This window comes from Streptomyces canus (assembly GCF_030816965.1).
In the GTDB taxonomy this organism is placed as follows: Bacteria; Actinomycetota; Actinomycetes; order Streptomycetales; family Streptomycetaceae; genus Streptomyces; species Streptomyces canus_E.
Genome location: NZ_JAUSYQ010000002.1, coordinates 6,563,412 through 6,621,082, shown reverse-complemented (window position 1 = coordinate 6,621,082; position 57,671 = coordinate 6,563,412). Strand labels below are relative to the sequence as shown.

The following is a 57,671-nucleotide window of genomic DNA, read 5'->3' as shown; positions in this document are numbered from 1 at the left end:
CGTGGCGCCCGACGGATCGCGTGTCGTGTTCCTGCGCTCGAACTCCGGCACGGACCGGGCCAATTCACTGTGGGTGCTCGACACGGCGGACGGCGGGGAGCGCGTGGCGGCCGACCCGCGCGCCCTCCTGGGCGGCGCCGAGGAGCGACTGTCGCCCCAGGAGCGGGCGCGCCGCGAACGCAGCCGCGAGGGCGGTGCCGGTATCGTCGGCCACGCCACCGACGCAGCCGTCGAGTTGGCCTCTTTCGCCTTGTCAGGGCGGCTTTTCACGGCGGAGCTGCGAGTCGGCACAGCACGTGAACTGCCCGTGCCCGGACCGGTGATCGACCCGCGCCCGGCCCCCGACGGACGGCACATCGCGTACGTCGCCCAGGGCGCCCTGAGGGTCGTGGGCGCCGAGGGCGAGGGAGACCGGGCGCTGGCCGTCCCGGAGTCGGATCACGTCACCTACGGTCTCGCGGAGTTCATCGCGGCCGAGGAGATGGGCCGGTCACGGGGTTTCTGGTGGTCGCCGCAGTCGGACCGGCTGCTGGTCGCGCGCGTGGACGACACGCCGGTGCGGCGCTGGTGGATCTCCGACCCGGCCCACCCGGAGCGTGAGCCACACCACGTCCCGTACCCGGCCGCGGGCACCTCCAACGCGGATGTACGGCTGTTCGTGGTGGCCCTGGACGGGGCCCGCACGGAGGTCTCCTGGGACCGGGCCCGCTATCCGTATCTGGCCCATGTGCACTGGTCAGCGGCGGGTGCCCCGCTGCTGCTCGTACAGGCGCGCGACCAGCGCAGTCAGCTGTATCTCGCGGTGGATCCGGAGTCCGGAGCGACCCGGATGGTGCACGCGGACGAAGATCCAATTTGGCTGGATCTTTTCCCTGGGGTGCCCTGCTGGAGCCCTTCGGGACAGCTCGTGCGGATCGCCGACGAGGGTGGCGCGCGGGTACTGGCGGTAGGAGAACGCCCGCTGACCGGACCGCAGTTGCACGTCCGCGCGGTGCTGGACGTGACCGAGGATGACGTGCTGGTCTCGGCGTCGGCCGGTGCGGAGGCTGAGTCACCGGAGACCGGCGAGGTGCACGTCTACCGGGTGAACGAGCTCGGGGTGGAGCGCGTCTCGCAGGAGCCCGGCGTGCACTCGGCGGTGCGCGCCGGGGGCGTGACCGTGCTGGTGTCGGCGGCCCTCGACCGGCCGGGCGCCCGCGTGCGGGTACTGCGCGACGGCAAGGAGACGGCGACTGTCACGTCGTACGCAGAAGATCCCGGTTTGACCCCGCGCGTGACCCTCATCGAGGGGGGCGCACGAAAGATCCCGTGCGCCGTGCTTATGCCGCAGGACTACGCCGGTGACAGCCCTCTTCCGGTTTTGCTGGACCCGTACGGGGGTCCGCACGGACAGCGGGTGGTCGCCGCGCACAATCCGCACCTGACCTCGCAGTGGTTCGCCGACCAGGGCTTCGCGGTGGTCGTGGCCGACGGCCGGGGCACCCCGGGCCGCTCCCCCGCCTGGGAGAAGGCGGTCCGGGACGACCTCGCGGCGGTCGTCCTCCAGGACCAGGTGGACGCGCTCCAGTCGCTGGCCGAGGACTTCCCTCTCGATCTCTCCCGGGTCGGGATCCGCGGCTGGTCCTTCGGCGGCTATCTGGCAGCCCTCGCGGTGCTGCGCCGGCCCGACGTCTTCCACGCGGCGGTGGTCGGCGCCCCGGTCAGCGATCTGCGCCTGTACGACACCCACTACCAGGAGCGCTACCTCGGCCACCCGGACGAGCAGCCGGCGGTGTACCGCCGCAACTCGCTGGTCCACGACGAGGGCCTGGTCGACGCGGCCGAGCCGCACCGCCCGATGATGATCATCCACGGCCTCGCGGACGACAACGTGGTGGTCGCCCACTCCCTGCGCCTGTCCTCGGCCCTGCTGGCCGCCGGCCGCCCGCACGAGGTGCTGCCGCTGTCCGGTGTGACCCACATGACCCCGCAGGAGACGGTCGCGGAGAACCTGCTGCGGCTTCAGCTGGACTTCCTGAAGCGGTCGTTGGGGATGGCGCAGTAACAGCAGCGGGCCGGGACGACATGGCGCGTCCCGGCCCGCTTACGGCACCCGCACGGCCGTACGTCGTAGAGACTGACGCGTCCGTATATCGGAACCGGGTCAGCCAAGTTGCCTCCGTGTTACTCCGGCTCCTCGGTCGGTACGACCTGCTTCTCCTCCGCGAAGTGGCACGCCGAGTCGTGTGCGGCGGGCCCGCCCGCGAACCGGAACTCCGCGGGCACCGCCAGCGCCGGGACCTCCAGCGCGCAGCGCTCCTGGGCCTTCCAGCAACGGGTGCGGAAGCGGCACCCGGACGGGATGTTCGTCGGGGACGGGACGTCACCTGTGAGGATGATCCGCTCCCGGTGCTCGCGGGCCTCCGGGTCGGGCACCGGCACGGCGGACAGCAGCGCCTGGGTGTAGGGGTGCGTCGGATGGTCGTAGATCTCGGCGTCCCGGCCGATCTCGACGATCCGCCCGAGGTACATCACCCCGACCCGGTCCGAGATGTGCCGGACGATGGACAGGTCGTGCGCGATGAAGAGGTACGACAGCTCGAACTCGCTCTGGAGCCGGTCGAGGAGGTTGATCACCTGGGCCTGGACGGAGACGTCGAGGGCGGAGACCGGTTCGTCGGCGACGATGATCTCCGGGCGCAGGGCCAGTCCGCGCGCGATGCCGATGCGCTGGCGCTGACCGCCGGAGAACTGGTGCGGATAGCGGTTGATGTACTCGGGGTTGAGGCCCACGACGTCCAGCAGGTCCTGGACCTTCCTGCGCCGGTCTCCCTTGGGCGCCACCTCGGGGTGGATGTCGTACGGCTCCCCGATGATGTCGCCGACCGTCATCCGGGGGTTGAGCGAGGTGTACGGGTCCTGGAAGACCATCTGGATGTTGCGGCGGACCGTCCTGAGCGCCTTGCCGGAGAGCTTGGTGATGTCCTCGCCCTTGTACTTGATCGCCCCTGCGGTCGGCCGCTCGAGATGGACGAGCATCTTCGCAACGGTCGACTTGCCGCAGCCGGACTCCCCGACGATGCCGAGGGTCTCTCCCTTGGCGAGGGCGAAGTCCACTCCGTCGACGGCCTTGACGGCACCGATGTGTTTCTTGAACAGAATGCCCCGCGTCAAGGGATAGTGCTTGACCAGTCCACCCACTTCCAGGATCGGCTCAACCATTGAGGCACTCCGTCCAGAAGTGACAGGCACTCGTCCGCCTGTCGTCCACGTCGTACAGAGGCGGTACGTCCGTGCGGCAGACGTCCCTGGCCATCGGGCACCGGGGGTTGAACGCGCAACCCGGCGGGATGTGCATCAGGTTGGGCGGCAATCCCTTGATGGCGTACAGCTCCTGCCCCTTCTGATCGAGCCGGGGGATGGAGTCGAGGAGTCCACGTGTGTAGGGGTGGGCGGGCGCCTTGTAGATGTCGTGGACGGGGGCCTGCTCGACGATCCGCCCCGCGTACATGACGGCGATCCGGTCGGCCACGTCCGCGACGACACCGAGGTCGTGGGTGATGAGGATGAGCCCCATGTTGTACTCGCGCTGGAGCTCGGCGAGCAGGTCCATCACCTGGGCCTGGACGGTGACGTCGAGGGCGGTCGTCGGTTCGTCGGCGATGATCAGCGCGGGTTCCAGGGCGAGCGCCATCGCGATCATGATGCGCTGGCGCATGCCGCCGGAGAACTGGTGCGGATAGTCCCTCACACGCTCCTTGGCGGCCGGGATGCGCACCCGGTCCATCAGCTCGACGGCCCTGGCCCGAGCGTCCTTCTTCGACATCCCGCGGTGCACGACGAACATCTCGCCGAGCTGGTCTCCCACGCTCAGTACGGGATTCAGCGACGACAGCGCGTCCTGGAAGATCATCGCCATCCGGGCACCACGGACGTTGCGCCGCTCGTCCTCCTTCAGCTTCAGCAGATCCTGCCCCTGGAAGACGATCTCGCCGCCGGTGATCTTCCCCGGAGGAACGTCGAGGATCCCCATGATCGCCTGTGCGGTCACCGACTTCCCGGACCCCGACTCCCCGAGCACGGCGAGGGTCTCGCCCTCGTCCACCCCGTAGTCGACCCCGTTGACCGCCTTGGCGACCCCGTCCCTGGTCCTGAACTCCACATGCAGGTCACGCACTTCGAGCAGCACGGCGACTCACCTCGGCTTCGGATCGGGGCGTCGCGGTGGCGCCGCGCAGGAAATGACGGGGGCGGAAGGGGCGTGGCACGGTGGACGACGACGTCCTCCGGCGGCCGCACCGCCCCGCCCCGCGACCGAAGCAGCGCGACAGAAGCACCGCGACCGACCGGGTACCGGTCTTCCCGCGCGGTGCGGTCGCAGGGGGCCGCTGCCACTCGCCTGGGCTCCGGGGGGCGCGCCGGGTGCGGCGCCACCGGGCAGGACGACAGGGTGCGGGCGGAAGGAATGCGGGGTCCGCCGCGCCGTACTGCCGTTGCTCTCACGCGCGCTCAGCACCACGTCCGCTCACCTCAGCTTCGGGTCGAGGGCGTCGCGGACCGCGTCGCCGAGCATGATGAAGGCGAGGACCGTGACCGCGAGGGCTCCGGCCGGCCAGAGGAGCATGTGGGGGGCGTTGCGGATGTAGGCGGAGGCCGCGGAGATGTCGATGCCCCAGCTGACCGTGGGGGGTTTGAGGCCCACGCCGAGGTACGACAGGGTCGCCTCCAGGGCGATGTAGGTGCCGAGCGCGATGGTCGCGACCACGATCACCGGGGCGACCGCGTTCGGGGCGATGTGGCGCAGCAGCAGGCGGGAGTTGGAGGCGCCGAGAGCCCTGGCCGCCTGTACGTAGTCGTTCTGTCTGGCGGTGATGACCGAGCCGCGCGCGATGCGGGAGATCTGCGGCCAGCCCAGCAGCACCATGAACCCGATGACGGGCCACACCGTGCTGCTCGTGACGACCGACAGGAGCACCAGGCCGCCGAGGACCACCGGGATCGCGAAGAAGATGTCGGTGGTGCGGGACAGGATCGAGTCCGAGAAGCCTCCGAAGAACCCGGCGAGGCCGCCGAGGACCGACCCGAGGATCGCGACGCCCAGCGTGGCGCAGACGCCCACGGTCACCGACGTACGGGCGCCGTACACCGTGCGCGTGTAGACGTCGCAGCCCTGGCCGTCGTAGCCGAAGGGGTGGCCCGGCTGGGAGCCCTCCTGGGCCTTGGAGAGGTCGCACTTGAGGGGGTTGCCCGAGGTGATCAGCGAGGGCCACAGGGAGATGACGACCAGGAAGAGGATCACCAGGGCGGAGATGATGAAGACGGGGTTGCGGCGCAGGTCGCGCCAGGCGTCGGACCACAGGGAGCGGGGTCTGTCCTGAGGGCCCGTGTCGTCGGGGCCCTTCTCCAGGGTGGTCGCCTCACTCACCGCGAGATCCATCGCACCGCCCGCTCCGGTTCCGGCGATCGCGCCCTCTGGTTCCTGGGATTCAGGCATAGCGGATCCTGGGGTCGAGGACGGCGTACAGGAGGTCGACGAGCAGGTTGGCGACCAGGAAGACCAGGACGAGGACGGTGACGAAGCCGACCACGGTCTGGGTGTTCTGGCGCAGGATGCCCTGATAGAGCTGGTAGCCGACGCCGTGGATGTTGAAGATGCGCTCGGTGACGATCGCACCGCCCATCAGGGCGCCGATGTCGGTGCCGATGAAAGTGACCACGGGGATGAGCGAGTTGCGGAGCAGATGCCTCACGATGACTCGCTGTCTCGGCAGCCCCTTGGCCACCGCCGTACGGACGTAGTCCGAGCGCCGGTTCTCCGCGATCGACGTGCGGGTCAGCCGGGTCACGTACGCCAGTGACACGGACGCGAGGACCAGGCCCGGCACGAGCAGCTCGCCGAAGGTGGCGTCCGTGGACACCGAGGGTTTGATCCAGCCCCACTCGACGCCGAGGAGGAGCTGGAGCAGCAGACCGGTGACGAAGGTGGGGATGGAGATCACGACGAGGGTGAGGAGGAGGACCGAGGTGTCGACGGGCCGGCCGCGCTTGAGCCCGGTGATCACGCCCAGGGTGATGCCGATGACGATCTCGATGAGGATCGCGACGATCGTCAGCCGGATGGTCACGGGGAACGCCGTCGCCATCAGCTCGGTGACCTTCTGGCCGTTGAACGCGGTGCCGAAGTCGCCGGTGAAGACGTTCCCCATGTAGGTCAGGTACTGCTGCCAGACCGGCTTGTCGAGGCCGAACTCCTTCTTGAGCTGGGCGGCCGTCGCCGCGTCGCACTGCTTGTCGCCGCACAGGCCGGCGATGGGGTCGCCCATCACGTTCACCATGAGGAAGATCAGCAGGGTCGACCCGATGAACACCGGGATCATCTGGAGCAGGCGCCGGACGACGTACCGTCCCATGGCGGGGTCAGCCGACCTTGATCTCGTTGTAGACGGGGACGCTGAACGGGTTGAGCTTCACGTTCGAGAGCCGCTCCGAGTAGCCGGCGCTGCCGTTCTGGTACCAGAGCGGGATGGCGGCCATGTTGTCCCGTACGACCTTCTCGGCCTCCTGGAACTTCTCCACCGCCTTGGTGGTGTCGGTCTCGGCGTTGGCCTCGTTGACGAGCTTGTCGAAGTCCTTGTTGGACCACTTGCCGTCGTTGGAGGAGGCGTTGGTGTAGTAGAGCGGCTGGAGGAAGTTCTGGATGAGCGGGTAGTCCATCTGCCAGCCCGCCCGGAAGGGGCCGCTCATCTTCTTCGCGGTGATCTGGCTGCGGAAGTCGGCGAAGGTGCCGACGGGGTTGCCGACGCAGGCCTTGTCGTTGTCGAGCGCGTTGTTGATGGAGTTGCAGACGGCGTCGACCCACTGCTTGTGGGAGCCGGTGTCCGCGTTGTACGTGATCTTGATCTGACCGCCGGGGAGTCCGCCGCCGTCCTGGATGAGCTTCTTGGCGGCGTCGGGGTCGTAGTCGCAGGCGTCTCCGCACAGTCCGTCCTGGAAGCCGCCCTCCTTGCCGAGAACCGGGGAGGTCCAGTCGGTGGCGGGGGTGCGGGTCTTCTGGAAGATCGTCTCGGTGATCTGGTCGCGGTCGATCGCCCGGGAGAGGCCGGTGCGGACCTTCTCCGTCCCGGCCGTGTTCCACCTCTTGTCGTAGTACGGGAAGGCGAGGGTCTGGATGATGCCGGCCGGGGTGTTGATGTAGCGGCCGCCGAGGTCGTTCTTGACGTTCTTGAGCTGGGCGGCCGGGACGTCGTCCACCAGGTCGAGGTTGCCGGCCAGGAGGTCGGTGTAGGCGGTGTTGTTGTCGGTGTAGACCTTGAGCGTGACTCCGCCGTTCTGAGCCTTGTCCGGGCCTGGGTAGCCGTCCCACTTCTTCAGGGCCATCTGTGAGCCCTTGGTGTACGAGTCGATGGTGTACGGCCCGTTCCCGACGGGCTTCTGCAGCCAGGCCGCGTGGTCGGTGAAGAACGCCTGCGGGAGCGGGGCGTACGCGGGGTAGCCGAGGGTGTCGGGGAAGGTCGAGAACTTCTGGTTGAGCTTGACGGTGAAGGTCCGCTCGCCGGTGACCTTCAGTCCGGAGAGGGTGTCGGCGCTCTGCTTGCTGCCGTCCTCCGGGTGCGTCTTGTCGTAACCGTCGATGTAGCCGAAGAAGTAGGCGTTCTTCTGGTTGTTCTTGAGGGAGGCCCCGTAGTTCCAGGCGTCCACGAACGACTTGGCGGTGACCTTCTCGCCGTTGCTGAAGGTCCAGCCGTCCTTGACCGTGATCGTGAAGTTCTGCGAGTCGCTCGTGTCGATCTTCTGGACGAGCATGTCCTCGGCCTTGCCGGTTTCCGGGTTGTACTTCTTCAGGCTCCGGAAGATCATGTCGTGGACCTTGCCGCCCTGCACCTCGTTGGTGTTAGCCGGCTCCAACGGGTTCTGCGGGTCGCCCCAGGAGGAGCTCAGCACCGCGCCGCCGTCACTGCTGCCGCCGCTGTCGCTGCTGCTGTCCCCACCGCAGGCCGCCGCCGCGAGGGCTACCGCCGCCGCGCATGCGGCCCATTTGGCGTGCGTGGCTCCACGCATGGAGTGCCTCCTCAAGACTGATCCGTTACCGGCCAATATCGAACCGAGAGGGACTTTCCGCACGCCTGGGTAGGCCTTTGGGGGTGGGTGCCGACAACTCAGGGGGCCGGGACGTCATGGGCACCAGGCCAAGGTTCCGGTGGGTCGGGGTGCCGGCGGGTCAAGGGGTTGGTGCTGCTCCACCAGGGAGTGCGTGCAAGGCCGCATGAGCTCGATCGTGTGATCGTCCGCTTACGGGCTTGCGGCGCCCTGGGCTGTTTGGGCCAGCGTGGTCATGCGGCCTGGGACACCGGGTACGGCGTCTGGGGGCACCCCCTTTGGGGGAGTGCGGGGCCCCTGCTCCACCAGAGGATGGTTCAGGGCCTCCCCGTCGCCTCTGGCCGTACCGACCTGACAGGTCGCACAGGGCGGCGTCCAACAGCGGCCTCCGGCCGCGGGGGCCTCCCGGGCCCGGACCGCGCACAGGATGCGTGTCGCCGCCCCGGGGTCGAGTACGCCGGGGACCAGCTCGCCCAAGACCGTTCGGGGCGCGCGGCTGAACGGGCTCACTCCCGCTCAGTCCACAGGAACGGTGGGGGCACTGGCGCACAAGGGGCCGCCGAGCCACAGTGCCGACAGACCACGCTGCCGACGGGGCGGGGACGGAGGGGAATGGGTCGGAGGGCAAGGGATCGGGCGTCGGCGGGCCAGGTGACGCCGAGCCGCGGCGCCCGCGGACCACGCTGCCGACGGGGCGGGAGGCCGCCAGGCCACGGTGCCGGTCAGTCAGGGGCCCACAGGCCGGGACGCCACAGGGCCGGGGCACAGCGGGCCAGGTGACGCCGAGCCACGGTCCTCGTAGGCCAAGCCGCCCGTAGATCCGGGGCCGCCAGGCCACGGTGCCGGTGAGCCAGCGGCCGCCAGGCCAAGGTATCGGTGAGTCAGGGGTCGCCATGTCAGGCCGCCACCAGGTCCAGGCGTCGCCAGACTCAGCTGCCCGTAGGACAGGGGGCCGCCACGCCACGGTACCGACAGGCCCCGCCGCCGGCTGCTCGAGGCGCTGACAGGCCCAGTGGAATCCCCTCCGCCCGGTCACCTTCACCGGCATCGGCTCGGCCTGTCGGCAAGCCAGGAGGGAAACGGCGGCCGGGGGCGGAGGCGCGCCGCCTCCGCCCCCGGCCGGGGGTTGTGCAGGGCGCGTCAGTCCTTGGCCGGCGCCTCGTCGGTCGCGGACGGCTCCGCCGAGTCCGTCACGTCCTCCAGCGCCTTCAGCGCCGGGTCCATGATCACGTCCTCGTCACGGGCCGTGGTCGGGTCCTCCGGGAAGTGACAGGCCGTGAGGTGGCCGGCCAGGTTGCCGGAGATCTGGACCAGCGGAGGCTCGTCCGTGGCGCACTTGTCCTGCGCCTTCCAGCACCGGGTGCGGAAGCGGCAGCCGGACGGCGGCAGGATCGGCGAGGGGACGTCGCCGGACAGGCGGATCCGCTCGCGGCTCGCACCCGTGCCGTCGATGTCGACCTCCGGCACCGCGGAGAGCAGGGCGTGCGTGTACGGGTGCCGGGGGCGGTTGTAGATCGACTCGCGGTCGCCGACCTCGACGATCTTGCCGAGGTACATGACCGCGACGCGCTGCGAGAAGTGCCGTACGACGGCCAGGTCGTGGGCGATGAACAGGAAGGCGATGCCCAGCTCGTCCTGGACCTTCTTGAGCAGGTTGACGACCTGCGCCTGGATCGACACGTCCAGCGCGGAGACCGGCTCGTCCGCCACGATCAGCTTGGGCTGGAGGGCCAGCGCGCGGGCCACGCCGATGCGCTGACGCTGACCACCGGAGAACTCGTGCGGGAAGCGGTTGTAGTGCTCGGGGTTGAGGCCGACCAGCTCCAGGAGTTCCCGGACCCGCGTCTCCCGGCCGCCCTCCGGCTCGATCCCGTTGACCTCCATCGGCGACTTGATGATCGAGCCGACGGTCTGCCGCGGGTTCAGCGAGGAGTACGGGTCCTGGAAGATCATCTGGATCTCGGACCGCACCGGCGCCAGCTGACGGCGCGAGGCGTGCGTGATGTCCTGACCGGAGTACGTGATCTTGCCGGCCGTCGGCTCCAGGAGCCGCGTGATCAGCCGGCCCGTCGTCGACTTGCCGCAGCCGGACTCGCCGACCAGGCCGACGCTCTCGCCGACGCCGACCGTCAGGTCGACCCCGTCGACGGCCTGAACGGCGCCGACCTTGCGTTTGATCGGGAAGCCGCCGTAGATCGGGAAGTGCTTGGTCAGGCCCTCGACCTTGAGGAGTTCCTCGGTCGAGGTGCCGGTGGAACCCTGCTGGGCGGGGAGGGTGAGGTTGTCGCTCATGTCTCGGATCTCCCTAGCGCAGCCGGGGCTGGATCTTGTCGATGAAAATGGTCTGCTTCTGCTCGGCCGTCAGGTGGCACGCGGACGCGCGCCCCTCGCCCAGCGGCGGACGTGAGTCGGTGCACAGGGTGCCCGGCACCTCGTCCTTGAAGGCGCACCGCGGGTGGAACGGGCAGCCGGAGGGCGGGTTGAGCAGCGAGGGCGGCGAGCCGGGGATCGGCTCCAGCGCCTCGTTGATGTCGCCGTCCAGGCGGGGCATCGAGCTCAGCAGGCCCCAGGTGTAGGGGTGCTTGGGCGCGCCCAGGACCTCCCGGACGGAGCCGCGCTCCACGGCCCGGCCCGCGTACATCACCAGCAGGTCGTCGGCCATGTTCGAGATGACGCCGAGGTCGTGCGTGATGAAGATGATCGCGGAGCCGAACTCCTGCTGGAGGTCCTTGAGCAGGTCCAGGATCTGGGCCTGCACGGTGACGTCCAGCGCGGTGGTCGGCTCGTCGGCGATCAGCAGGTCGGGGTCGCACATCAGCGCCATGGCGATCATCGCGCGCTGGCGCATACCGCCGGAGAACTGGTGCGGGTAGTCGTCGTAGCGCTGCTTGGGCTGCGGGATGCCGACCTTCTCCAGCATCTGGACGGCACGGTCCCTGGCCTCCTTCTTGGAGGCGCCCCGGTGCTTCATGAACGGCTCGGCCAGCTGCCGGCCCACCGTGTAGAACGGCGACAGGGCGGTCAGCGGGTCCTGGAAGATCATCGCCATCTTGTTGCCGCGGAGCTGCTCCAGCTCCCGCTCGGTGGCGGTGACGAGTTCCTTGCCGTCGAGGACGATCTCGCCGTCGACGGAGCTGGAACGCGGGTTGTGCAGGCCCAGGATCGTCAGGTTGGTGACGGACTTGCCGGAGCCGGACTCACCGACGATGCCCAGGGTCTTGCCGCGCTCGACGTCGAAGGACAGGCCGTCGACCGCCTTGACGATGCCGTCCTCGGTGGAGAACTGCACCTTCAGATCACGCACCGAGAGGAAGCTCTCCGGACCGGTCGGGGCCGGCGCGTCCTCGGTCTTGGTCAGTGTGGTCACGGTGGTTCGTTCTTCCTAGGAGAGCCGGACGCGCGGGTCGATGTAGGCGTACGCGATGTCGGTGAGGATGTTGACGATCAGGATGAAGAAGGCACCGAACAGCATGACGCCCATGGTGAGCGGCAGGTCCTTGTGGACCGCGCCGTCCACGGCGAGACGGCCGATCCCCTGGAGCGAGAAGGTCAGCTCGGTGACCACGGCGCCGCCGAGCATCGCGCTGATGTCGATGCCGAGGACGGTGACGATCGGGATCATCGAACCGCGCCAGGCATAGCGGAAGAACACGTACTTCTGCGACATGCCCTTGGCGCGGGCTGTGCGGACGTGCTCCTCCGCGAGCTGCTCGATCATCGAGGAGCGGGCCATACGCGTGTACTGCGCGGTGAAGATGGTGGCCATCACCAGCACGGGCAGCAGCATGCCGGTGAACCAGGTCCACGGGTCCTGGGTGATCGGGTGGTACTGCGGGTTGTCCATCCAGCCGGTGCTGTAGACGAAGATCAGCAGGACGATCGGTCCGAGCACGTAGATCTGGAACGAACTGAGCACCATCGACACACCGGTGGCGACCTTGTCGACCAGGGTGCCGCGCCGGTAGGCGGCGATCATGCCGGCGCCGACACCGACGATGACGAAGACGACCGCACCGCCCGCGGTGAGCGTGAGGGTCGTCGGGAAGCGGTCCATGATGGTCGACCAGACCATGTCGCCCGAGTAGAACGACTGGCCCAGGCAGGGCGCGCTGCAATGCCCGGTCGGATAGTCACGGCCCATCACGATGCCGGACATGAAGTCCCAGAACTGCTGGTGGATCGGCAGGTTGAGGCCGAGCGCCTGGCGGATGTCCTCCAGTCTCGCGGGCGAGCAGTCCTTGCCACAGGCCAGGGAGGCGTAGTCGGAGGGCGCGGCGACGAACAGGAAGAACGTGGCGGCGCCGATGAGGAACAGGGTGACCAGGGCACCGACCGTGCGCCGGATGATGAACTGAAACATGGCGGGAGGGCTGCTCTCTGCGGAGACGGTGGGAGGTTTCACGGAGGTGCGGGGGTGCGCTCCGCCTGGTGCGCACCCCCGCGATCAGCCGTAGAGAGTTACGACTTCACGTACAGGCGGGTGATGTCGATGAGGCTGGACACCGAGCCGTAGCGGGCGCCGCCGATGTTCGACCCGGAGAGCTGGAACTGCTTGGTGTACCAGAGCGGGGCAGCCGGGACGATCTTCTCCAGCAGGTAGTGCTGGGCTTCCTTCCACGTCTTGGCGGCCGCGGTCGGGTCCTCGGAGAGGGCCTGCTTGATCAGTGCGTCGACCTTCGGGTCCTTGACGTGCGAGTAGTTCGAGGAACCGTCGGCGACCTGGGTGCCGTCGTAGATGGGCGTGATCACCGTGCCCGGCGACGGCCAGTCCTGACCCCAACCGGTGATGTAGATGTCGTACGGGTTCTTGAGCTTGCCGATCTGCTCGTAGTAGCTCGCGGCGTCGACTTCCTTGGACACGACGTTGAAGCCGACCTTGCTCAGGGCGTCCTCGATGGCGACCTTGCGCTTCTGACCGGCCTCGCTGTTGGAGTAGGCGAAGACGACCTTCTTCTCGGCCGCCGGAACGCCCTTGAGGATCTCCTTGGCCTTCGCGATGTTGCCCTGCGGCGCCTTCAGACGGCCGTACGGGTCGTAGTTCGCCTCGTAGCCCGGCAGGGTCGGGGCGAAGTAGTTCGGGGCCACGTCGCCGCCGTAGGCGCCGCCCTCACCGGCGATGAGCGACTTGGAGTTGACGGCGTAGGTGATCGCCTGGCGGACCTTCAGGTCCTTCACGCGGTCGAGGTTGAAGGTCAGCTGCATGACGTAGGGCTGGTAGCCCTTGACCGTGCGCTTGCTGACGGCCGCGTTGCCGATGACGTCCTGGATCTGCGTGGCCTCGACGCCGCCGGTGAGCTGGATGGCGTTCTTGTCCTCGCCCTGGTCGGCGATCAGACGCTTGGTCTGGGTCGACTCGGTGATGCCGAACTGGAAGTCGAAACCGTTCGCGTACTGGTGGCGCACGGAGTCGGTCTTCGGGTCCCAGTTGGTGTTCTTCTCGAGGACGAGCTCCTTGCCGACCTTGTTCGAGACGATCTTGTACGGGCCGGTGGCGACCGGAGCCTTGTCGTACGCAGCCTTCGTGTCCGTCTTCTCCGGGACGATGGCGTAGCCGGCCATGGCCAGGGTCTGCGGCAGGTCCGGACGCGCGGTGTCGAAGTGGAAGACGACCGTCTTGTCGTCCGGGGTGTCCAGGACCGAGGCAGGCAGGTGCTTCTTGCCGAAGCCACCGTCCGGGAGCGCCTTGCGGTAGTCCGCGCCGCTCAGCCAGGTCTGCAGGTAGGTCGGGCCGTCGAAGATGAAGCTCGCGTACTGGCGCTCGACGGTGTGGCGGACGTCGGCGGACGTGATGGCGTTGCCGTTCTGGTCCTTGATGCCGTCCTTCAGCGTGAAGGTCCAGGTCTTGCCGCCGTCCGAGGACTTGCCCGAGTCGGTCGCGAGGTCACCCACGACCGAGACGCCGCCCTTGCCGTCCTCCTTGAACTGGGTCAGGCGACGGAACAGCAGGTTGGCGACCTGGCCGGCGTCGGAGACGTAGATCTGGCCCGGGTCCAGGTGCGAGAGGCCCGCCTCCTGGTACACGTTGATCGTGCCACCGGGCTTGGCGCCGGTGACCTCCTCGGCCGGACCCGTCGAGCCCGCGGCGTCGGCGTAGGTGACCGCCTTCGACTGGACCGACGCTTCGCTCTGGTCCTTCTTCGAGTCGGTACCGGAGTTGCCGCCCTCGTTCTTGGAGCAGGCCGTGAGAGCCAGGGAACCGGCCGCGAGGGCGACGACGACGGCGCGCGCTCTGCGCGAGCTGATGGGCTTCATGAGGCGAATACCTACCTGTCGGTTGTTATCCATGAGTACTGCCTGACGCGGCTGGTAGGCCGACGCGGGGGCGGCAGCCACCCCCCACCAATGGACGAGTTACCGCCCGGACTTGGGGTCGAAAGCGTCCCGGACCGAGTCTCCGAGGAGGTTGAAGGCCAGAACGAAGATCACCAGCGCCAGGCCGGGGAAGAAGAGGAACGCCGGGTCCTGCTCGGTGTAGTTGGCAGCTGCGGCGAACAGTCGTCCCCAGTCCGGAGTCGGCTCGACGAAACCGACTCCGGCGAAGGAAAGGAAGGCGATGGTGAGGATGGTGCTGGGCAGCGAGTACGTGAACTGCACCAGGATCGGCGTCACCACGTTCGGCAGGATCTCCTTGCGGACGATCCGCCAGGGGGAGGCGCCGGAGACCTTGGCGGCCTCGACGAACTCCCTCTCACGCAGGGACAGCACGGTGGAGCGGACCAGGCGCGCCATACCCATCCAGCCCAGCAGCCACAGCACGATCAGCATCGCCAGTGCGCGGAAGTACGTGGGGGTCTCCTCCCGCGGGTCGACGAAGAACGCGGTGACCACGGGCATGAAGGCGATGAAGAACAGCTGCTGGGGGAAGGACAGGAAGAAGTCGGTGACCCGACCGATCCAGTAGTCGGTGCGACCACCGAAGTAGCCGCCGATCAGACCGATGATCACGCCCGTGACCATCAGCAGGACCGTCACACCGAGGGCCATGAACAGCGACGTCCGCATGCCGTACACGAGCATGGCGAACAGGTCACGGCCGTACTGCGGCTCCACACCGAACCAGTGGTCGCCGGAGACGCCGCCGAAGTAGCCCAAGGGCAGCCCGAACTGATCCAGGACGGGCTTGTCGGCGTAGGTCGGGTCCTGCCCGTACAGCGTGTACGGGTCGGTCCCGCTCAGCTTGACCAGCAGCGGCGCGGCCAGCGAGACCACGAAGTACAAAATCACTACCACGGCGCAGATGACACCGGTACGGTCACGCTTGAAGCGCTGCCACATCAACTGGCCGGGAGAACGACCCTCGAGCTTCTGCTCGCCCTTGACAGGCTCGGCGTCCGTCTCGAGCTCGGGGTCCAAGGCGACTGGACTGGTCATGTGTGTACTTCCCCCGGGGGGTTGGAGAGTTGAGCGCAGCACAGATACCGGCAGGTTCTGTGGTTTGGGGGAACTTTCGCCAAAGTGTTCAACGCGCGTCAAGGGCGGAAGGCATAGGGATCTCCCTACCGGCCATATTTTGAGGAAAAATTGCAAAGATTGACACCTGCGCGCGCTTGACACGTGAACCGACAGGCCGTCAAAACGGACATACCGCAATGGATTTCTGTTCACATGTCCGAAACACCTGGGCGGGTTACCGATATCCGGACGGTCACTCACAGGTCACGGACAGGTATCGGTGGACACGCCTGAGGCCCGGTTCCCTGAGTGTCGGAGAACCGGGCTGCCGACGGTCGCCGGCGGTGGGATCAGCCGTGCTTGGCGCGGCTCGCGGCGCGGGCGCGCTCGCGGGCGTCGAGGTTGACCTTACGGATGCGGACCGCTTCCGGAGTCACCTCGACGCACTCGTCGTCGCGGCAGAACTCCAGGGACTGCTCCAGGGAGAGCTTGCGCGGCGGGACGATCGCCTCGAACGAGTCGGCCGAGGACGACCGCATGTTCGTGAGCTTCTTCTCCTTGGTGATGTTCACGTCCATGTCGTCGGAGCGCGAGTTCTCACCGACGATCATGCCCTCGTACACCTCGGTGCCCGGGTCGGTGAACAGCACACCGCGCTCCTGAAGGTTCGTCATCGCGAAGGCGGTGACGGCACCGGCGCGGTCGGCGACCAACGAGCCGTTGTTACGGGTCGTCAGGGTGCCGAACCACGGCTCGTGGCCCTCGTGGATGGAGTGGGCGATGCCCGTGCCACGGGTGCCGGTCAGGAACTCCGTACGGAAGCCGATCAGGCCGCGGGACGGCACGACGAACTCCATACGGACCCAACCGGAGCCGTGGTTCGACATGTTGTCCATACGGCCCTTGCGGACGCCCATGAGCTGCGTGACCGCGCCCATGTGCTCCTCGGGGACGTCGATCGTCATGCGCTCGACGGGCTCGTACACCTTGCCGTCGACGATCTTGGTGACGACCTGCGGCTTGCCGATCGTCAGCTCGAAGCCCTCACGGCGCATCTGCTCGACCAGGATGGCCAGCGCGAGCTCTCCACGGCCCTGGACCTCCCAGGCGTCCGGGCGCTCGGTGTCGAGCACACGGAGGGAGACGTTACCGATCAGCTCGCGGTCGAGGCGGTCCTTGACCTGGCGGGCGGTCACCTTGCGGTCCTTCACCGCGGCCTTGGCCGAGGCACCCTTGCCGGTGCCGCCCCGGCCGACCAGCGGCGAGGTGTTCGTACCGATGGTCATCGAGATGGCCGGCTCGTCGACCGTGATGAGCGGCAGCGGGATCGGGTTCTCGGGGTCGGCGAGGGTCTCGCCGATCATGATGTCCGGGATACCGGCGACGGCACAGATGTCACCGGGGCCGGCCATCTCGGCGGGCTTGCGGGTGAGTGCCTCGGTCATCAGCAGCTCGGTGATGCGCACGTTGGACATCGTGCCGTCGCGCTTGATCCAGGTGACGGTCTGGCCCTTGCGCAGCTCGCCCTGCTCGACGCGGAGGAGCGCGATACGGCCGAGGAAGTTGTCGGCGTCCAGGTTGGTGACGTGCGCCTGGAGCGGAGCCGCCTCGTCGTACTCGGGGGCCGGGACGTGCGAGAGGATCGTGGAGAAGAACGGCTCCAGGCTGTCGCTGTCGGCCGGGACGGTGCCGTCCTCCGGCTTGGTCAGCGAGGCGACGCCGTCACGCGCACACGCGTAGACGATGGGGAACTCGATCTGCTCCTCGTCCGCGTCCAGGTCCAGGAAGAGGTCGTACGTCTCGTTGACGACCTCGTCGATCCGGGAGTCCGGGCGGTCGGTCTTGTTGATGCACAGGATGACCGGCAGGCGCTGCTGAAGCGCCTTGCGCAGCACGAAGCGGGTCTGCGGCAGCGGGCCCTCGGAGGCGTCGACGAGCAGGACCACCGCGTCCACCATCGACAGACCACGCTCGACCTCGCCACCGAAGTCGGCGTGGCCGGGGGTGTCGATGATGTTGATGGTGATGACGTCGCCGCCATCCTTCGGGTGGTACTTCACGGCCGTGTTCTTGGCCAGGATCGTGATGCCCTTCTCACGCTCCAGGTCGTTCGAGTCCATCATGCGGTCGTCGAGCGACTCGGCGGCGTGCGCGGCGAAGGCGCCGGCCTGCTTCAGCATGGCGTCGACAAGAGTCGTCTTGCCGTGGTCGACGTGAGCGACGATGGCGACATTGCGGATGTCGTGGCGCGTGGCCATATTGCGGCGTACTCCCAAGTGGTGAGAAGGCCCTGCTACGAACGTCCGTGTGACGCGGGCCTGCCGGGCTTGACACGCCACGGCCTCACCCCATCGTACGTTGCCTCCCGGGCAGGGGCTCGCCGGGCTCAGTCCCCGGACCGCCGGGCCGGGGCTTTCGGGCCCTTCTTCAGGAAGCCCATGTCCTCGTAGACGGGCGTCTGGAATCCGAAGGCACCGGCGTTGACCACGTCCTTCTTCGCGGCGGTCAGCTGGGGCCGCTGATACAGCGGGATGGATCCGGCCGCGGCCCAGATCCGTGAATCGGCCTTGCGGATCAGGCTGCGGTTCTTGCCCGCGTCGAGAGTGGCGACGGCCTGGTCGAAGAGCTGGTCCACCTGGTCGGTACCGACCCGCGTGTAGTTCTGCTCGACGTTCAGCGAGCCGTCCGCGGCAGGCACCGGCTTCGCGAAGATCGGGCGGGCGTCGGTGGCGGGGAACGCGGACGCGGGCCAGGAGTACAAGGCGAGGTCGTACTGCCCGGACGCGATGTGGTCCTTGAAGTAGCTCTCGTCGGAGACCTTGGAGATCTCCGTCCGGATACCGACCTTCTCCAGCATCGAGGAGATCCGCCCGGCCACCGTCCCCAGCGCCCCGGACCCGGGCCCCGACGGCAGCACGAACCGCAGGGCGAGCGCCTTGCCCTTCTTGGCCAGCACCTTCGTCGCCCCGGCCGCCGGAGCCGCCGTGCCCTTCGGAGCGTAGGCCCCGGGAGCGCCGCCCGGCCTCAGCCCGTTCGCGTACTGCTTGCCGTCCTGAGCGAGATGCTGCGGACCGTCCCCGACCTTGTGGTGGCCCTTGGGGTCCTTGTCCTCGCTCTTGTCGTCCTCGCCGACGACGTACGTCCCGTCGTCCTCCTTCTCGGAGTCCTGCCCGGCCTTCCTGCCCTCGGCCCCCGCAGCCTTCTCGCCCTTCTTCTTCTCTTTCTTCTTCTCGACCTTGCCCCCGGCCACCCACCCGGCGTCCGCGAGGAGTGCCTGAGCCTCCTCGGTGTCCTGGCCGCCGAGCGCGCCGCTGTTGTCGGCGTAGGCGTCCTGGCCGGAGAGGGCGAGGTGGCTGCCGACCGGCACGGCGGGCAGCCCGAGCGGGGAGAGGACGACGCGGGCCAGCGCCTTGCGGTCGATGGCGCGGGCCACGGCCCGGCGGACCCGCTCGTCGGCGAGCGGGCCGGAGGCGCCGTTGAGGGCGAGCTGGGTGTAGGCGGGCTCCAGGGACCTGCGGACCTCGAAGCCCTTCAGGGCCGCCTGCTCACGCTTGTAGGCGGCGACCGCCCTGCGCTCCTTCTGCCGGGCGCTGAGCTCCTCGTCGGCGGCCTCCTCGTCCTCGCCGTGGGCGACGGCCCAGGAGCGCAGCGCGTCGGCGGCGCTCAGGTTGCTGCCGGAGCCGTGCGCGGGGAGTCTGCGCGGGCCCGCGAGCGGGCTGCTGCCGGGCTTGGCTCCCGCGCGGGCGGCGAGGCCGATGCGGCCGAGGGCCTCGGAGTCGACATCGGCGAGCTCGATCTCACCGGCGGCCAGCGCGGTGGCCCGCTTGTCGCGCGGCACGGCGCGGAGCACGATCTGGTCCAGCTTGGCCGGGCGGCCCCACCAGCGCGCACTGCGGGTGAGGATGACCTCGCCGTCCTTGCGGTCGACCTTCTTCAGGGTGAAGGGACCGCCGGTGACCTTGAGTTTCCTGCGGGCGGAGTCGTTGAAGGCGTCCGGGGTGCCCATGACGTCCTTCGGGTACAGCGGTGAGAACAGCGAGCGCCAGTCGGCGTACGGCCGCGCGAAGGTGACCCGGACCTCCAGGTCGTCGGCCCCGCGTTCGATCTTCTCGATGCGGTCGTAGCCGGCGTTGCGGGCGGTCCAGTACGCGGAGTCCTTGCCGGACAGGGCACGCCACTGGGCGGCGAAGTCGGCGGCGCCGATCTCCCGGCCGTCGCTCCACACGGCCTGCTGGTTCAGCTTGTACAGCACGACCTGCTTCGGTTCGGTCTCGACGACCTTCGCCGACTCCAGGTAGTCGGGGTGGACCTGCGGCCGCCCGTTCGCGTCGAGCCGGTACATCGACGGCAGGACCGCCTGGGCGACGGTGGTGGTGGTCGCGTCCGCGTCCGACTGGAAGGTGTTCAGGGTCTCCGGTACGGCGTCCACGGCCCAGTGCAGGGTGCCGCCGTCGGCGACCAGGTTGCGGGCGGCGGGCGCGATGTCCTGCGCGGCGAGGGGCTTGCTCCTCTTCTCCTCGGAGCTGCACCCGGAGAGCGCGGTCACCGCGAGCGCTCCCGCGGTCAGGAAGGCGACCGAGCGCGTGACCGCGCGCAGTCCGACGCCGTCTTTGGACATCTCTGCTTACCTCCGGGAGCCGCGGGCGTTATGATCACTTTTGGCGGTATATGGAGCTGATCACATGTATGCGGCCACTGAAGAGGAAAGGGTTCGGCAACGGACGGCGACACGGCGACCACGACCGGGAAGCCCACCCGTGCGGCGCAATCGACGGCGCACGAGGGGCGCGCACGGAGGCACACGATCCGCCAATCCGTGCACGTCCCTTCACACCGGCTGGTGTGACGCGCAACACTCGCAGGCGCATGACCGTTCCCGTCCAGGGCATCCCCGCCCACGGAAGTGAGGTCACGTCATGTCCGTGAACGACGAACTGGCAGCGGCACAGCGCTCGCTCGACGAGGTGCTCAGGTACGTCAAGCGCCTGGAGCAGCAGCTGGGCAGCAGCGGTCTGGAGATGCGCCGTGTGCGGATCGACGCCGACCGGCTGCGCGAGAGCCTCGCACTGCTGAAGGAGACCGACCCGGCGCTCGCCAAGGCGCGCCGCCCGGATCTCGTCTCCATCTCCGACACCCCGTACGACAACACCCTGTGGACGGACTCGGACGACGAGGGACTCGGCGCCCGCGACCGCCGAGCCCCCTGAACCCGACCGGAGTCAAGAGTTGGCCACTGGTACGGAATCCCCCGACACCGAATCCCATAGCGCCCGCGGCGGCGTACGCACGGGTACGCGCGCCGCGATCGACGCCCCGCACCTGCGCACCGACCGCTGGTGGCTGGCACCGGCGGTCACCGCCGCCGGGCTGCTCGCCTTCATCGTGTACTCGACCTGGCGGGCCTTCGCCGACACGGACTACTACGCGGCCCCGTACGTCTCGCCGTTCTACTCCCCCTGCCTCGCCGAGCGCTGCGCGCCCATGCGCCACGGCCCCAACTGGGAGATCTTCGGCGCCTGGTGGGGCATCTCCCCCGCGATCATCATCCTGATCTTCCCGCTCGGCTTCCGCCTGACCTGCTACTACTACCGCAAGGCCTACTACCGGGGCTTCTGGGCGTCCCCGCCGGCCTGCGCGGTGGCGGAGCCGCACAAGAAGTACACCGGTGAGACGCGCTTCCCGCTGATCCTGCAGAACATCCACCGGTACTTCTTCTACGCCGCGATCGTGGTCGCCGGGATCCTGACCTACGACACCGTGCTCGCGTTCCGCGACGAGCGGTACCAGTGGGGGCACATGGGCCTCGGCACCCTCGTCTTCCTGATCAACATCGTGCTGATCTGGGCGTACACGATCTCGTGCCACTCCTGTCGGCACATCGTCGGCGGCAAGCTCCGGCACTTCTCCAGGCATCCCGTGCGCTACCGCATGTGGCAGTGGGTCGGGAAGCTCAACGCCAGGCACATGCAGCTCGCCTGGGCGTCGTTGGTGAGCGTGGCGCTCGCCGACTTCTACGTGTACCTGGTCGCGTCCGGCGCCTTTGACGATCCGAGGTTTTTCTGATGTCCGTGGTCGACCGGCAGGAATGGGACGTCGTCGTGGTCGGCGCCGGAGGGGCCGGGCTGCGTGCCGCCATCGAGGCCCGAGAGCGCGGTGCGCGTACGGCCGTGATCTGCAAGTCACTGTTCGGCAAGGCGCACACGGTGATGGCCGAGGGCGGCATCGCGGCCAGCATGGGCAACGCCAACGCGAACGACAACTGGCAGGTCCACTTCCGCGACACCATGCGCGGCGGGAAGTTTCTCAACCAGTGGCGGATGGCCGAACTTCACGCCCAGGAGGCCCCTGACCGGGTCTGGGAGCTGGAGACCTGGGGCGCCCTGTTCGACCGTACGAAGGACGGCCGGATCTCGCAGCGCAACTTCGGCGGCCATGAGTACCCGCGCCTCGCCCACGTAGGCGACCGCACGGGCCTCGAACTGATCCGCACGCTCCAGCAGAAGATCGTCTCGCTCCAGCAGGAGGACCACAAGGAGACCGGCGACTACGAGTCCCGCCTGAAGGTCTACCAGGAGTGCACGGTCACCCGGGTCCTCAAGGACGATGCCCGGGTCTCCGGGGTCTTCGCCTACGACCGCGAGACCGGCCGTTTCTTCGTCCTCGAAGCCCCGGCCGTCGTGATCGCGACCGGTGGCATCGGCAAGTCCTTCAAGGTGACGTCGAACTCGTGGGAGTACACCGGCGACGGCCACGCACTGGCACTGCTCGCCGGCGCGCCCCTGCTGAACATGGAGTTCGTGCAGTTCCACCCGACCGGCATGGTCTGGCCGCCGTCGGTGAAGGGCATCCTCGTCACGGAGTCGGTGCGCGGTGACGGCGGGGTGCTCAGGAACTCCGAGGGCAAGCGGTTCATGTTCGAGTACATCCCCGACGTCTTCAAGGAGAAGTACGCCCAATCGGAGGAGGAGGGCGACCGCTGGTACGAGGACCCGGACAACAACCGGCGCCCGCCCGAGCTGCTCCCCCGCGACGAGGTGGCCCGCGCGATCAACTCCGAGGTGAAGGCCGGCCGGGGCTCCCCGCACGGCGGGGTCTTCCTGGACGTCTCGACCCGGATGCCCGCCGAGGTCATCCGGCGCCGGCTGCCGTCCATGTACCACCAGTTCAAGGAGCTGGCCGACGTCGACATCACGGCCGAGCCGATGGAGGTCGGGCCGACCTGTCACTACGTGATGGGCGGTGTCGCGGTCGAGTCGGACACGGCGGCGGCGCGCGGGGTGCCGGGGCTGTTCGCGGCCGGTGAGGTCGCCGGCGGCATGCACGGCTCGAACCGGCTCGGCGGCAACTCCCTCTCCGACCTGCTGGTGTTCGGACGCCGGGCGGGCTGGCACGCGGCCGAGTACGCGACCGGGCTCGCAGCGGACCGGCCGCCCGTGGACGAGGCCCAGGTCGACGCGGCGGCGGCCGAGGCGCTGCGGCCGTTCTCGGCGGAGGGCGCGGAGCCCGCCGTAGGCCCTCCGGAGAACCCGTACACCCTCCACCAGGAGCTCCAGCAGGCCATGAACGACCTGGTCGGCATCATCCGCCGCGAGGGCGAGATGGAGCAGGCCCTGGAGAAGCTGGCGGATCTTCGGGTACGCGCCCGGCGGGCCGGGGTCGAGGGGCACCGGCAGTTCAACCCCGGCTGGCACCTCGCGCTGGACCTCAGGAACATGCTGCTGGTCAGCGAGTGTGTGGCGCGGGCCGCGCTGGAGCGGACCGAGTCGCGCGGCGGCCACACCCGAGAGGACCATCCGGCGATGGACCGCGAGTGGCGCCGGATCAACCTGCTGTGCCAACTGACCGACCCCACGGGCGGGTTGGCGGCGACCGACCCCGTCCGGGGGCAGATCGACCTCACCCGCGAGACCACCGACCCCATCCGCGCCGACCTGCTCGCTCTCTTCGACAAGGAGGAGCTGGTCAAGTACCTCGCCGAAGAGGAGCTGTACGAATGAGCGGCTACACGGCCCACTTCAAGGTGTGGCGGGGTGATGTGAAGGGCGGGGACCTGGAGGACTTCAAGGTCGAGGTCAACGACGGCGAAGTGGTGCTGGACATCATCCACCGCCTCCAGGCCACCCAGGCGCCCGATCTCGCCGTCCGCTGGAACTGCAAGGCGGGCAAGTGCGGTTCCTGCTCCGCGGAGATCAACGGGCGGCCCCGGCTGATGTGCATGACCCGCATGTCGGTGTTCACTCCGGAGGAGACGATCACCGTCACCCCGCTGCGGGCCTTCCCCGTGGTCCGGGACCTGGTCACGAACGTCGGCTTCAACTACCAGAAGGCGCGCGAGGTCCCGGCGTTCGTGCCGCCGCCCGAGCTCGGGCCCGGCGAGTACCGGATGATGCAGGAGGACGTGGACCGCTCGCAGGAGTTCCGCAAGTGCATCGAGTGCTTCCTGTGCCAGGACACCTGTCATGTCGTCCGCGACCACGAGGAGAACAAGACGGCCTTCGCGGGCCCGCGCTTCCTGATGCGGGTGGCCGAACTGGACATGCACCCGCTGGACGCGGCCGAGGAGTCCGGCCTGGACCGCAAGAAGACGGCCCAGGACGAGCACGGTCTCGGCTACTGCAACATCACCAAGTGCTGCACGGAGGTCTGCCCCGAGGGCATCAAGATCACGGACAACGCGCTGATTCCCTTGAAGGAAAGGGCCGTCGACCGCAAGTACGACCCGCTGGTGTGGCTGGGGTCGAAGATCAGGAGGAGGTCTTCCTAGCCGGCTTCATGGCCTGCCGCTCATAGCGATCGGGTTGCTCATGTCCGGTCCCTGGAGCGGGCCGATGAACAGAAACGTGCCGATCCCGGCCATGGCGACCAGGGTGCAGCAGCCCCACACAGGGGCCGCAGCACCTTGGCCCGCCCCGGCCCGGCGTGATCCACCCGGTGGTGATCGCGGCCACGGAGAGCACCGCTCCGATCGATCATCGCCCCATGAGCTCCAGCACCCTGACCAGGTTGGATTCCGCGATCTCCCGCATCCCGTCCGGGTTCGGGAAGTCGCCCTCGATCAGGCGGAGGGGGCCGGCGACCAGGGACACGTGCAGGGCGAGGCGGTAGAGGTTCATCCGGTCCTCGTCCAGGCCGGGGGCGCGCAGGACGTCGTAGTACTGCGGTCCGAAGCGGATGCGCAGGAAGACGTGCTCCCACTCGACGTCGACGTACATGAGCCCTTCGATGTCGATGAGGGCGGGCCTGCCCTGGTCGTCCAACAGGACGTGGTCGGCGCCGAGTTCGCCGTGGATGAGGGTGTGCCGGGCGCGCGGCCGGACGGCTGCGGCGAGCCGTCGTACGGTCTCCTCGAGCTCCTCCCGTACGACGGCGATCCGTTCGTCCCGTACGGCGGCCTGCTCGATGTGGCGCAGGGCGCCCTCGGTGATGCGCCGGGCGGCCGAACCCGACGACGAGGTACCGCCGTTGTCGACGAGCCCGACCTTGCCGAAGGCGGGGCCCTCCTGCGCGTGCAGGGCCCCGAGTTCGGCGGCCAGCAGCTCCAGCGCGGCACGACCGGCGACCGGGTCCCGCTCCAGCGCCTCCTCCAGACTGCCGCCCCGCATGTCCTCGACGACCACGGCGTCCATGGTGGTGTCGGCGTACAGGAGGCGGGGGGTGCGCACGCCGGCCGCGACCAGCCGGTCGTGGGCGGCCGTGAACACGTCGGGACCGGTGCCGGCGGAGAAGGGGTCGCGGGGGTCGGAGGGGCCGGCGTCCCAGTAGTCCTCGTCCGGCGACCAGACGTAGGCGACGACCGTCGTACCGTCGTCGAGGGCCAGCCGGTAGACACCCTTCTTGCTGCCACCGCGGAGCCGGGTGACGCCGGTGAGGGCGCGGCCGGTCGCGGCGCGGGCGAGGGGGGCGAGGTCGTCGCGGGTGAGATGTCTGCGGGTGGTGGTCATCCGGCAGATCGTCGCAGTGCGGCGCGCCGGACCGCAGGTCGTTTTCCAGTGGCCCAGTCCTTCTCGTACGCCGTCCAGTCCGCCTCCGTGGCCGCGAAGTCGACGTACAGCGCCACACCGAAGTTCGCGCGGTCCGCGTCCGTGCGGGAGAGCCCGAGGCGGACGCCGCGGACGGCCGCGGGGACGGTCTCGGCGAAGGACCAGTGGTCGAAGTTGTCCTCACGGTAGAACGGAAGGCCCATCAGCAGGTCGGTGGAGTCCGGGGTGACCTCCAGGGCCAGCGAGGTCTGCTGGGCGACATAGCCGCCGTACAGGCTCTCCAGGGGCGTGGCCGTGTCGTACGACATCACCGCGATCTGGTCGACCCGGCGCGCGACCTGACCGAAGTACGCCTGCGACCACCACTTGGGGTGCCCGGTGAGTGTGCCCGCGACGGAGTGCAGTGCGGGGAGCGGGTCGATCTGGTGGGCGGCGACGGAGAGGGGTACGCCGCGGGCGCGGGTGACCTGGTGGAGGGCGTCGAGGAGGTCGAGATAGTCCTCGTCGCCGGAGTGCAGGGGCTCCAGGTCGAAGTGGGCGCCGTCGAACCCGGTGTCGAGGATCTGACGGGTGGAGCGCACGACGGCGGCGCGGGTGTCCTTCTCGGTGAGGCGCAGTCCGTCCGGGCTCTCGGTGGCGAGCTTGTCGCCGAGCCAGGCCTGCACCCGGATGCCGGGGGCCGCCTTGTGCACGGCGCCGATCAGCCACCGCGCCTTCGGGTACGCCGACCCGGGCAGCGTCCCGTCGTGTTCCAGGGGCCCCGCGTGGACGTACAGGTCCCGGATCCCGGTGTCCCGCAGGCGCCGGGCGAGGGCGGTGACGTCGGCATCGGTCTTGCGGCCGTCCACCCAGGCGTGCCCGAGCCAGATCGCGTCCTTGCCCCGGCTGCGGGTGCCGTCCGCGGGGTCGCCGGCGTAGTTGAGGCGGAGGGCGACGGCGACGCCGAGGAAGGGAAGGAGGACGACGAGCGCGAGCGCGATCAGGCCCCGGCGGATCCAGCGGCGGCGGCCCGGCTTCGGCGCCGGTGCCTCCTTCGCCGCCTCGCCGTCCCCGTCCCCATCCCCGTCGATCTGTATGTCCCGCACCTCTGACATCCGCTCCCCCACTCCCCTCGCGTACCCCCGCCCGTCCCACCCCGCTCGCGCCACCGCATTCCGGCCCATACGCTCCCAAACGTGACGCCATCCTTGATACGGGGCCGCCCGCGGCAGGGCCGCTCGCACATATCCGCGCGGGTGGCACATGCCCTGCTGGGCGTGGTCGCCGGGGTCCTGTGGCTGGTGTTGCCGTGGATGACGATCAACGACGACGCTCCGGTTGCAGGCGCACGTACGAGCGCCGCCGCCCCTGCGGCGGACGAGTCCTCCGGCGCCGACCTCGTCCTGCCGGTGGCCGCGCTCGCCGTGGTGCTCGCCCTCGCCGCCTACGGCTCCGTCCGCCGGATACGCCGCACCCGCAGCCGTACGACACCGGCGGCCGCCGGCACGGCCCACGTCGGCGCGTACCCCTCCCCCGGAACCCAGCCCCCGCTCGCCGACCTGGACGACCGCTCCCGGGCCGCGCTGGTCGACGCCGACAACCACCTGCGCGCCTTCCGGGAGGAACTCCCCTTCGCCGAAGCCGTGTTCGGCCCCGAGGCGGTGTCCCCCTTCGCGACGGCGGCCGAGGCGGCGGAGGCCGAACTGTCGGCCGCGTGCGCGATACGGGCGCGGTACGAGGAAGGCGTACCGGAGGAGGCAGCCGCCCTCGCCGGAGTCGTGGGCCGCTGCGAGGAGGCCGAGCGGCGGCTGACCGCCGAGGCGGAAAAGCTGCGCACCCTGCGGGCACTGGACCGTGACCCCGCGGCGGCCCTGGCGGCGGCCGAGGCCCGCTTCCGTGAGCTGACCGCCCGCACGGCCGGGGCGGGGCCGACACCCCTGAGTGACTCCGTCACCGGGTACCTCGAGCTGGCCAAGGACAGCCTCGTCACCGCCACCGTGCACCTCAACCAGACCCACCAGGCCACCGCCTCCGGCCGGCCGGACGAGGCGGCCCACCACCTCCGTGCGGCGGAGACCGCGATCTCCCGGGCGGACGTGCTGGTGACGGCCGTGGCCCGGCATCGGTCGGCGCTCACCGAGGCCGCCCGTCTGATCCCGTCCACGCTCACGGGCGCGGAGGCGGAGCTGGCCCCCTTCCGCGACAGCACCGCGTACGAGGGCGAGACCTACGCCCGGATCCTGCACGCCGACGCGGTCCTGGCCGCCGTACGACAGGAGACGACGTCCGGACAGCCGTACGACACCCTCGGCGTCCTGCGTCGGATCGTGCAGGCGACCGCGCCCCTGGCGACCGGCCGGTCCGGGGTGCTCGCGGTGGCCGCGCTGCTGGTCGCCCGGGAGGCGGCGGCCGCGGCGGACGACTACGTCACCGTCCACCGCGAGGCCGTCGGTGCCGGGCCCCGCGTCCTGCTGTCGCAGGCTCGGCTCACCGACGATCTCCCGCGGGCGGACGCCCTGGCCCGCGAGGCGCGTGACCTCGCCGAACAGGACGTACGCCTGCGCGGGCACCCTGCCTAGAAACAGGCTCAGGACTCAGAACAGGCTGAGCAACGCCTCCGCCGGGTCCACCATGTCGTTCTTCCCGTCGGGCAACGGCAGTTCGAACCACACCGTCTTGCCACGCGGTGTCCGGCGGGAGCCCCAGGCCGCACTGAGGAGGCCGACCAGTTGCAGGCCCCGGCCGCCCTCGTCGGTGTCGCGGGCGCGGCGGCGGCGCGGCTGGACCAGTCCGGAGTCCCAGACCTCGCAGACCAGGGTGCGGTCCAGCAGGAGCCGTAGCCGGATGTCACCCTCGCCGTACCGCAGGGCGTTGGTGACGAGCTCACTGACCAGGAGTTCCGTGGTGTCGACCAGGGGCTCCAGGTCCCAGCTGAGCAGCTGGCCGCGTGCGTACTCCCGGGCCCGGCCCACACTGCGGGGCTCGCGCGGCAGGGTCCAGTCGCCGACCGAGTCGGCGGGCAGGCCCTGGACACGTGCCATCAGCAGCGCGATGTCGTCCTCGCCGTGGTGGGTGTCGAGGGTGTTGAGGACGTGGTCGCAGACGTCCTCCAGGGGGGCGGAGGGGTCGGTGAGCGCTCCTACGAAGGCCTGGAGGCCTTCGTCGAGGGGGTGATCGCGGCTTTCGACCAGTCCATCCGTGTAGAGCGCGAGCAGGGCGCCTTCGGGTAGTTCGACCTCGACCTCCTCGAAGGGCTCGCCACCGACGCCGAGCGGCATGCCGGGCGGCACGTCGAGCATCAGCGCGTCCTCGCCGGGCTCCACCAGGACGGGCGGGAGGTGCCCCGCGTTGGCGAAGGTGCAGCGGCGGGTCACCGAGTCGTAGACGGCGTAGACGCAGGTCGCGAGGTACACCTCCAGGAGGTCCGCCTCGCGGGGGCGGCGGGCCGCTCGGGTGGCCTGCTGGACACCGCCGGGTGCGCCGAGACCGCGGGCGATCTCGTCCAACGCGCTGAGCACCTCGGCCGGTTCGAGGTCCAGGAGGGCCAGGGTGCGCACGGCGGACCGCAGTTCCCCCATCGCCACCGCCGCCCGCAGACCACGGCCCATCACGTCACCGACCACCAACGCCGTACGGTGTCCCGGCAGTTCGATGACGTCGAACCAGTCACCGCCGACCTCGCTGGGCCGGTCCGCGGAGGAGTTGCCGGGCAGATAGCGGCAGGCGATGTCCAGACCGGAGGCGACCGGGTCGCCGGGCGGCAGCAGGGACCGCTGCAGTATCAGCGCCCGCTCGTGCTCGCGCCGGTACAGGCGCGCGTTGTCGATACAGACCGCCGCTCGCGCGGCCAGCTCCACCGCGAGATCCCGGTCCCGGTCCCCGAACGGCTCACTGCCCTTGGTCCGGGAGAACTGCGCGAGTCCTACGACGGTGTCGTGGGCGACCATCGGCACCGCGAGCGTGGACTGCACGAGGCCGCCCTCCTCGGCCGGGATGTACTGCGGGCGGGCGGTGCGCAGGGCGTCCGCACAGGGCGAGTTGAAGGGGTAGTGGTGGACCGCGCCTAGTTCGACGGGGTCGCCGGAGCCGGTGAAGGGGGCGTCGGAGACTGCGCTGGCGAAGGCGACCCGGCGCAGTTCGGCGCTGCCGTCGGCGAGGCCGGGCGGGGTCTCGTCGCCGGCCAGGAGGCCCTGGTAGAGGTCGACGGTGGCCAGGTCGCAGAAGCCGGGGACGACGACGTCGAGGAGTTCGCGGGCCGTGGTCTCCAGGTCGAGCGAGTTGCCTATACGGGCGCCGGCCTCGTTCAAGAGGGCGAGATTGCGTCGGGCGGCCGCGGCCTCGCGGGCGGCGGCGCGGCGGGCGGTGATGTCGGTTCCCAGCCAGGCGATGCCGATGGGCCGGCCGGACCCGCTGCGCACCCGGTACAGGTTGATGGACCAGTGGCGGCGCTCGTCGGAGCCCGGCAGAAAGCCCGTGACGTGCATGTCGGTGATGGAGTCGCCGGTCTCCAGGACCCGGCGCAGGGTCGCGGTGACCCGCTCGGCCTCGGGGCGCGGCAGATAGTCGTGGACGCCCTTGCCCCGGTGGTCGTCCGGGCTGCCCCCGAAGAGGGAGGCGAAACGGTAGTTGACGCGGCGAACCCGCAGGTCGGGGTCGATCAGCACGAACCCGAAGGGAGATTGACCGAAAATCGCCTGCGAGGCGGCGAGGTCGGTCTCGATGCTGCGCAGCGTGCGCACGTCGACGACGATGCAGACGGCGGCCTTCTCACCTTCCTCGGTCCGCGTCGGCATCACATAGACCTCGGCGAGGCCTTCCCGGCCGCACTCGCCGTCGGCCGCCGACGGGGGCACCCGGAAGGGCACCACACCGGTCCACTCGCGGCCGTCCAGGATCTCCGCCATCTTGCGCTGGCCCTGCGCGCGCAGGTCCGGGTCGATGAAGGCCTCGATGGGGTCCATGCCGACGGCATGCTCGGCGGGGATGCCGAAGAGCTGCTCGGCGCGCAGACTCCACTGCTCCACCAGACCGTCGGGGCCTATGGAGAAGGACGCGACCTTGATGTAGTCGTAGATCGAGCCGGGCGGACTGCTCTGCCACATGGCGTCACCGGACAGCGGCTCGCCGGGACGGACACGCGCCACGGCATCATCCGCGGCCTCCGCCCTCGCGCCGTCCAACGGGTCCTTCGACTCCGTGGCCTTCGCTGGTATCTCGCTCACGCGAACCGTCCCCTCCAGCTCACCGCGTCCGGTACCGGTCACCGGGGGCGGCTGCCCGCAGTATCCAGCACTACGGCGCCGCACAACACGGTGTTCACGATCACAGCACGATCCCGACGGTTTTCGGTCCGGGCTGCGACAACACTTCCAGTCTTCTAACCAGCGGACACGGCGTCGAATCACGTCTGCCGACAACCGCCACTGGCCTGAACCAGTCGATGGACAGGGGTAGGGGTGCCGTACAGACGTTCCTCACCGCGATCAGGCCCTGTTCAACCCGGCACCGAGAGTTCGAACCAGACCGTCTTGCCCGTCGTGCCGGGACGGGTGCCCCAGCGGCGGGCCGCGTGGGCGACCAGTTGCAGACCTCGGCCGCTCTCGTCCTCGAGGGCGGCGACGCGTGCGCGGGGCGGGTCGGGCAGGGGGTCGGAGACCTCCACCAGGAGGACCCCGTCGACGGCCTCGGGGCGGACCAGGCGGACGCCGATGGGGCCGGTGGCGTGCCGCAGGGCGTTGGTCACCAGCTCACTGACCAGCAGGGCGGCGATGTCGGCGAGGCCGTCGAGATTCCAGGCGGCCAGCCGGCCCCGGACGGCTGTCCGGGCAGCGCGTACGGCGCCCGGGTCCGCCGGGAACGTCCACTTGGCGCAGTCGCCTTCGGTGTCGATCACGCCGATCACATCCCGGGCCAGCCCATGTCCGCTTTCGTGGGGTTAAGGGGCACATACCCGATATCAGGGGTGCGGTACCGCGCCGAATGGCGGAACACGGGGCGCCTAAGCGCTGCGGCTCCCCGCGCCCCCGAGCGTCTCCAGTGAGCGAATCGCTTCTACGTCCTGGTCGAGCCAGTTCACGTCCCAGACCTCGTCCGGGGCGAGCCAGCGCAGTTCGTCGTGATCCTGCAAAGGCTTGGGGTCCGGGGAGTTCGGGGAGAGGTGGGCCGTCCAGGCCTGGAGGACGTACGGCGACTTGAGGGGCCACTCGCCGGGGATGCGCGCCACGACCTCCACCTCCACACCCAGCTCCTCTCGGAGCTCGCGCACGAGGGCCGCCTCGGACGACTCCCCCTCCTCCACCTTGCCTCCGGGCAGCTCCCAACGGCCGGCCAGAACAGGAGGTGCGCTGCGGCGGGCTGCGAGGAGGCGGTCGCCGGCGTACAGGGCGGCCGCCACCACCACGATCCGTTCCGTCATGCGCCGGAGCCTACGGGAGGCTCCTCAGTCGGCCGAACTCGCGCCGTTCTGGCTGATGCGCTCGACCCAGTAGAGCTGCTTGTGACCGCGGGCATCGAGGCTGTCGGCGATCTTCTGGGCCTCGGCCCGGGTCGCGTACCTGCCCACGCGGTAGCGATTGCCGTTGTCGTCCTGTCGTATGACGAGCCAGGGAAGAGTGATCGTGCCGTCGTTCATTGCGCCCCACCGCTCCTTCCCGACCTGTGTCGAGCCCCACCCGATAAGGAAACCGCACTCGCATATGCCCGACCCTACGCCCAACCTTTACGCAGCGAATACGCGTTTTCACAAAGAGGTACGCAACCAGCCAGGACGGACTCCTCCGGCAGGGGCGCGCAGCCGTGAACGCGCCCCCGGTGGGCGACGATGCCTCCGGTCAGGGGCGCCTTTGGAACAGTGGTGTCGACCTGCGAGAACGGCCGAATTCGAACGGCATTCGCCTACGGGCCCGTTGAGTGTTCGCCCGGGGCAACTTCCCCGGGGCGCACGCTACTTCACCGGCAGGTGGTACGCGACCTGGTAGCGGTCCGCCGGAATGACCACGTCGGCCGTCTCCACCGGGCGGCCCGAGGCGTAGTAGGTGCGGTGGACCACGAGGACGACATGGCCGGGGACACCGCCCAGGGCCAGCAGTTCCTCGGCCAGGCCGGGACGCGCGCCCACCTCCTCGGTGACGTTGTCCACGACGACGTCGATGGCGGCCATGCGCTCGACCACGCCCATGCCACCGAGGGGGCCCTCCTCAGGGAGCATCACGGGAGTGCGGCCGGTGACCGCGAGGGGCTCCCAGGAGGTGGAGAGCATCATCGGCTCACCGGCCTCCCGGAAGACGTACTTCGTACACATCACGCGGTCGCCGGGCCGGATGTCGAGCCGCTCGGCGATGGCGGCCGACGCCTCCGTCTGCGCGCTTCTGGACTCCCAGGTGCCGCGCCCCTCCCCGTCGGCCTGCTCCTGCCGGAAGGGCGTGGCGCCGGAGGCCGGGCGGTAGCCGGAGCGGGCGATACGGCGGGGCACGGGCTGCTCCCGGACGTACGTCCCGGAGCCGGAGCGGCCCTCGACCAGGCCCTCGGCCATCAGCACCTTGCGGGCCTCCAGCGCGACGGTGTCCGAGACGCCGTACTCCTCGCGGATCCTGGCCTGGGACGGCAGGCGGGTGTGCGGTGGTAGCGAACCGTCGACGATCTTCTTGCGGAGATCACCCGCGACGCGCAGGTACGCCGGCTGCTCACCGAATGTCACTGGCCGCTCCCATCAGGTTGTACAGACAGCAACAGCGTGGCAACCGTGGGTTGGGCCATGCAAGTAAAGGCCAGAGAATCACTCGATGTGATGACATGTTCCGGTGGGGGTCTTTACGCAGGCACTTTCTCCCCGCTATGGCCGCGCTCACACATTGAGTTCGCCGCCGCCCGACTCACCGCTGCCGTCGTCGCCCCCGTCGTCGTACGTCGGCCGCTTGGTGGCGAGCCCCAGAGCCTTGCGTGCGGTGACCGTGCTGGGGCCGTCGACGTACTCGTAGCCCTTGTCGTAGTGCAGGTAGAAGGTGTCCACGTCGTCGTCCTCGGCAGCGACGACCGCCTTGGCCCACTCGTCGCGCGCGTCCTCCATGTCCTTCACCAGGGCCGCGACCGGCTTGTCGGCAGCGGCCGGCCAGGACTCCGCGCGCAGGGTCTTGATCTGCTCGTTCAGGCTGTCGTGGACGTCCCGCGACCACTTCCGATAGCCGGGCAGGTCGTCCTCGGGGTAGTCCTCGGGCTCCTCCCACAGCACGGTGTCCATGGCGTTGAGGGACTTCAGGAGGGCGATCTGGTACGTGTCGAGGGTGGTCTCGTCGGCGCGCAGCGAGCCGGTCAGGGTGGCCTTCTCGTCGGTGTTGCCGAAGATGCAGCTGACCTCGCGGTCGCCGAGGCGCCAGCTCTGCCGGGTCGGGCCGAAGTAGTACACGTCGACGTCGTCGGGGAGCGCCCAGGTGTCCATGACGTAGGTGTCCTGGAGAGGGTGGCACTTCTCGTCGGCGGCGTCGGAGACCGCGCCGTCCCCCGGGAAGCCGTCGCCGCCGGTCATCTTGAACTCGCCGAACACCTCGCCGTCGTGCTCACCCGCGCAGGGCACCTCGTCGACGTCGTAGGTGAGACCTTCGAGGGACTCCCCCGGCGCATCGAAGCACTGGCCCTTCACCACCGAGAAGGTCGCGCCCTCGGTCGCGCCCTTCTTGAACCCCTCCCAGGCGTCGGAGAGCCCGCCGGTGGCGAGCACCGTCACCCACAGGGCGAGTCCGAGCGACGACAGGATCGACCCCGTGATCGCCAGGGCCTTGCCGGACTGGCCCTTCTTCTTGATCTGCACCAGCGCGATCACCCCCAGCACCAGTCCCACCGCCGGGAAGCAGCACAGGACGCCGAGCACCAGGGAGGCGACGGCGAGGCCGTTGACCGACGACGGGCGGGCGTAGGGGCTGTAGCCCTGTCCCCAGGTCTGGTACGGCGGGCCATAGGGTTGCCCGTACGGCTGTCCGTATGGCTGCTGCCCATACGGCTGCTGCCCCTGCGGCGGCGGCCCGTACGGGTCCGGGGCCGGGGACGGCCCCCGGGCGGGATCGGGCTGGTGGGGCCCAGGGGGCGGGGGTATGGACACGGGTACCGTGCTCCTGGTTCAGCAGGCGGGGAACTGACGTACGACAGGGCGCATGGTATGCGCGGGGCGGGCGGGGGCGGAATGCCGATCACGGGTGCGACGACCCAGGCGGTGAACGGGCTGACGGCGCGGTGGGCGGGGGTGTCTTCCGGGGGGACCGTGTTCTCGGCGGCCGGTGTGTGGCCGCTGCTGGCCTTCCTGGCCGACGGGGCCAGAGGCCCGGCGCGGGCCGAGCTGGCGCGGGCGCTCGGAGTGCCCGCGGAGCAAGCGGCCACGGCGGCGCGGGAGTTGCTCGCGGAACTGGCCGAATCGGAGGCGCTGGACTCGGCTCTCGGACTGTGGACCAGGCGGACGCTGGAGCTGCGCGAGGAGTGGGAGGCCGGGCTGCCCACCGACGCGCTCGGGGTCCTCACCGGCGATCCCGCCCTCGATCAGCGGGAGATGGACGCCTGGGCCGCGAAGCGGACGGGTGGGCTGATCGAGCGGATGCCGGTGGAGGCAGGGGACGACACCGAGCTGGTGCTGGCGAGCGCGCTGGCTCTGCGGACCACATGGCTGCGGCCCTTCGAGGTGCGTCCGGTACGGCCGTCCGCGGGCCCCTGGCAGGGCCGGACCCTGCGCGGGCTCAACCGCCGGAGTGTGCGGCTGGACCGGGTCGGCGTGGTGACCGCACCCGAGGGCCGGGTCACCGAGGTGAAGGTACTCGGCGACAACGGCATCGACGTCCATCTCCTGCTCGGGGACGAGCACATGACGCCAGGTCGGGTGATGGCGGCGGGGGCGGCCGCGCTCGACGGCACGTGTCCGGTCGTACGGGGGTCGTTGCTTCCGCACGGGCCCGCGGGGCCGGGACTGCGGGTCGAGGAGCGGCCGTGTGCCGGCCCGCGGCAACCGACGCTGGAGGTGACGACGGCGGCGTTCGAGGTGCGGGCGCACCACGATCTGCTGGACCTGCACGGACTGTTCGGCCTCACCGCGGCTCGGGACGCGCGGCAGGGGCACTTCGCCGGCATCAGCGCCGCGCCCCTGGCCGTCGGCTCCGCCCGGCAGTCCGTCCTGGCGCGCTTCGACGCGCTCGGATTCGAGGCGGCCGCGGTGACGGCGGTCGCGGCGGCGCCGGGTGGGGCGCCGCCCACGCCCCGATACACATCCACCGTGGTCACGGCCACCTTCGACCGCCCCTTCGCCTTCCTCGCCGTACACCGGGAGACACGGCTGGCGCTGACGGCGGGCTGGGTGACGGAACCGACGCCGTTCCGGTAGCCGCCCTGCGGTTCGGAGTGACGGGACGGACGCCGCTCCCGGCAGCGGTCCTGCGGCCCCGGCCGCCGAAGGCGATGGCTCACGTGGTCTTGCCCCAGGCGACGGGAACAGGGGACGGGACGGACGCCGCTCCCGGCAGCGGTCCTGTGGCCCCGGCCGCCGAAGGCGATGGCTCACGTGGTCTTGCCCCAGGCGACGGGAACAGGGGACGGGACGGACGCCGCTCCCGGCAGCGGTCCTGTGGCCCCGGCCGCCGAAGGCGATGGCTCACGTGGTCTTGCCCCAGGCGACGGGAACAGGGGACGGGACGGGTGCCGCTCCCGTAGTCGTCCTGTGGTCTCAGTGGCCGAAGGCGTTAGGCCGGGCGGTCTTCTTCCCAGGCGACGGGGCGGGGGGACAGAACCGGCGCCGCTAGCTGGCCCCCCCCCCCCGGCCGTCTCAGTCGTCGAAGGCGGTCGCCCGGGTGGTCTTCTCCCAGGCGGCCACGTCGTTCCGTACGCCGTCGAGGTGGTCGAGTACGGCGGTCACGGCGTCGTCGCCGAGGGGCAGCCGCAGCGGGGTCTCCTCGGCGGCGAGCGCGGCGAGGATCAGGGCCGCCGCCTTCGCGGGGTCGCCGGCCTGGGTGCCGTCGCCGCCGGAGACGAACCCGCGGGTCTCGCTCACCTTGGTGTAGACGCCGCTGTCGGCACTGGCTCCCGCATGGCTCACGTCGAACAGCGAGGTGCGGAAGGCGCCCGGCTCCACGATCAGCACCTTGATGCCGAACTCCCGCACCTCGTCAGCGAGCCCCTCGGACATGCCCTCCAGCGCGAACTTCGTCCCGCTGTACGCCGAGAACCCCGCGAAGGACATCTGCCCGCCCATGCTGCTCATCTGCACGATCGCCCCCGAGCGCCGCCCGCGCATGGAGGGCAGCACCGCCCTCGTGAGCGCCGCCGGCCCGAGGACATGCAGGTCGAACAGCTCGCGCAGTTCCTCGTCGGTGGTCTCCTCGAAGGCACCGACATGGGTCCGGCCGGCGTTGTTGACCAGCACGTCGATCCGCCCGTGCCGGGACACCACGTCCCGTACGACGGCCTCCGCGGCGGCCGTGTCGGTCACGTCCAGACGCAACGCCTCCACCTGGTCGGGATGGGCGGCCACCAGATCGTCCAGCGCCTCGGGTCGGCGGGCCGCGCCCACCACGACATCGCCGTCGGCCAGCGCCGCCTCGGCGATCGCCCGCCCGAACCCGCTGCTCGCGCCTGTGACCAGCCACACCTTGTTCATGACGACTCCTCGTGGTCCCGCCGTTCGTGTCACCAACCACCCTGCTGCGGAAGTCGGTTGCCCGTCCAAGACCCACGGTGATAACCGATGGCTATGACGACCGACGTACATGTACGGGATCTGCGCTACTTCCTGGCGGTGGCCGAGGAACTGCACTTCACGCGCGCGGCCGAGCGGTTGTACGTGTCGCAGCCCGCGCTGAGCAAGCAGATCCGGGTGCTGGAGCGGCAGTTGGGCGTTGAGCTGTTCCGGCGGGACCCGCGGGGCGTGCTGCTCACCGAGGCGGGCGAGGCACTGCTGCCGCACGCCCGGCAGGTGCTGGCGGCCTGGTCGGCGGCGGACGCCGCGATGGCGACGGCCCGGGCGGCGGAGCGCGGCACGCTGGTGGTCGGCATGAGCACCAGCCCCGGCCGCGGCGGTCTGCTCCCGGCGATCCGCTCCCGCTTCACGGCCGCACATCCGGAGGCGGTCGTACGGCTGCGGCAGATGAGCTGGCAGGACCCGACCGCGGGTCTCGCGGACGGCGAGACGGACGTCGCGTTCGTCTGGCTGCCGCTGCCCGACGAGGAGCGCTACGGATGGACCGTGGTCGCCGAGGAACCCCGCCTGGTCGCCCTCCCCGACAGCCATCCGCTCGCCGCCCGCGAGGAGGTCGACTTCACCGACCTGGCCGACGAACCGTTCCTCGCCCTGCCGCCGAGCGCGGGCCCCTTGCGCGACTTCTGGCTCGCGCTGGACGAACGCTCCGGCCGCCCTCCCCGCATCGGCGCGGAGATCGCCGGCACGGAGGAGACGTACGAGGCCCTCGTCGCGGGCCTGGGCATCTGCCTCGTGGCGGCCGGCAACGCCCCTCTGATCTCCCTGGGCGGGGTGGTCACCCGGCCGGTGCGCGGGATCGGGCCGAGCAGATACGTGCTGGCCTGGCGCAAGGAGGACGGGGGGCGACCACTGGTGCAGGGGTACGCGCAGGCGTGCCGGACGGTGACGGACGGCTGAGCGAGGCCGCCCTTCGACCTCGGGGTACCGCCGCGCGGGAAAGCGGGCGCGGCTGGGGAGGGGCTCGGCTCAGCCGTGCGGGCAGGCGGAGACGGCTCAGCCGTGGGGACAGTGGCGGCGGGGGCGCGCTTGCTCTGCGGGTCAGCAACCAGGAGCGCGGCTCAGGGGTGGGTTCAGCCACGTCGGGCGGACGGCCCCGAGCCGAGTCGTCCCCTGCGGGACGGTCGGCTCGGGAGTGGATTCAGCCGTGGATCAGCTGTTTGTCCTTGTCGGGGTCCTGGTTCGGGTCGGTTCGGGAGGCGAGTCGCCGACGCAGGTTCTCGCCCTCGACGTCGACGTCGGGCGCCGAGCATGTCGGCGATGCGGCGACGCAGGGTACGGACGGACATGCACCGGCGCTTGGCGACCAGTTCGTCCTTCGCGCCGGTGCACAGCCTCCGGATGTCCCACCACCACCATGCTCGGCGTGACGCGCCTGGCGATCCCTGGCCAGATGGTCGAACTCGAGGGCACCGCCGTCGCGTGATGTGACCCCGCCTGGTCCGCTGCTCGCTGTCGGTGAACCTGGGCGGGCAGCGGGCAGCGTTGATTCCGAGCCTCGTAGCGGAACTACCCGCCGCCCGGCGCATGTCAGTGCCGCCGACCGCACCCCGGCGAGACGGGCGCCTGGCGAGCAGGCCGCGTGCCACACGCTTCGAACACCATCGAGGGATACGCCGCAACAGTCGATGGAAGCCCTCATGTCCGGCGAGGAACCGCTGGAGACCGGGGAGAAGACGCGTGCCGAGCTGGAGTGCTACCAGCCGCGGTATGACCTACATCCAGGCCCTCGCCGACGCCGGTGACGACTTCCGGTACGACGCCGGCCTGCTCAACGGCCTGCGCTTCATGCTGCAAGGCCACCATCTCGACAAGCGCCATGGCCGCTGGCGCGACGACCCCGTCTACGTCACCAGCCCCGACGGCCCCCGCCCGCGCGTCCATGGCCCACCTCAACCCCGTCAAGATCCACCCCTGGAAGGACGGCAACGGACGCATGTCCCGCGCCCTGTCCAGCCTCGTGTTCTCCCGCGAGGCCCTGATGTCACCCGAGGTCTCCTCCATCGAGGAGTGGCTCGGCCGGGGACAGAACACGTACGCCTATTGCCAGGTCCTGGAGGTGGGCTATTACCAGGTTCTGGAGGTGGGCGGCCCGCATTGGAGCCCGAGCGGGACACCCGGCCCTGGATCCGGTTCTGCCTGACCGCACACCACCGGCAGGCCCAGCAGGCCCAGCGCCGCTTCGACCTCGTGTCGCGGGCCTGGACCCGCCCGGTCGAAAGACGTCGAGGCAACCGGCCTGGACGAGCGGGTCGTCTACGCCCTACTGTCCGGTGCTGCGCCGAGCCTGGCGACGAACGCAGCGACCTGTACTCACTGGGCTGCGTGATGTACGAAATGGTCACTGGATGGCCACCCTTCGGCGACACCCGCGCCGATCCCGTCGCTCTCGCCCAAGCTCACCAGAACAAGGCGCCCACGCCGCCGCGGGCCCGGGTGGCAGGAGTGCCAGCGACACTCGAAAAACTGATCATGGCCCTACTCGCCAAGGATCCCGAGCATCGGCCCCATAACGCGCGCGCCGTCGTCCGCGTGATCAAGGAGGTCGAGCAGGACCTCGATGCGTCCGGGCCAGAGCGACGTGCCGACGGCCCCTCGCAAGGGCCGGGCGCACCCATGTCCGACAACGGCTTCGCCGATCAACTGAGCGCTGCCGAACTCGCGGTACGACAGCTTGTCTGGAAGCACGGCCAGGATCATGCTCTGGTCATCACTGCGCGCATGGAACTTGCCGACCTCACTGGGCACAGCGGCGACGTGCGCGGAGCCGCCGAGCTGTACGACCGGCTGGGTCGGGATTGCAGCGCCTGGTTCGGTCCGGGACATAGCCGCACGCTAGACGCCTTTGAAGGTATGGCGCGGTGGGTTAGCGCCTGAGGCGAGGAGACGCAGTAGTGCATGCGTCAGGTCAGGGTATGGCCCGTGTCGGATTGCCGGGAGTGCTGCCCGTCGGGTCCTGGCCTCCCCCTGCGGAGGCTTCCGCTGCAATCGCGCTCCCGACATCTTCCGGCATGAGAGCGGTAACCCAGTACGGACAACCCCAAGGTCAGTAGTGATAGCGGGCTGCGAGGATCACGATCTCCTTGTCCGTAACCAGGTAGACCAGGCGATGCTCATCATCGATCCGCCTCGACCACGCCCCGGGCAAGTGGTACTTAAGCGGCTCGGGCTTGCCGATCCCCGTGAAGGGGTCCCGCTTGACGTCCTCAATGAGCTTGTTGATCCGAGCGAGCATCTTGCGGTCGTTCTTGAGCCACGAGGTGTAGTCCTCCCAGCCCTGGTCCTCGAAGACAAGCCTCACGCAGCACCCTCGGCAGGATCCGCCGCATCGGGATCAATCAGCTCGCGCTCCGAGACATTGATGTTGCTCAGAGCATTCTCGTACGCCTTGAGCAGGCGCCGTGCGTTCGCAGGCGAGCGCAGCAGGTACGAGCCCTCGCGCAGCGCCGCATAGTCCTCTGCCGAGACAAGTACGGCGTTGCCATGCTTGGACACGATCTCAATGGCCTCGTGATCGTCGTTGACCTTCTTGATCAGCGGAAAGAGAGCCTTGCGGGCTTCACTCGCAGTTATCGACATGGATTGACCCCCCTCTACCAAGTGGTACTGGATAAGGTACCACTTATGGCCCCTGAAGCGAGGCTAAATGAGTGACAGCCCGTCAGAAATCCCAGCACCATCCCAGCGCGGGAAAGAGCCAGGGGCCCGACTCCGATGAGTCGGGCCCCTCTGACCTGCGCATTTAACAAAGACGACGTGGTGGATTTGCGCCTAAACGTTGAAGCGGAACTCCACCACGTCCCCGTCCTGCATGACGTAGTCCTTGCCCTCCATCCGCGCCTTCCCCTTCGCGCGGGCCTCGGCCACCGAGCCGGTCTCCACCAGGTCGTCGAAGGAGATGACCTCCGCCTTGATGAAGCCCTTCTGGAAGTCGGTGTGGATCACGCCGGCCGCCTCGGGAGCCGTGGCGCCCTTCTTGATGGTCCAGGCGCGGGACTCCTTGGGGCCGGCCGTGAGGTAGGTCTGGAGGCCGAGGGTGTTGAAGCCGACGCGGGCGAGGGTGGTGAGGCCCGGCTCCTCGGCACCGACCGACTCCAGGAGCTCCATGGCGTCCTCCTCGTCGAGCTCGGCGAGGTCCGCCTCCAGCTTGGCGTTGAGGAAGATCGCCTCGGCGGGGGCGACCAGGGCGCGCTGCTCGTCCTTGAAGCCTTCGTCGACCAGTTCGTCCTCGTCGACGTTGAAGACGTACAGGAAGGGCTTCGTCGTCAGCAGGTGCAGGTCGTGCAGGAGCTCCTCGTTGCCGGAGCCCTGGACGATGCCCGCGGAGAACAGGGTGTCGCCCTTCTCCAGGATCTCCTTCGCCGCCTCGACCGCCGCGACCTTCGCCACGACGTCCTTCTTGATCCGCGACTCCTTCTGGAGGCGGGGCAGGACCTTCTCGATGGTCTGGAGGTCCGCGAGGATCAGCTCGGTGTTGATCGTCTCGATGTCGTCCTTGGGCGAGACCTTGCCGTCGACGTGGACGACGTTCTCGTCCTTGAAGGCGCGGATGACCTGGCAGATCGCGTCGGACTCGCGGATGTTCGCCAGGAACTTGTTGCCCAGGCCCTCACCCTCGGAGGCACCCTTCACGATGCCCGCGATGTCCACGAAGTCCACGGTCGCCGGAAGGATCTTCTGGGAGGAGAAGATCTCGGCCAGTTTCGCAAGGCGCGGGTCCGGGACGCCGACCACGCCGACGTTCGGCTCGATCGTGGCGAACGGGTAGTTGGCCGCCAGCACGTCGTTCTTGGTCAGGGCGTTGAACAGGGTCGACTTGCCGACATTCGGCAGACCGACGATTCCGATCGTGAGCGACACGTTGCGACTTCCCGTACGTGAGAGGAGACGTGAGGAGACTGGCGGCCAGGGGGCCGATCCACCAGTCTACGGCGTGTCGCAGCCCGCTCCGGCGGGCCTCTCGAACGCATGGCCAAGGTCTTTCCCACCGCGTGTCCGAGGAGCGATTCCACACATAAACAGACCTAGGTTGGTCCAGTGGAGCAACACAGGACCCGCCCCCCGCACAACGGAACGCGACGCCCGACCCAAGGAGCGCCGCTACCCTCGCAGGCCCGCGGCGAGCGCCGGCCGCCGGTGGCCCGCCGCCCGCCGCCGCCCGTCGTCCGGACGCTGCGACGGCTGCCCAACCCCAGACTCACCGGGCTCGGCGGAGGCCTGTTCTGCACCGCGCTCATGTTCGTGCTCGGCTGCCTCGTCTCCCTGCTGTTCGGCTCGTCGCTGACGGTGTACGGCGTGCTGTTCGTGCCGGTGAGTGTGCTGACGGCGGTCTGGATGCGCCGGGGCGATCTGCTGACCGCCCCGATCATCGTTCCGATCGCCTTCGCCGTCGGGCTCGTCCCGGTCGCCGACAGCGGCGGCGGCACCTCGGGCCGTCTGATGGGCCTGTTCACCGCGCTGGCCACCCAGGCCGGCTGGCTCTACGCCGGCACACTGGCCGCCGGCCTCATCGCACTGGTCCGCAGGATCCGCCTGGTGCGGGGGCGCTCGCGCTGACCTCGCAGGCCGGGGCACGAGGGACGGCTCCCGGGCCGCTCGGCTCCAGCCGCACGGTCGGGAGCGGCGCGAACCGGGGCGGCACCGGCGAAACGGATGGCCGGAGGTGCGAGTCGGGGCCCGTGTGGCGGTGCTGCCGTTGCCACCGGCCTCGGGCCCCCGCCCTCCTGACCCCTTCACCCCCCGCAACTCCGCGGCCCTCTTACTCCTGCGCCGCCCGCATCGCCGCCCCCACGATCCCCGCGTTGTTCTGGAGCTCCGCCGGGACGATCTCGGCCTTGATGCCCTCGATGTGCGGCAGGAACTTCTGGGCCTTGCGGCTGACGCCGCCGCCGATGATGAACAGCTCGGGCGAAAAGAGCATCTCGACATGGGCGAGGTACTTCTGGACGCGGTGGGCCCAGTGCTCCCAGGTGAGCTCCTCGTCCTCCCTGGCCTTGCTGGAGGCCTTCTTCTCCGCGTCGTGGCCGTGCAGTTCCAGGTGGCCCAGCTCGGTGTTGGGGACGAGGACGCCGTCGACGAAGACCGCGCTGCCGATGCCGGTGCCGAAGGTGAGGAGAATGACGGTGCCCTTGCGGTCCTTGCCCGCGCCGAAGTTCATCTCGGCGACGCCCGCCGCGTCCGCGTCGTTGACGACGGTCACCGGGAGTCCGCCGAGCCGCTCGCCGAACAACGCGCGCGCGTCGGTGTCGATCCAGCTCTTGTCGACATTGGCCGCCGTACGGATCGTCGAGCCGCCGGTGACCACGCCCGGGAAGGTCAGGCCGACCGGTCCCGTCCACCCGAAGTGGTCCACGACCTGCTTCACCCCGTCGGCCACCCCGTCGGGCGTCGCCGGTTGCGGGGTGAGCACCTTGTGGCGCTCCTGGGTGAGGTCGCCTTTGTCCAGGTCCACAGGGGCGCCCTTGATCCCGGATCCGCCGATGTCCAAGCCGAAGATCTGCATGGCCCTACGTTACGACGGACGACTGACAGTCACGCTTCCGAGGTCCCCTTACGCTCCGCGACCAGCGCCGCCGCCTCCTCGCGCAGGTCGCGCCGCAGTTCCTTCGGGAGCGAGAAGGTGATGGACTCCTCGGCCGCCTTCACGAGCTCCACGTCGCCGTAACCGCGCTGCGAAAGCCACTCCAGGACCTCCTCGACGAGTACCTCCGGCACCGAGGCACCCGAGGTCACGCCGACCGTGGTCACGCCCTCCAGCCAGGCCTCCTCGATCTCGCTCGCGTAGTCCACGAGGTAGGCCTCGCGGGAGCCGGCCAGCTTGGCGACCTCGACGAGCCGCTTGGAGTTGGAGGAGTTGCGGGAACCGACCACGATGACCAGCTCGGCCTCGGCACCCATCTGCTTCACCGCGAGCTGACGGTTCTGCGTGGCGTAGCAGATGTCGTCGCTGGGCGGGGAGATGAGCTGCGGGAACTTCTCCTTGAGGGCGTCGACGGTCTCCATCGTCTCGTCGACGGACAGCGTGGTCTGGGAGAGCCACACGACCTTCGACTCGTCGCGGACCTCGACCTTGGCGACGTCCGAGGGGCCGTCGACCAGCGTGATGTGGTCGGGGGCCTCGCCGGAGGTGCCGATGACCTCCTCGTGGCCCTCGTGGCCGATCAGGAGGATGTCGTAGTCCTCATTGGCGAAGCGGACAGCTTCCTTGTGGACCTTGGTGACCAGCGGGCAGGTCGCGTCGATGGTGGCGAGCTTGCCGCGCGCGGCCTCCTCGTGGACCACAGGGGCGACGCCGTGGGCCGAGAACATGACGATGTTGCCCGGCGGGACCTCCTCCGTCCGTTCGACGAAGACGGCGCCCTTCTTCTCCAGGGTCTGTACGACGTACTTGTTGTGGACGATCTCGTGCCGGACGTACACCGGAGCGCCGTACTGCTCCAGGGCTTTCTCGACGGCGATCACGGCGCGGTCCACACCCGCGCAGTAGCCACGGGGGGCGGCGAGCAGGACACGGCGGCCAGGCGAAGCAGTCATGCGTCCCATCGTAAGGCCGCGTCCGGCGGTCAAAGATCGCGTGCTCGTGACCTTCCCGGGAAGACTGACCCGGAGATGTGAGGGGCGGGGCGGGCGAGACACAGGCGGAGGCACCATGTCCGGTACCGGCACGGCGGACCGTACGACCGAGGAGGGACGCGGCGACCTGCGGCGCAGCCTGGGCTTCCCGGACCTCGTGGTCTACGGGCTGCTGTTCATCGCCCCCATGGCGCCGGTCGGCGTCTACGGCACCCTTGGCCGTGATCGTGGAGGCGTCGGAGGCGGCACAGGTGGTGGGCGCGGTGTGGTTGGTCGTGGGGCTGCTGGTGTCGGCGGGGCAACGAAGGAGGCCGGAACCAGCCGAGCAGTGACGGCCGGTGACGGTGCGTTGTCGTACCGGACCGTTACGCTCGCGGCATGGCTGTGAACTCGACTCCCGAAGCACCCCTGCCCGTCGGCGAGGTGTCGCGCCTGATCGGCGGCTGGATCGACCGCCTCGGTGCCGTGTGGGTCGAGGGCCAGATCACCCAGCTTTCCCGGCGCCCGGGCGCGGGCGTCGTCTTCCTCACGCTGCGCGATCCGTCGTACGACATCTCGGTGAGCGTCACCTGCTTCCGCCAGGTCTTCGACGAGATCTCCGATGTCGTCAGCGAGGGCGCGCGGGTCGTCGTACTGGCGAAGCCGGAGTGGTACGCGCCGCGGGGCCAGCTCTCGCTGCGGGCCGCCGAGATAAGGCCGGTCGGGGTCGGTGAGCTGCTGGCCCGGCTGGAGCAGTTGAAGAAGTCCCTCGCCGCGGAGGGGTTGTTCGCGCCGGAGCGCAAGAAGCCGTTGCCGTTCCTGCCGCAGCTCATCGGGTTGGTCTGCGGCCGGGCCTCGGCCGCCGAGCGGGACGTCCTGGAGAACGCGCGGCACCGCTGGCCGGCCGTCCGTTTCGAGGTGCGCAACGTCCCGGTGCAGGGCGTGCACGCCGTCCCCCAGGTCGTCCAGGCGGTCAAGGAACTCGACGCGCTGGACGACGTGGACGTGATCATCGTGGCGCGCGGCGGGGGCAGCGTGGAGGATCTGCTGCCGTTCTCCGACGAGCAGTTGGTGCGGGCGGTCGCGTCCTGTCGTACGCCGGTGGTGTCGGCGATCGGGCACGAGCCGGACACCCCGCTGCTCGACTACGTCGCCGACCTGCGGGCCTCCACGCCCACGGACGCGGCCAAGAAGGTCGTACCGGATGTGGGTGAGGAGTACGAGCGGGTGCGGGCGCTGCAGGACCGCGCGCGGCGGTGTGTCGAGTCCTTCCTCCAGCGGGAGGAGCGGGGCCTCGCGCAGGCCCTCGCGCGGCCGTCGATAGAGGATCCGCACCGGATGATCGACGAGCGCGCCGACCATGTGTCCTCCCTGGTCGACCGCGGCCGCCGCACCCTGGGCCATCTGCTGGACCGCGCCGACTCCGAACTGACGCACACGCACGCGCGCGTGGTGGCGCTCTCCCCTGCCGCCACCCTCCAGCGCGGGTACGCCGTGCTCCAGAAGGCCGACGGGCATGTGGTGCGGGCGCCGGACGAGGTGACGGCGGAGGAGACCCTGCGGGCGCGGGTCGCCGAGGGTGAGTTCGTTGTCCGAGTCGATGCATAGGGTGGGCGGATGACCAGCAAGGTGGCGGAAGAGGCGCTCGGGTACGAGCAGGCACGGGACGAGCTGATCGAGGTCGTACGGCGGCTGGAGGCGGGCGGTACGACGCTCGAGGAGTCCCTCGCGCTCTGGGAACGGGGCGAGGAGCTGGCCAAGGTGTGCCGGCGCTGGCTGGACGGGGCGCGGGCACGGCTGGACGCGGCGCTGGCCGAGGAGGAAGAGGCCGGGGCCGAGGGCGACGCCGAGTAGGAGATCTGGGGGTGAGCTGTGAAGCGGATCACCACGCCCCGGTTTTTGTTGAATGTTGAACTTCAGTCGCGTACCGTCGGGATCGTCAACCGGTCCCCGGTCCGTTTCCGGGGTCGACGCCACCCGAGAAGGTTCCCCCATGTCTCTCGTTCTTGACCCCGCCGCCCAGGACCTGCTGTTCCGCGAGGCCCGTACCGCGAACACCTTCACTGACGAGCCGGTGACCGACGAGCAGGTCCAGGCCATCTACGACCTGGTCAAGTACGGCCCGACCGCCTTCAACCAGAGCCCGCTGCGCATCACCCTGGTCCGCTCCGCCGAGGCCCGCGAGCGCCTGGTCCAGCACATGGCCGAGGGCAACCAGCCCAAGACCTCCACGGCCCCGCTGGTCGCGATCCTCTCCGCGGACAACGAGTTCCACGAGGAGCTGCCGGACCTCTTCCCGCACTTCCCGCAGGCCAAGGACGTCTTCTTCAGCGAGCGCCCCGCCCGCGAGGGTGCCGCCGGGCTGAATGCCGCCCTGCAGGCCGCGTACTTCATCATCGGCATCCGTGCCGCGGGCCTCGCCGCCGGTCCGATGACCGGTCTGGACTTCGAGGGCGTCCGCAAGGAGTTCCTGGACGACGACCACACCCCGCTGATGGTCGTCAACATCGGCAAGCCGGGCGAGGACGCCTGGTTCCCGCGCTCCCCGCGCCTGCCGTACGACGAGGTCGTCACCACCGTCTGAGACGGCTGACACACGTCGAGAGGGCCCGGCTGCCAGGCGGCCGGGCCCTCTCGTGCGCTCTCACGCCGTCTTGAGCGACTTCGCCATCTCGGCCAGCTGGGCGAACGATCCCGTGCCCGCGACCACCGTCGTCGCCCCGTCGCCGGTGTGCACGAGGGCGTCGTAGCGGCCGCCCGTGTACCGCGTCCAGGTGCGGCCCGCGATCTGCTGGGTCTGCTTGGTCGCCTCGCCGCCCTGGCTCGCCTCGTCGATGAACGTCGACGGCTTCTGAGTCGACTGTTCGATCTGCACGTACTGACCACCAGGGGCGTGGAAGCCGAGGTGCCAGGCGTCGAACTGGTCGCCCTGGAAGCGCACCGAGGTCGCCTTCCAGCCGGCCGGCAGGCCCTGGGGCGCGGCCACGGGGTAGGAGGCCGCGCGGCGGGCCGTGAGCAGCTCGACGCGGTAGTCGACCGTCTTGATGTCGGGAGCGGAGTCGTCGTGCGGGATGAACACGTAGATGACCGCCGCCGCGATCCCGATCAGGCCCAGGGAGAGAATCATGTCCCGGACCGTCTTCTGCTTGCCGTTCGAACCTGCCACGCCCCCTATCGTCGCAGGTGCCCGGTCCGCTCATCCGTGGGGTCCCCTGCTCATTTTGTCGGACTGAGGATAGAGTCGACGGTCGAACCCTCATCCGGCCGTCGTCGTATCAGAAAGGTGCGCTCCGATGACCGAGCATCATCATCTGCCGTCCGAACTCGAGGTCCCCTCAGAGGCCCCCGACCGCAACCTCGCCCTGGAACTCGTCCGGGTGACCGAAGCCGCCGCGATGGCCGCGGGCCGCTGGGTGGGCCGCGGCGAGAAGAACGGCGCCGACGGCGCCGCGGTGCGTGCCATGCGGTCCCTCGTCTCCACCGTGTCGATGAACGGCGTGGTCGTCATCGGCGAGGGCGAGAAGGACGAGGCCCCGATGCTCTTCAACGGAGAGCGCGTGGGTGACGGGACCGGGCCCGAGTGCGACATCGCCGTCGATCCGATCGACGGGACGACGCTGACCGCCAAGGGCATGCCGAACGCGATCGCCGTGCTGGCCGCGGCGGACCGTGGGTCGATGTTCGACCCGTCCGCCGTGTTCTACATGGACAAACTGGTCACCGGTCCCGAAGCCGCGGACTTCGTCGACATCAACGCGCCGGTCTCCGTGAACATCCGGCGGGTCGCCAAGGCCAAGCGGTCCACTCCGGAGGACGTGACCGTGGTCATCCTCGACCGGCCCCGGCACGAAGGGATCATCAAGGAGATCCGGGAGGCCGGGGCGCGGATCAAGCTGATCTCCGACGGTGACGTGGCGGGATCGATCTACGCGCTGCGCGAAGGCACCGGCGTCGACATGCTGCTGGGCATCGGCGGTACGCCCGAGGGGATCATCTCGGCCTGTGCCGTCAAGTGCCTCGGGGGGACGATCCAGGGCAAGCTGTGGCCGAAGGACGACGAGGAGCGGGCGCGGGCGATCGATGCCGGGCACGATCTGGACCGGGTGCTCATGACCGACGACCTGGTGTCCGGGGAGAACGTGTTCTTCGTGGCCACCGGGATCACCGACGGTGAGCTGCTGCGTGGTGTGCGGTACCGGTCGGAGACCGCGACGACCGACTCGATCGTGATGCGGTCGAAGTCGGGGACGGTTCGGCGGATCGACTCCGAGCACCGGCTCAGCAAGCTGCGGGCCTACAGCGCGATCGACTTCGACCGCGCGAAATAGCGCCCCACAGCTCGCGGGCTTCGGAGCATCGGCGGGTGCGGCTGCGCGGGGCTTCTCGCGCAGTTCCCCGCGCCGCTGAGGGAGTCCGGTCGCCCCTCGCGAGAAGGCGCCCCCAGTGCGGAGGGGGCGCCTTCTCCTCTTGTCCTTGTCCTCAGCCCGCCTGGGCTATGCGCGCCGCCCTCGCCGCCTTCTGCAGTTCCAGGTCGCGGCGGCGCCTGCGGGCCAGGACCACCCGGCGTTCCGCTGCGGTGAGGCCGCCCCAGACGCCGTAGGGCTCGGGTTGGAGCAGAGCGTGTTCGCGGCACTCGACCATGACGGGACAGCGGGCGCAGACGCGCTTCGCGGCCTCCTCGCGGGAGAGCCTGGCGGCGGTGGGTTCCTTGGACGGGGCGAAGAACAGGCCGGCCTCGTCGCGCCGGCACACCGCCTCGGTGTGCCATGGAGCGTCTTGGTCCCTGTCCCGCACTGGCACCCGCTGGGCCGGAACGGCAGCTACCTGCAGGGACGAATGCGGCGGTTGCAGCACGGTCTACTCCTGACGACGGCTTCGCGAGCGAGAGACGATGCAGCAAGCCCTACCCGCTGTGCGCGCGCCTATGCACTGAGTCCCGAACCGCTGGATCGCGGGCGGTCGCGTGCGCTTCCGGGAGCCCACCACGGGCGGATCCGTTCGCCTTGGACGCGTCCGGATTCACACCCGTCAATGATCCGGGTGTTTGCGCAAACTCTTGTCGACCTTGCGATCGACCGCGCGCTGAACCCGGTCGAGGATGTCCGCGACGAGCCTGCCCCGCTTCGGCTTCGCGTCGACACTGCCGAGGACCGCCCAGCCGTCGACGTACACCACGGGCGCGTCCTGCTCGGCCGAGTCGAGCGTGTCCACCTGGAAGTCGCCGAGGACACCGACTCCCGTGCCGCGCAGCGAGATGTTCTCGGGGACGCGCACCTCGACGCTGCCGCAGAGCGAGAACGCCTTGATCACGACCTGGCGGTACTCGAAGATCGCCTCACTGAGGTCGATCTCCACGCTGCCGAAGATCGCGTAGGCGTGGATACGACGGCCCGCGCGCCAGCGGCCCTTGCGGACGGCGGCACTCAGGACCGCCACCACGTTGTCGTCCGGGTCGTGGGGTATCGCGTCGGTCGGGCGGTTCGGGGCCGGGGTCCAGGCCGGGGCGGCACGGCGCTCGTGAGCCGCCGGCAGGTCCCGTATGAAGACCTCCAGCTCGCCCACCGTCTTGGCGCTCAGCACCCCCTCGACCCGCTCCGCGTGCTCGTCCGCGGTGAGGCGGCCCTCGGCGAGGGCCTCGCGCAGGATGTCGGCGATACGGTCGCGGTCGGCGTCCGAGGCACGCAGGTCGGCCACCGCGTGTGCGGGGTCCGCGTGTTTCTGAAGGTCGGGCTTCTGAAGGTCCACGGCAGCAGCGTACCGAAACGCGATAGATCGCGACTAGACCTGTGGGCAACTCTCGGCGAACCGACTGAGCCTTACCTCACAAGCTCCCGCCCCTGGACAGGTTCTACGCTGGTGAGGCCCGCCAACGGAGGTGGGTGGCCGTCTTTCGAGTGAGGAATGGGCTGAGATGCCTGAGTTCGCGTATACGGATCTGCTCCCCATGGGAGAGGACACCACCCCCTACCGGCTGGTGACCTCCGAGGGTGTCTCCACCTTCGAGGCCGACGGGCGGACCTTCCTCAAGGTGGAGCCGGAGGCGCTGCGCAAGCTCGCCACGGAGGCCATCCACGACATCCAGCACTACCTGCGGCCCGCGCACCTCGCTCAGCTGCGGCGGATCATCGACGACCCCGAGGCGTCGAGCAACGACAAGTTCGTGGCCCTGGACCTGCTGAAGAACGCGAACATCGCGGCGGCGGGCGTCCTCCCGATGTGCCAGGACACCGGCACCGCGATCGTCATGGGCAAGCGCGGCCAGAACGTGCTGACGGCGGGCGGTGACGAGGAGGCGCTGTCGAAGGGCATCTACGACGCGTATCTGAACCTCAACCTGCGCTACTCGCAGATGGCCCCGCTGACCATGTGGGACGAGAAGAACACCGGTTCCAACCTCCCCGCGCAGATCGAGCTGTACGCCACCGACGGCGGCGCGTACAAGTTCCTGTTCATGGCCAAGGGCGGCGGTTCGGCCAACAAGTCGTTCCTCTACCAGGAGACGAAGGCCGTCCTGAACGAGGCCTCCATGATGAAGTTCCTGGAGGAGAAGATCCGTTCGCTCGGTACGGCCGCCTGTCCGCCGTACCACCTGGCGATCGTCGTGGGCGGTACGTCGGCCGAGTACGCGCTGAAGACCGCCAAGTACGCCTCCGCGCACTACCTGGACGAGATTCCGGCCGAGGGCTCGGAGCTCGGGCACGGTTTCCGGGACAAGGAGCTGGAGGAGAAGGTCTTCGAGCTGACGCAGAAGATCGGGATCGGGGCGCAGTTCGGCGGCAAGTACTTCTGCCACGACGTGCGTGTCGTACGACTGCCCCGGCACGGCGCGTCCTGCCCGGTCGCCATCGCCGTGTCCTGCTCGGCCGATCGCCAGGCCGTGGCGGAAGATCACCGCGGAGGGGGTGTTCCTGGAGCAGCTGGAGACGGACCCGGCGCGGTTCCTGCCCGAGACGACGGACGAGCACCTCGAGTCCGACGGTGACGTCGTCAAGATCGACCTCAACCAGCCGATGGACGACATCCTCGCGGAGCTCACCAAGTACCCGGTGAAGACGCGGCTTTCGCTGACCGGTCCGCTCGTGGTCGCGCGTGACATCGCGCACGCCAAGATCAAGGAGCGTCTTGACGCGGGCGAGGAGATGCCGCAGTACCTGAAGGACCACCCGGTGTACTACGCGGGTCCGGCGAAGACGCCCGAGGGTTACGCGTCCGGTTCCTTCGGCCCGACGACGGCCGGCCGCATGGACTCCTACGTCGAGCAGTTCCAGGCGGCGGGCGGATCCAAGGTGATGCTGGCCAAGGGCAACCGCAGCAAGCAGGTCACCGACGCGTGTGATGCGCACGGCGGCTTCTACCTCGGCTCCATCGGCGGCCCGGCCGCCCGGCTCGCCCAGGACTGCATCAAGAAGGTCGAGGTCGTCGAGTACGAGGAGCTCGGCATGGAGGCGGTCTGGAAGATCGAGGTCGAGGACTTCCCGGCGTTCATCGTCGTCGACGACAAGGGCAACGACTTCTTCCAAGATCCCGCGCCTGCGCCGACGTTCACGTCGATCCCGGTGCGAGGACCGGGCCTGAGCTGACCCGGCGGCGAAACCCATAGCGACACCCGTAGAGAGCCCCTGGCGAGCCCAGGGGCTCTGTCGTGCCCTCGTGTACTCATGAACCAGGAGCGGCCCTTACGGGCCCGGGTGGGGCCGCGCTCCGTGCGGCGCCGAGTCGGCGACACCATCGTCCTCTGCCGCGCGCCCTCCTGGCAGGGCGACGTGACCCGGAGCAGGCAGGGGCTCCCTACCCTTCACCTTCGGGCGGCGCGTCAGCCACCGTCGTGCCGGCGTCTCGTACTTATCGGTCAGGACAAGGCCCCCTGTCACCAGCATGGCCATGAACACGAATCCGCCCCACGGGGCAAATGATTCCAACCGCTGTCCGGAGACTTGCAGGACGACAGCGTAAAGAAGGACTGCCAGCGGGTGATGCAGCACATACACGCAGTAGGACGCCTTGCCCAGCGATTCGTACACGCGTTGGGTGCCGGATCGTGGCTCGCTCCTCGCACCAAGCAGGACGACAAGCGGGAACACGAACAGCACAGACAGGAGCGCCCCGATCAGGCCAGGCCTGAAGAACGCCATCACAGGCAGTACGCCCATCAAGACCAGCGGCGGAATCCGGGGCGTACGCACCTTGTCCCGCAGGCGGTAGATCAATAGGCCGACGGCGAAGGAGTAACCCACCCGGGCGAGCCCTCCGGGAAAGTTGACCCACGCCACACCCAGGCCAGGGGTTTCCCAGTACATCAGCGCCCATGAATAGAATCCGCCGCACACCACAACCGCGCCTGCGAGGACTTTGACGGACTGAAGCGGGCGCCAGAAAACCGCCCACACCAGATTCGCCAGGAGTTCGAAGAAGATCGACCACATCGGGGCATTGAAGGGAAAGGCAGGCGACAGCGGTGCCGGCAGCATGAACACGGCAAACGGAAGCGCAATGAGCAGATCGCTCCAGGTCCACGCCACCGTGGGTGAGTCGTACAGCCACATCGCCTGGCGGACGATCCCCAGGAGGAGCCCCACGGCGTACAGCGGACACAGTCGCACCCAGCGCTGACGAAGGAACGTCAGAGGGGTCATCCCCTGACGGAAACGATCCTCATAGGCATGAGCAAGCACAAAGCCACTGAGTACGAAGAAGAGATCGACAGCCAAACCCAAGAATTCCGGCATCACCCCGAACAGTCGTGGGGAATGCACGGCTACAATGCACAGGGCCGCGACACCACGAATGCCGTGAAGTGTCCGGTAGTTCTTGACCGGCATCAACGGGATACCCCTCGGAAGAAAAGGACTTGATGCTCTCGCAATACGCGAGGGCGATGGTCACTTTAGCCTCGATTTCCCGTTTTCGTCTGTTATCGACCGCCCTGGGCGAGGTTTCCCCGAAGTGTGATGAAGTGCCCGCGACACGCCAAATCGGAATACCATCCTCCTGGCGCTCGAATCGGTGGCCGAACGGGAACACCGAGGGTGCCTCGCGGCGCCACGTCCGCGTCCCGCCTGGGCCTGCGCGGGGCACTGATGGGCGCAGGGCGGGCGTCGTTCAGAGGTCGGTTCAGCCTGCGCGGACGACGAGGCTGACCGGGTCGCCGTTGTGGACGATCTTCGGGGCGCGCGGGACACCCCGATCACCGAGCCCGGCTTGCAGTCCCTGGTGGCCTTCTCCAGGTACGACTTGGCGCAGTCCAGGGGCCGGTCCGCCATATCGGCCGGGACGTTCGGGTTCTCGTCGTACAGCAGGGTGGTGGCGTCGCTCCTGGTGGCCGTGCCGGTGGCCGTCGAGGGCGAACCGCTGCTGTTGCTCGCGACCGAGGTGGCCAGGACCGACCCCTGCCCGCCGCGTGAGGGCGGTGGCGACGACGGCGGCGGCGACGGTCCGGCGGCGACAGGTGCGGCGCAGGATCTGCGGCACGTCGAACTCCGGGTCTCGGCGGAGTCCGCGAATCGGTTCATGGCATTCGTCAGTTCTTCTTCGAAGGGTGTGCAGCCGGAAGGCCGTGCCTCGTCGTACTAGGACATCGGATTCCTTCTGTCTGTCCCGCAGCACCACGACCGTCCGCGTCCGCATGGGCAGTTGCTGCGGCGCGCACACCAACCGGCCCTACTGTCGAGCTGTCCGTGCTCGTCGCCGGGGCGGCCCGGTCGGGGCCGTCCGCCTGCTGGACCGAACGGCGGAAGGGGCACCATGATCCGCCGCACGTAGGCGTCCCGGGCGTCCTTGCCGGAGATCGTGCGCCACTTGCGGCAGGCCCTCCAGGGCCTCCAGGGCCTCCAGGAGCAGTCCTCGGCGCCGTCCCGGTTCCAGTCAGGACGAGCGCGCCCCGGAACAGCACGGCCGACCGGGCGGCCACGAAGGCGTGGAAGTCATGACCTGGATCACACGGCAAACGGCACCCGGGCAGCCCACCGTCCGGAACATCCCCGGCGTCCCGTTCGCTGTACTGAACATGAGCGAATACCGCATCGAGCACGATTCCATGGGCGAGGTCCGGGTCCCCGTCGACGCCAAGTGGCGGGCGCAGACGCAGCGGGCCGTGGAGAACTTCCCGATCTCGGGGCAGCGCATCGAACGCGCCCACATCGAGGCGCTGGCGCGCATCAAGGGCGCCGCGGCGAAGGTGAACGCCGGTCTCGGTGTGCTCGACAAGGACATCGCCGACGCGATCCAGGAGGCGGCGGCCGAAGTCGCCGAGGGGCAGTGGGACGAGCACTTCCCGGTGGACGTGTTCCAGACCGGCTCCGGCACCTCGTCCAACATGAACACCAACGAGGTCATCGCGACGCTGGCGACGGAGCGGCTCGGCCGTGACGTGCACCCCAACGACCACGTCAACGCCTCCCAGTCGTCCAACGACGTCTTCCCCTCCTCCATCCACATCGCCGCCACCGCCGCCGTCACCCGGGATCTGATCCCCGCCCTCGACCATCTCGCCACGGCCCTCGCCCGCAAGTCCGAGGAGTTCGCCGATGTCGTCAAGTCCGGGCGGACCCATCTGATGGACGCGACCCCGGTGACCCTGGGGCAGGAGTTCGGGGGGTACACGGCACAGGTGCGGTACGGCATCGAGCGGCTGCAGGCCTCTCTTCCCCGGCTCGCCGAACTGCCGTTGGGCGGCACCGCGGTCGGTACCGGCATCAACACCCCGCCCGGTTTCCCCGCCGCTGTCATCGAGGAGGTCGCCCGCACCACCGGGCTGCCGCTCACCGAGGCGCGGGACCACTTCGAGGCGCAGGGCGCCCGGGACGGGATCGTCGAGACCAGTGGACAGCTCAGGACCATCGCTGTCGGTCTGACGAAGATCGCGAATGATCTGCGGTGGATGTCCTCCGGGCCCAGGACCGGGCTCGCGGAGATCTCCCTGCCCGACCTCCAGCCCGGCTCGTCGATCATGCCCGGCAAGGTCAACCCCGTGATCCCGGAGGCCGTCCTCATGGTCGCCGCCCAGGTCGTCGGGAACGACGCGACCGTCGCCACCGCCGGTGCGGCCGGCAACTTCGAGCTCAACGTCATGCTGCCGGTCATCGCCAAGAACGTCCTGGAGTCGGTCCGGCTGCTCGCCAACGTGTCCCGGCTGCTGGCCGACCGGACCGTCGACGGGATCGTCGCGCACCGCGAACGCGCCCGGGAGTACGCCGAGTCCTCGCCCTCCGTGGTCACCCCGCTCAACAAGTACATCGGGTACGAGGAGGCCGCGAAGGTCGCCAAGAAGGCCCTCGCGGAGCTGAAGACGATCCGCCAGGTCGTGCTGGAGAGCGGCTATGTCGAACGCGGCGATCTCACGGAGGAGCAGCTCGACGAGGCGCTGGATGTCCTGCGGATGACACGGCCGTAACCTTTCCCCGCCCCGGGGTGAACCGTGACGCGCACCGCAGCGTCGTATGCCTACGGCACCTAATATCTGGTCATGGCAGACGGTGGAGCGGTGAGAGCGGTGGAAGCGGGTACGTCGGCGCACTTCTGGGAGCCCGGGAGTCAGATCCTGTGGCGCTACCGGGAGAACGCCGGCACGCACGTCCACATCGCCCGCCCGGTCACCGTCGTACGCGACGACGAGGACCTGCTCGCCGTGTGGCTGGCACCGGGCACCGAGTGTGTGAAGCCGGTGCTGGCCGACGGCACCGCGGTGCATGCCGAGCCGTTGGAGTCGCGTTACACCAAGCCGCGTTCCGTGCAGCGGGACCGCTGGTTCGGCACCGGGGTGCTGAAGCTGGCGCGGCCGGGACTGCCGTGGTCGGTGTGGCTGTTCTGGGAGCCGGGCTGGCGGTTCAAGAACTGGTATGTGAACCTCGAGGAGCCGCTGGCTCGGTGGGCCGGGGGTGTGGACTCCGAGGACCACTTCCTGGACATCACCGTGGATCCGGACCGTGGTTGGCAGTGGCGGGACGAGGACGAGTTCGCGCAGGCCCAGCAGGACGGGCTGATGGGCCCGGACCAGGCCGAACAGGTCAGGGAGGCCGGGCGGTCCGCGGTGGAGGTGATCCGCGCCTGGGGCCCGCCGTTCTCGGACGGCTGGCCCGACTGGCGGCCCGATCCGTCCTGGACTGTGCCGCTTCTTCCGGAAGACTGGGACCGTATGCCCGCGCACTTGTCCTCATGAGACCCTTGATGCGCCCCGGGGCTGCAAACGTAGGATCGTCCTCCGCAAGAGAGCGCAGCGGCAACTACCGGAGCGGGCACTTGGCTTGACCGATCGTCACCGAGGGGCGGCAGGACGTGAGCGTGGGGAATGAGGGCAACACCGGTACGGGCCGCGAAAGCTTGACCAAAAACGCAGGAACAGCCCCTGACCACGCGGGAATTCCGTTCCTGGGACACGCATTCCGGGTATCGGGATTTCGGCGGGACCAACTGCGCGTACGGCGTGCAGCCCCGGACGGACGGATTCGACACGCGTGACGGAGCACCCGACCTCCTTCGAACGCCCCCAGCCGGGCGTCGACCCCACGGACCCCCGCGGGGCGCTCCTGCGTTCCCCGGCGCCACCGTCCGCCCAGGGCGTCGAGGCGCCGACGGCTTTACCCGTCCAGGCCCGCTCCGGTGACCCCACGCCGGACGCGGCACCCGTCGTCCAGGGCAGCAGCACGACCGGCAGGACCGGTACGACCGGTAACAACAAGGACATGGGCATGAACCCGGCCGCTACCGGCCCCGAGCACTCCCAGCCGGCCGCCGCCGAGCAGGACACGCATCGCCCGCGGCCGGTGTCCGAAGGCGTCCCGGTCCAGCCGGGCGCCGAGGAGGACCGGCCCCAGAGCGGCGTGGGCGGCGAGGAGCGCCGTACCGGACACGGCGCGGTCCCCGGCCGGCCCACGCCCATGCGGCGGGACGGCGACCGGCTGCGCTTCGTGGGCGCGGCGACCCGCCGGATCGCCCGCGGCATCGACCTGGACGAGATCGTGATGGGTCTGTGCCGGGCG

The 57,671-nt window shown here is 69.4% G+C and carries 49 protein-coding genes and 3 pseudogenes (2 of these 52 cut by a window edge); 22 read left to right on the top strand and 30 right to left on the bottom strand.

All coding sequences use genetic code 11. The features are described 5' to 3' along the window. Positions 1-2,044 carry the 3' portion of a S9 family peptidase gene (locus QF027_RS31535; RefSeq protein ID WP_307078511.1) on the top strand. Its footprint begins 80 nt before the window's first position, so the window shows 2,044 of its 2,124 coding nt (coding positions 81-2,124); its start codon lies beyond the left edge, outside the window; its stop codon occupies positions 2,042-2,044. 119 nt (positions 2,045-2,163) lie between these two features. Here QF027_RS31535 and QF027_RS31530 read toward each other — a convergent pair whose 3' ends face one another. The 12 genes from QF027_RS31530 to QF027_RS31475 form a co-directional block, all read right to left on the bottom strand. Next, complete coding sequence (locus tag QF027_RS31530) at positions 2,164-3,201, bottom strand: ABC transporter ATP-binding protein (protein ID WP_306976770.1); 1,038 nt, start codon at positions 3,199-3,201, stop codon at positions 2,164-2,166. Continuing rightward, the gene (locus QF027_RS31525; protein ID WP_307078509.1) at positions 3,194-4,168 is read right to left on the bottom strand and encodes an ABC transporter ATP-binding protein; all 975 of its coding nucleotides are present in this window, start codon (positions 4,166-4,168) and stop codon (positions 3,194-3,196) included. The genes QF027_RS31530 and QF027_RS31525 overlap by 8 nt, the downstream gene beginning before the upstream one ends. Before the next feature lie 336 nt (positions 4,169-4,504). After that, a complete protein-coding gene (locus tag QF027_RS31520) occupies positions 4,505-5,473 on the bottom strand; it encodes an ABC transporter permease (protein ID WP_307078507.1) in 969 nt (322 codons plus the stop codon). Continuing rightward, positions 5,466-6,389 (bottom strand): ABC transporter permease, encoded by a 924-nt coding sequence (locus QF027_RS31515; protein WP_280862732.1) that lies wholly within the window; start codon positions 6,387-6,389, stop codon positions 5,466-5,468. The genes QF027_RS31520 and QF027_RS31515 overlap by 8 nt, the downstream gene beginning before the upstream one ends. Before the next feature lie 7 nt (positions 6,390-6,396). Next, positions 6,397-8,037, bottom strand: a complete 1,641-nt coding sequence (locus tag QF027_RS31510; RefSeq protein ID WP_307078505.1) for a peptide ABC transporter substrate-binding protein — start codon at positions 8,035-8,037, stop codon at positions 6,397-6,399. Positions 8,038-9,216: 1,179 nt separating this feature from the next. Next, complete coding sequence (locus QF027_RS31505) at positions 9,217-10,368, bottom strand: ABC transporter ATP-binding protein (protein ID WP_307078502.1); 1,152 nt, start codon at positions 10,366-10,368, stop codon at positions 9,217-9,219. Positions 10,369-10,381: 13 nt separating this feature from the next. Continuing rightward, on the bottom strand, positions 10,382-11,443 hold the full coding sequence (locus QF027_RS31500) for an ABC transporter ATP-binding protein (protein ID WP_280862735.1): 1,062 nt from the start codon (positions 11,441-11,443) through the stop codon (positions 10,382-10,384). A gap of 15 nt (positions 11,444-11,458) precedes the next feature. Continuing rightward, positions 11,459-12,436, bottom strand: a complete 978-nt coding sequence (locus QF027_RS31495; RefSeq protein WP_307078499.1) for an ABC transporter permease — start codon at positions 12,434-12,436, stop codon at positions 11,459-11,461. Between the two features lie 98 nt (positions 12,437-12,534). Then, a complete protein-coding gene (locus QF027_RS31490) occupies positions 12,535-14,328 on the bottom strand; it encodes an ABC transporter substrate-binding protein (RefSeq protein ID WP_307078497.1) in 1,794 nt (597 codons plus the stop codon). Positions 14,329-14,427: 99 nt separating this feature from the next. Next, positions 14,428-15,447, bottom strand: a complete 1,020-nt coding sequence (locus QF027_RS31485) for an ABC transporter permease (RefSeq protein WP_307078495.1) — start codon at positions 15,445-15,447, stop codon at positions 14,428-14,430. A 371-nt stretch (positions 15,448-15,818) separates the two neighbouring features. After that, complete coding sequence (typA, locus tag QF027_RS31480; protein ID WP_306976791.1) at positions 15,819-17,726, bottom strand: translational GTPase TypA; 1,908 nt, start codon at positions 17,724-17,726, stop codon at positions 15,819-15,821. Positions 17,727-17,854: 128 nt separating this feature from the next. Continuing rightward, a complete protein-coding gene (locus QF027_RS31475) occupies positions 17,855-20,086 on the bottom strand; it encodes an ABC transporter family substrate-binding protein (protein WP_307078493.1) in 2,232 nt (743 codons plus the stop codon). Positions 20,087-20,384: 298 nt separating this feature from the next. Here QF027_RS31475 and QF027_RS31470 point away from each other — a divergent pair, with 298 nt between their 5' ends. Genes QF027_RS31470 through QF027_RS31455 form a run of 4 tightly spaced genes read left to right on the top strand, consistent with a single transcriptional unit; the run spans position 20,385 to position 24,232 of the window. After that, positions 20,385-20,675: a hypothetical protein gene (locus tag QF027_RS31470; RefSeq protein WP_306976795.1), complete on the top strand. Its 291-nt coding sequence runs from the start codon at positions 20,385-20,387 to the stop codon at positions 20,673-20,675. Between the two features lie 19 nt (positions 20,676-20,694). After that, on the top strand, positions 20,695-21,531 hold the full coding sequence (locus QF027_RS31465) for a hypothetical protein (RefSeq protein ID WP_306976797.1): 837 nt from the start codon (positions 20,695-20,697) through the stop codon (positions 21,529-21,531). After that, complete coding sequence (locus tag QF027_RS31460; RefSeq protein WP_307078491.1) at positions 21,531-23,465, top strand: fumarate reductase/succinate dehydrogenase flavoprotein subunit; 1,935 nt, start codon at positions 21,531-21,533, stop codon at positions 23,463-23,465. The genes QF027_RS31465 and QF027_RS31460 overlap by 1 nt, the downstream gene beginning before the upstream one ends. Continuing rightward, entirely contained in the window at positions 23,462-24,232 is a 771-nt protein-coding gene (locus QF027_RS31455) for a succinate dehydrogenase/fumarate reductase iron-sulfur subunit (protein ID WP_307078489.1), read from the top strand. Before QF027_RS31460 ends, QF027_RS31455 begins: the two co-directional genes overlap by 4 nt. Before the next feature lie 205 nt (positions 24,233-24,437). Here QF027_RS31455 and QF027_RS31450 read toward each other — a convergent pair whose 3' ends face one another. Together QF027_RS31450 and QF027_RS31445 are read right to left on the bottom strand one after the other, a co-directional pair. Next, positions 24,438-25,409 carry a phosphotransferase gene (locus QF027_RS31450; protein WP_307078488.1) on the bottom strand — a complete coding sequence of 324 codons (972 nt, stop codon included), beginning with the start codon at positions 25,407-25,409 and terminating at the stop codon, positions 24,438-24,440. Continuing rightward, positions 25,406-26,542 (bottom strand): glycosyl hydrolase family 18 protein, encoded by a 1,137-nt coding sequence (locus QF027_RS31445; RefSeq protein WP_307078485.1) that lies wholly within the window; start codon positions 26,540-26,542, stop codon positions 25,406-25,408. The genes QF027_RS31450 and QF027_RS31445 overlap by 4 nt, the downstream gene beginning before the upstream one ends. Positions 26,543-26,623: 81 nt before the next feature. Here QF027_RS31445 and QF027_RS31440 point away from each other — a divergent pair, with 81 nt between their 5' ends. Then, a complete protein-coding gene (locus tag QF027_RS31440; protein ID WP_307078484.1) occupies positions 26,624-28,006 on the top strand; it encodes a hypothetical protein in 1,383 nt (460 codons plus the stop codon). Positions 28,007-28,021: 15 nt separating this feature from the next. Here QF027_RS31440 and QF027_RS31435 read toward each other — a convergent pair whose 3' ends face one another. The 6 genes from QF027_RS31435 to QF027_RS31410 form a co-directional block, all read right to left on the bottom strand. Then, positions 28,022-30,649, bottom strand: coding sequence for a SpoIIE family protein phosphatase (locus tag QF027_RS31435; protein ID WP_307078481.1), 2,628 nt, complete (start codon positions 30,647-30,649; stop codon positions 28,022-28,024). 272 nt (positions 30,650-30,921) lie between these two features. Next, positions 30,922-31,329, bottom strand: a complete 408-nt coding sequence (locus QF027_RS31430; protein ID WP_306976811.1) for an ATP-binding protein — start codon at positions 31,327-31,329, stop codon at positions 30,922-30,924. Positions 31,330-31,425: 96 nt separating this feature from the next. After that, positions 31,426-31,842, bottom strand: coding sequence for an NUDIX domain-containing protein (locus QF027_RS31425; RefSeq protein WP_306976813.1), 417 nt, complete (start codon positions 31,840-31,842; stop codon positions 31,426-31,428). A gap of 24 nt (positions 31,843-31,866) precedes the next feature. Then, positions 31,867-32,058: an SPOR domain-containing protein gene (locus QF027_RS31420; RefSeq protein ID WP_069763326.1), complete on the bottom strand. Its 192-nt coding sequence runs from the start codon at positions 32,056-32,058 to the stop codon at positions 31,867-31,869. Between the two features lie 312 nt (positions 32,059-32,370). Then, positions 32,371-33,123 carry a GntR family transcriptional regulator gene (locus tag QF027_RS31415; protein WP_306976818.1) on the bottom strand — a complete coding sequence of 251 codons (753 nt, stop codon included), beginning with the start codon at positions 33,121-33,123 and terminating at the stop codon, positions 32,371-32,373. Between the two features lie 147 nt (positions 33,124-33,270). Continuing rightward, entirely contained in the window at positions 33,271-34,518 is a 1,248-nt protein-coding gene (locus QF027_RS31410) for a DUF4190 domain-containing protein (protein ID WP_306976820.1), read from the bottom strand. Between the two features lie 81 nt (positions 34,519-34,599). Between QF027_RS31410 and QF027_RS31405 the strand changes: the two genes are divergently transcribed. Next, a complete protein-coding gene (locus QF027_RS31405; RefSeq protein ID WP_307078479.1) occupies positions 34,600-35,781 on the top strand; it encodes a serpin family protein in 1,182 nt (393 codons plus the stop codon). A gap of 438 nt (positions 35,782-36,219) precedes the next feature. Here QF027_RS31405 and QF027_RS31400 read toward each other — a convergent pair whose 3' ends face one another. Next, a complete protein-coding gene (locus QF027_RS31400; protein WP_306976824.1) occupies positions 36,220-37,050 on the bottom strand; it encodes an oxidoreductase in 831 nt (276 codons plus the stop codon). An 87-nt stretch (positions 37,051-37,137) separates the two neighbouring features. On the opposite strand from QF027_RS31400, the gene QF027_RS31395 reads away from it, so the two are divergent. The 4 genes and pseudogenes from QF027_RS31395 (at position 37,138) to QF027_RS31380 (ending at position 40,023) form a co-directional block, all read left to right on the top strand. Beyond that, the gene (locus QF027_RS31395; RefSeq protein WP_306976826.1) at positions 37,138-38,046 is read left to right on the top strand and encodes a LysR family transcriptional regulator; all 909 of its coding nucleotides are present in this window, start codon (positions 37,138-37,140) and stop codon (positions 38,044-38,046) included. Between the two features lie 439 nt (positions 38,047-38,485). Continuing rightward, positions 38,486-38,572, top strand: a pseudogene (locus QF027_RS31390) (RidA family protein); the annotation flags it as partial. Between the two features lie 393 nt (positions 38,573-38,965). Continuing rightward, on the top strand, positions 38,966-39,289 hold the full coding sequence (locus tag QF027_RS31385; protein ID WP_307078477.1) for a Fic family protein: 324 nt from the start codon (positions 38,966-38,968) through the stop codon (positions 39,287-39,289). 182 nt (positions 39,290-39,471) lie between these two features. Next, on the top strand, positions 39,472-40,023 hold the full coding sequence (locus QF027_RS31380) for a hypothetical protein (RefSeq protein WP_307078475.1): 552 nt from the start codon (positions 39,472-39,474) through the stop codon (positions 40,021-40,023). 169 nt (positions 40,024-40,192) lie between these two features. On the opposite strand, the gene QF027_RS31375 is transcribed toward QF027_RS31380, so the two are convergent. The 3 genes from QF027_RS31375 to ychF all read right to left on the bottom strand — a co-directional run bounded on the left by QF027_RS31375 (position 40,193) and on the right by ychF (position 42,006). Beyond that, entirely contained in the window at positions 40,193-40,447 is a 255-nt protein-coding gene (locus tag QF027_RS31375; RefSeq protein ID WP_009321768.1) for a Txe/YoeB family addiction module toxin, read from the bottom strand. Further along, positions 40,444-40,725 (bottom strand): type II toxin-antitoxin system Phd/YefM family antitoxin, encoded by a 282-nt coding sequence (locus QF027_RS31370; protein WP_125261986.1) that lies wholly within the window; start codon positions 40,723-40,725, stop codon positions 40,444-40,446. The genes QF027_RS31375 and QF027_RS31370 overlap by 4 nt, the downstream gene beginning before the upstream one ends. 192 nt (positions 40,726-40,917) lie before the next feature. Beyond that, positions 40,918-42,006, bottom strand: coding sequence for a redox-regulated ATPase YchF (gene ychF, locus QF027_RS31365; RefSeq protein WP_306976837.1), 1,089 nt, complete (start codon positions 42,004-42,006; stop codon positions 40,918-40,920). 177 nt (positions 42,007-42,183) lie between these two features. Between ychF and QF027_RS31360 the strand changes: the two genes are divergently transcribed. Then, complete coding sequence (locus tag QF027_RS31360; protein ID WP_306976839.1) at positions 42,184-42,702, top strand: DUF6542 domain-containing protein; 519 nt, start codon at positions 42,184-42,186, stop codon at positions 42,700-42,702. Between the two features lie 202 nt (positions 42,703-42,904). Here the strand turns inward: QF027_RS31360 and ppgK are convergent, their stop codons facing one another. Next, positions 42,905-43,648 (bottom strand): polyphosphate--glucose phosphotransferase, encoded by a 744-nt coding sequence (ppgK, locus tag QF027_RS31355; RefSeq protein ID WP_307078472.1) that lies wholly within the window; start codon positions 43,646-43,648, stop codon positions 42,905-42,907. A gap of 29 nt (positions 43,649-43,677) precedes the next feature. Next, complete coding sequence (locus tag QF027_RS31350; protein ID WP_306976843.1) at positions 43,678-44,688, bottom strand: 4-hydroxy-3-methylbut-2-enyl diphosphate reductase; 1,011 nt, start codon at positions 44,686-44,688, stop codon at positions 43,678-43,680. A 106-nt stretch (positions 44,689-44,794) separates the two neighbouring features. On the opposite strand from QF027_RS31350, the pseudogene QF027_RS31345 reads away from it, so the two are divergent. From QF027_RS31345 to QF027_RS31330, 4 genes and pseudogenes are all read left to right on the top strand, one after another. Continuing rightward, positions 44,795-44,935 (top strand): annotated as a pseudogene (locus QF027_RS31345) (amino acid permease); the annotation flags it as partial. A 161-nt stretch (positions 44,936-45,096) separates the two neighbouring features. Beyond that, the gene (gene xseA / locus QF027_RS31340; RefSeq protein WP_307078471.1) at positions 45,097-46,305 is read left to right on the top strand and encodes an exodeoxyribonuclease VII large subunit; all 1,209 of its coding nucleotides are present in this window, start codon (positions 45,097-45,099) and stop codon (positions 46,303-46,305) included. 9 nt (positions 46,306-46,314) lie between these two features. Beyond that, the gene (locus QF027_RS31335) at positions 46,315-46,551 is read left to right on the top strand and encodes an exodeoxyribonuclease VII small subunit (RefSeq protein ID WP_069763336.1); all 237 of its coding nucleotides are present in this window, start codon (positions 46,315-46,317) and stop codon (positions 46,549-46,551) included. 139 nt (positions 46,552-46,690) lie between these two features. Then, positions 46,691-47,281 carry a malonic semialdehyde reductase gene (locus QF027_RS31330; protein ID WP_307078469.1) on the top strand — a complete coding sequence of 197 codons (591 nt, stop codon included), beginning with the start codon at positions 46,691-46,693 and terminating at the stop codon, positions 47,279-47,281. 60 nt (positions 47,282-47,341) lie between these two features. On the opposite strand, the gene QF027_RS31325 is transcribed toward QF027_RS31330, so the two are convergent. Next, complete coding sequence (locus tag QF027_RS31325) at positions 47,342-47,863, bottom strand: DUF4245 domain-containing protein (protein WP_306976849.1); 522 nt, start codon at positions 47,861-47,863, stop codon at positions 47,342-47,344. A 127-nt stretch (positions 47,864-47,990) separates the two neighbouring features. Here QF027_RS31325 and glpX point away from each other — a divergent pair, with 127 nt between their 5' ends. Then, positions 47,991-49,025 carry a class II fructose-bisphosphatase gene (gene glpX / locus QF027_RS31320; protein ID WP_037719931.1) on the top strand — a complete coding sequence of 345 codons (1,035 nt, stop codon included), beginning with the start codon at positions 47,991-47,993 and terminating at the stop codon, positions 49,023-49,025. A gap of 151 nt (positions 49,026-49,176) precedes the next feature. Here the strand turns inward: glpX and QF027_RS31315 are convergent, their stop codons facing one another. Then, positions 49,177-49,551, bottom strand: coding sequence for a WhiB family transcriptional regulator (locus tag QF027_RS31315; protein ID WP_079072149.1), 375 nt, complete (start codon positions 49,549-49,551; stop codon positions 49,177-49,179). A 174-nt stretch (positions 49,552-49,725) separates the two neighbouring features. Next, the gene (locus tag QF027_RS31310) at positions 49,726-50,442 is read right to left on the bottom strand and encodes a DUF1707 SHOCT-like domain-containing protein (RefSeq protein WP_307078466.1); all 717 of its coding nucleotides are present in this window, start codon (positions 50,440-50,442) and stop codon (positions 49,726-49,728) included. Between the two features lie 166 nt (positions 50,443-50,608). On the opposite strand from QF027_RS31310, the pseudogene QF027_RS31305 reads away from it, so the two are divergent. Continuing rightward, a pseudogene (locus QF027_RS31305) lies at positions 50,609-52,277 on the top strand (fumarate hydratase). A 96-nt stretch (positions 52,278-52,373) separates the two neighbouring features. On the opposite strand, the gene QF027_RS31300 reads toward QF027_RS31305, so the two are convergent. Further along, positions 52,374-53,516 (bottom strand): acyltransferase family protein, encoded by a 1,143-nt coding sequence (locus QF027_RS31300; protein WP_307078464.1) that lies wholly within the window; start codon positions 53,514-53,516, stop codon positions 52,374-52,376. Between the two features lie 331 nt (positions 53,517-53,847). Between QF027_RS31300 and QF027_RS31295 the strand changes: the two genes are divergently transcribed. The 4 genes from QF027_RS31295 to QF027_RS31280 all read left to right on the top strand — a co-directional run. Beyond that, positions 53,848-54,267 carry a hypothetical protein gene (locus QF027_RS31295; protein ID WP_307078462.1) on the top strand — a complete coding sequence of 140 codons (420 nt, stop codon included), beginning with the start codon at positions 53,848-53,850 and terminating at the stop codon, positions 54,265-54,267. Positions 54,268-54,700: 433 nt separating this feature from the next. Further along, positions 54,701-56,086 (top strand): class II fumarate hydratase, encoded by a 1,386-nt coding sequence (locus QF027_RS31290; protein ID WP_306986547.1) that lies wholly within the window; start codon positions 54,701-54,703, stop codon positions 56,084-56,086. Positions 56,087-56,158: 72 nt separating this feature from the next. Further along, positions 56,159-56,851: a cytidylyl-2-hydroxypropylphosphonate hydrolase gene (gene fomD, locus QF027_RS31285; RefSeq protein ID WP_307078459.1), complete on the top strand. Its 693-nt coding sequence runs from the start codon at positions 56,159-56,161 to the stop codon at positions 56,849-56,851. Positions 56,852-57,146: 295 nt separating this feature from the next. Beyond that, positions 57,147-57,671, top strand: partial view of a SpoIIE family protein phosphatase gene (locus tag QF027_RS31280; protein ID WP_307078457.1) — the start only. It continues 1,611 nt past the right edge of the window; 525 of the gene's 2,136 nt are visible here — the first part of the coding sequence; its start codon is at positions 57,147-57,149; the stop codon falls past the right edge of the window.

Excerpts from the sequence above, each read along its gene's own strand:
- QF027_RS31445 (WP_307078485.1), bottom strand. The coding sequence starts at position 26,542 with ATGTCAGAGGTGCGGGACATACAGATCGACGGGGATGGGGACGGGGAC.
- QF027_RS31495 (WP_307078499.1), bottom strand. The coding sequence starts at position 12,436 with ATGTTTCAGTTCATCATCCGGCGCACGGTCGGTGCCCTGGTCACCCTG.
- QF027_RS31405 (WP_307078479.1), top strand. The coding sequence starts at position 34,600 with ATGCCGATCACGGGTGCGACGACCCAGGCGGTGAACGGGCTGACGGCG.
- QF027_RS31470 (WP_306976795.1), top strand. The coding sequence starts at position 20,385 with ATGTCCGTGAACGACGAACTGGCAGCGGCACAGCGCTCGCTCGACGAG.
- glpX (WP_037719931.1), top strand. The coding sequence starts at position 47,991 with ATGACCGAGCATCATCATCTGCCGTCCGAACTCGAGGTCCCCTCAGAG.
- QF027_RS31385 (WP_307078477.1), top strand. The coding sequence starts at position 38,966 with ATGGCCGCTGGCGCGACGACCCCGTCTACGTCACCAGCCCCGACGGCC.
- ppgK (WP_307078472.1), bottom strand. The coding sequence starts at position 43,648 with ATGCAGATCTTCGGCTTGGACATCGGCGGATCCGGGATCAAGGGCGCC.
- QF027_RS31420 (WP_069763326.1), bottom strand. The coding sequence starts at position 32,058 with ATGAACGACGGCACGATCACTCTTCCCTGGCTCGTCATACGACAGGAC.
- QF027_RS31515 (WP_280862732.1), bottom strand. The coding sequence starts at position 6,389 with ATGGGACGGTACGTCGTCCGGCGCCTGCTCCAGATGATCCCGGTGTTC.
- QF027_RS31505 (WP_307078502.1), bottom strand. The coding sequence starts at position 10,368 with ATGAGCGACAACCTCACCCTCCCCGCCCAGCAGGGTTCCACCGGCACC.
- QF027_RS31485 (WP_307078495.1), bottom strand. The coding sequence starts at position 15,447 with ATGACCAGTCCAGTCGCCTTGGACCCCGAGCTCGAGACGGACGCCGAG.
- fomD (WP_307078459.1), top strand. The coding sequence starts at position 56,159 with ATGGCAGACGGTGGAGCGGTGAGAGCGGTGGAAGCGGGTACGTCGGCG.
- QF027_RS31510 (WP_307078505.1), bottom strand. The coding sequence starts at position 8,037 with ATGCGTGGAGCCACGCACGCCAAATGGGCCGCATGCGCGGCGGCGGTA.
- QF027_RS31400 (WP_306976824.1), bottom strand. The coding sequence starts at position 37,050 with ATGAACAAGGTGTGGCTGGTCACAGGCGCGAGCAGCGGGTTCGGGCGG.
- QF027_RS31395 (WP_306976826.1), top strand. The coding sequence starts at position 37,138 with ATGGCTATGACGACCGACGTACATGTACGGGATCTGCGCTACTTCCTG.
- QF027_RS31475 (WP_307078493.1), bottom strand. The coding sequence starts at position 20,086 with ATGTCCAAAGACGGCGTCGGACTGCGCGCGGTCACGCGCTCGGTCGCC.
- xseA (WP_307078471.1), top strand. The coding sequence starts at position 45,097 with ATGGCTGTGAACTCGACTCCCGAAGCACCCCTGCCCGTCGGCGAGGTG.
- QF027_RS31330 (WP_307078469.1), top strand. The coding sequence starts at position 46,691 with ATGTCTCTCGTTCTTGACCCCGCCGCCCAGGACCTGCTGTTCCGCGAG.
- QF027_RS31425 (WP_306976813.1), bottom strand. The coding sequence starts at position 31,842 with ATGACGGAACGGATCGTGGTGGTGGCGGCCGCCCTGTACGCCGGCGAC.
- QF027_RS31290 (WP_306986547.1), top strand. The coding sequence starts at position 54,701 with ATGAGCGAATACCGCATCGAGCACGATTCCATGGGCGAGGTCCGGGTC.
- QF027_RS31460 (WP_307078491.1), top strand. The coding sequence starts at position 21,531 with ATGTCCGTGGTCGACCGGCAGGAATGGGACGTCGTCGTGGTCGGCGCC.
- QF027_RS31300 (WP_307078464.1), bottom strand. The coding sequence starts at position 53,516 with ATGCCGGTCAAGAACTACCGGACACTTCACGGCATTCGTGGTGTCGCG.
- QF027_RS31350 (WP_306976843.1), bottom strand. The coding sequence starts at position 44,688 with ATGGGACGCATGACTGCTTCGCCTGGCCGCCGTGTCCTGCTCGCCGCC.
- QF027_RS31370 (WP_125261986.1), bottom strand. The coding sequence starts at position 40,725 with ATGTCGATAACTGCGAGTGAAGCCCGCAAGGCTCTCTTTCCGCTGATC.
- QF027_RS31490 (WP_307078497.1), bottom strand. The coding sequence starts at position 14,328 with ATGAAGCCCATCAGCTCGCGCAGAGCGCGCGCCGTCGTCGTCGCCCTC.
- QF027_RS31520 (WP_307078507.1), bottom strand. The coding sequence starts at position 5,473 with ATGCCTGAATCCCAGGAACCAGAGGGCGCGATCGCCGGAACCGGAGCG.
- QF027_RS31530 (WP_306976770.1), bottom strand. The coding sequence starts at position 3,201 with ATGGTTGAGCCGATCCTGGAAGTGGGTGGACTGGTCAAGCACTATCCC.
- typA (WP_306976791.1), bottom strand. The coding sequence starts at position 17,726 with ATGGCCACGCGCCACGACATCCGCAATGTCGCCATCGTCGCTCACGTC.
- QF027_RS31335 (WP_069763336.1), top strand. The coding sequence starts at position 46,315 with ATGACCAGCAAGGTGGCGGAAGAGGCGCTCGGGTACGAGCAGGCACGG.
- QF027_RS31450 (WP_307078488.1), bottom strand. The coding sequence starts at position 25,409 with ATGACCACCACCCGCAGACATCTCACCCGCGACGACCTCGCCCCCCTC.
- QF027_RS31455 (WP_307078489.1), top strand. The coding sequence starts at position 23,462 with ATGAGCGGCTACACGGCCCACTTCAAGGTGTGGCGGGGTGATGTGAAG.